The organism is Burkholderia sp. BCC1638, from assembly GCF_902833195.1.
Classification (GTDB): domain Bacteria; phylum Pseudomonadota; class Gammaproteobacteria; order Burkholderiales; family Burkholderiaceae; genus Burkholderia; species Burkholderia diffusa.
Genome location: NZ_CADFEC010000002.1, coordinates 223,922 through 280,212, shown reverse-complemented (window position 1 = coordinate 280,212; position 56,291 = coordinate 223,922). Strand labels below are relative to the sequence as shown.

Below are 56,291 nucleotides of genomic sequence, written 5' to 3'. Positions count from 1 at the left end.
GTTCGCGATCGCGATCGTCGCGCTGCCGGCCTACGTGCGTCTCACGCGTGCGTCGGCGCTCGGCGAACTGCAAAAGGAGTACGTGACGGCGTCGCGCGTGGCCGGTGCCGGCACGCTGCGCCTGATGTTCTCCCAGGTGCTGCCGAACTGCACGGCGCCGCTGATCGTGCAGGCGACGCTCGGCTTTTCGTCGGCCATCCTCGACGCGGCCGCGCTCGGCTTCCTCGGCCTCGGCGTGCAGCCGCCGACCGCGGAGTGGGGCGCGATGCTCGCGTCGGCGCGCGACTACATCGACAACGCATGGTGGATCGTGACGATGCCCGGCCTGTCGATCCTGATTTCGGTGCTCGCGATCAACCTGCTCGGCGACGGGCTGCGCGACGCGCTCGATCCCAAACTGAAGCGGATGGCCTGACATGACCCAGAATCTTCTGACCATCCGCAATCTCGCGGTGAACTTCAACGGCCTGCCCGCTGTCGACCGGATCAACCTGTCGATCGCGCCGGGCGAGGTGGTGGGCGTCGTCGGCGAATCGGGCTCGGGCAAGAGCGTGACGATGATGGCGCTGATGGGCCTGATCGACGCGCCCGGCAAGGTGACGGCCGACGAGGTCACGTTCAACGGCGTGGATCTGCTGAAGGCGTCGCCGAAGGCGCGCCGCAAGATCGTCGGCAAGGACATCGCGATGGTGTTCCAGGACGCGCTGACGAGCCTGAATCCGAGCTACACGGTCGGCTACCAGATCAAGGAGGTGCTGAAGCTGCACGAAGGCCTGCGCGGCGACGCGCTGCACCGGCGCGCGCTCGAACTGCTCGATCAGGTCGGCATTCCCGACGCGAAGAACCGCATCACGGCGTTCCCGCACCAGATGTCGGGCGGGATGAACCAGCGCGTGATGATCGCAATGGCGGTCGCGTGCAACCCGAAGCTGCTGATCGCCGACGAGCCGACCACCGCGCTCGACGTGACGATCCAGGCGCAGATCATGGATCTGCTCGTGAAGCTGCAGAAGGAGCGCGGGATGGCGCTCGTGCTGATCTCGCACGACCTGGCCGTGGTGTCGGAGGTCGCGCAGCGTGTCGCGGTGATGTATGCGGGCGAGGTCATCGAGACCAATCGCGTGCCGGACATCTTCCGTGCGCCGCATCATCCGTACACCGAAGCGCTGCTCGCGGCGATTCCCGAGCACAATCAGGGGGCGCGTCGCCTTGCCGCATTGCCGGGCATGGTGCCCGGCCGCGATGATCGCCCGTCCGGGTGCCTGTTCGCGCCGCGCTGCAAGTACGTCGTCGACGATTGCCGCAAGGCGCGTCCGGCGCTCGATACGCTGGTGCCGGCCAACGATGCGATGCGTGCGCGCTGCATCAAGCCGCTCAATGTTTCCAACCTCGACCTGACGGGAGGCGCACGATGAATGCTGTCCAAGAAACGCCTCGCGTGCCGCACGACGAGGAAGCGGTGCTGGTTGCCGACCAGCTCGCGAAGCACTACACGGTCAAGCGCGGGATGTTCGGGCAGGGCACGGTGAAGGCGCTGAACGGTGTGTCGTTCTCGCTGAAGCGCGGCAAGACGCTCGCCGTCGTCGGCGAATCGGGCTGCGGGAAATCGACGCTCGCGCGCCAGCTCACGATGATCGAGACGCCCACCTCGGGCCACCTGACGATCGACGGCAAGGACGTGGCCGGCGCGAGCCGCGAGACGGTCGCCGACCTGCGCCGCCGCGTGCAGATGGTGTTCCAGAATCCGTTCGCGTCGCTGAACCCGCGCAAGACGGTCGAGCAGACGCTTTCCGAACCGCTCGAGATCAATGCGAACCTGACGGCCGCCGAGCGCGCGGCGCGCATCGCGCAGATCATGCGCACGGTCGGCCTGCGGCCCGAGCACGCGAAGCGCTATCCGCACATGTTCTCGGGCGGCCAGCGCCAGCGGGTCGCGATCGCGCGCGCGATGATCCTCGATCCGCGCATCGTCGTCGCCGACGAGCCGGTGTCCGCGCTCGACGTGTCGATCCAGGCGCAGATCCTGAACCTGTTCATGGATCTGCAGGAGCAGTTCAAGACGAGCTACGTGTTCATCTCGCACAACCTGTCGGTGGTCGAGCACGTCGCCGACGACGTGATGGTGATGTACTTCGGCAGCGTCGCCGAGCTCGGCGACAAGGCGACGATCTACGCGCGGCCGCGCCATCCGTACACGCGCGCGCTGATGTCGGCGACGCCGGCGATCTTCGAGGAAGACCGCCGCGTGCAGATCAAGCTGCAGGGCGAGCTGCCGTCGCCGCTCAATCCGCCGTCGGGCTGCGCGTTTCACCAGCGCTGCCCGTACGCGGTCGAGCGTTGCCGTGTCGAGGAACCGCAGCTGCGCGACGTCGACGGACGCCGCGTGGCCTGCCATCGCGCCGAGGAGGTGGGGGAGGCGAATGCCTGATGGTTTGGCGGCGCGCGCGTCCGGCGTGCGCCGTTCGGGGGCCGGCAGCGCGCGCGTGATGCGCGCGTGCCGCAACGCACGGCGCTGGAGCGTGCGCACGGTCACGGGCGCGGCGCTGGCCGGCGCGTGCGTGGCGGCCAGCCTCGTCGTTCCCGTCGAGTCGGCGCGCGCCGAAGGGCGCGCGCCGGCGAGTTCGCCGATCCGTCCGTCGCAGGTTCCGCCGCCCGGCATGAGCCTGCCGGGCTTCCACGCGCCGTCCGTGTCGAACGGCACGGTCGCGCGCGGCACGGTGCGCGTGCAGCCCGCGCGCATGCCGTTCTATGTCGCCACCCGGGGCAAGGTCACGCTGTACGTGCTCGGCACGCTGCACACGGGCGACCCGTCCGACTATCCGCCCGCTCAGCCGTTCCGGCCGCGCATCCTCGGGGCGCTCGCGGCGTCGCCGACGCTCGCGCTCGAGTTGTCGCCGGACGATCTGCTCGAATCGCAGGACGACGTGTCGAAGTACGGCGTGTGCCGCTACCCGTGCCTGCAGCGCCTGTTGCCCGAGCCGCTGTGGCAGCGCCTCGCGGGGCGCCTGCGCGGCAATCCGGCCGCGCTCGCGGAGATCCGTCGGATGCGGCCGTGGCTCGCGGCGCTGGTCGTCGAAACCTACGACTCGCTGGCGGCCGGCCTGCAGACGGAATACGGCACCGAGGCGCAACTGCAGAACGTCTTCCTGAAGAAGAAGGGTGGCCGCGTGATCGGGCTCGAGACGCTCGCCGAGCAGATGCGCGCGTTCACCGGGCTGACGCTCGCCGAGCAGCGCGAGATGCTCGCGCAGGACATGGTGCAGACGCCGGCGCAGAACGCCGACGACATCAAGGCGCTGCACCGGCTGTGGCAAATTGGCGACGCCGATGCGATCTCGGCGTGGGCGGTCGCGAAGAGCGAGCGGCTGGCCCGTTCGAAGGCGCTGTCGGCGTCGATCGACAACAAGATCCTGTACGAGCGCAACCGGCGTTTCGTTGCACGGATGACGGCAATCGCCGCGCCGAATCGGCCGGTATTCGTCGCCATCGGCGCGCTGCATCTGGGCGGCCCGCGCGGCGTGCTCGAATTGTTGCGCCAGCAAGGGTATCAGGTCGACGCGAACTGATCGCGCCGGCCGCCGCGCACCGATCCTCCCCTGTTTGATCGACGATACGCACGCGCGGCGAGGCGCCTGTGCGACCGCGCGATTCGATAAGGAAAACCCTTGAATCCTCAGGAAATAGCGTTTAAAACGATTGACATCCGGTTCTGCCGATCTCTATTCTTCATCCCACAAGTTGAAAAATTGAAAAGAATAGAAAAAGTTCTACGGGGTAGCAGAAAACAAAGCGCGGGGTTAGCGTAGCCGGCACGTGATGATCGTGCCGGCCGCGGAGTGTCTGCATGCACGGCGGGGCCAAACATCGTCGGGACAACAAATGCATGCGACAGACTTGCGGATAAGCGACGTTCCGTCGTCCGACCGGGGGAAGCAGCAATCGGGCGGCGGCGGACGTTTTTTAATCCGGAGCATCTTTCCGGTCACCGTCGACAGACGGTTTCGGGGGGCGAATCGACAGACGGCGAAGTCCGCGGCGATTGCGCCAACAGAAAAGCGCCACGAGGGCGCTTTTTTTCTTTGGTGCGGCGGTTTTCGTCGGGCGGCCGCGCGGCTTGCGCGCCGGTCAGGCGCCTTCGTCGGCTTCCAGCGCGCCCGGAGCGACGACATCGATGCCGGCCGCTTCGAGCGCCGCGCGGATCCGCTTCGCGAACGCGAGCGCATGCGGGCCGTCGCCGTGCAGGCAGACGGTCTGCGCATTGAGCGGCACCCACTCGCCGCTCACAGACTGCACCCGCCGATCGCGCACCATGTCGAGCGTGCGCGCGAGCACCGCGTCCTCGTCATCGATCAGCGCGCCGGGCTGGCTGCGCGGCACGAGCGAGCCGTCCGCGCGGTAGCCGCGATCGGCGAACACTTCCTCCACCGCGGCGAGCCCCGCGTGGCGCGCGGCCGCGACGAACACGCTGTTCGCGAGCCCGAACACGGCAAGCGACGGATCGAAGTCGTGGATCGCGGACACCACCGCGTCGGCGATCATCGGGTCGCGCGCGGCCTGGTTGTACAGCGCGCCGTGCGGCTTCACGTGCGCGATGCGGCCGCCCTCGGCCTGCGCGATCGCCGATAGCGCGCCGAGCTGGTACAGCACGCCGGCATAGATGTCGCCGGCCGGTAGCTGCATTTCCTTGCGGCCGAAATTCTCCGGGTCGTGAAAGCTCGGGTGCGCGCCGATCGACACGCCTTTCTGCACGGCCCAGCGCACGCAGTCGCGCATCGCATTGGCGCCGCCTGCATGCCAGCCGCACGCGATGTTCGCCGACGTGACGAGGTCGAGCAGCGCCTCGTCCGATCCGCATCCTTCGCCGAGATCGGCATTCAGATCGATTTCCATGATGTTCCTCGTCCACTGATGGCGTGGCGCGTCCTTCGTCCTGCTTCCGCCATTGTCACGCAGCGCGCGATTGCGCGCGGCGGCGGGTCTCCTCGCGCATCTCGATCGCGACGTCGATCTGACGCAGATAGGCACGTTCTGCGGTCAGCGCGGCGCGCGCGGCGTCGGGTGTCGTGCGCACGAAGCGGATCGGCAGGTTGAGCCGCGCCTGTGCGAGTTTCCAGAGATCCGCGCGGATCACCGTGCCGATCTTCGGATAGCCGCCGGTGGTCTGCGCGTCGTGCATCAGCACGATCGGCTGGCCGTTCGGGGGCACCTGGATCGTGCCGGGCAGCACCGCGTGCGACAGCAGCTCGACCGGCCGCTCGCGCACCAGCTCGGCGCCGGCGAGGCGATAGCCCATCCGGTTGCTGTTCGCGGTGACGAGCCATTCCTCGTCCCAGAACGCCTGCTGCGAATCGGCCGCGAACGACGCGTAGTCGGGGCCCGGCAGCACGCGCACGGGCATCGCCCACGGCGCATGCGCGGGCCGGTGGCGGCGCGGCGGTTCGTCGACGCGCACGAACGCGCACCACGCGGGCGCCTTCACGCCGAATTCGGGCGCATCGGCCGCGAGGCAGCCGGCGCCGGCCGGCGGCACACCGACCGGAAGCCGATCGCCGTCGCGCAGCGCGCGGCCGCCGAGGCCGCCGAAGCGCGATGCGAGATCGGTGCTGCGCGAGCCGAGCATCGGCAGCACGTCGATGCCGCCGGCGATGCACAGATAGCCGCGCATCCCGCGTTTCGCGGCCGGCAGCACGAGCGTTTGCCCGGCGTCGACCGGCAGGCTCCACCAGGAATACACGGGCTTGCCGTCGAGCGTCGCGCCGAATTCGGTGCCGGTGATCGCGATGCGCGTCGCGCGCGTGAAGCGGAACGCTGCCGGGCCGATCGTGATTTCGACGGCCGCCGCGTCGGGGCGATTGCCGACCAGCCGGTTGCCGACTTCGAGCGCGAGGCCGTCGAGCGCGCCGCCCTGCGCGACGCCGAGATGGCGCATGCCGCGGCGGCCGAGATCCTGCACGGTCGACAACGGACCGGCGCGGACCACCTCGATCGTGCCCGGTGCGGTGTTCTGGGTCATGTCGCGTCGACTCCGGCAATGGTGAAGCGCACGCGGTCGCCGGGCAGCAGCAGCGCCGGCTGCGGCCGCGCCGGATCGAACAGCACGTGCGACGTGCGGCCGATCAGCTGCCAGCCGCCGGGCGACGTGGCCGGATAGATGCCCGTCTGCGCCCCGCCGATGCCGACCGAGCCGGCCGGCACTTCCAGGCGCGGCGCCGCGCGGCGCGGCGTGTGCAGCGACGCATCGAGGCCGCCGAGATAGGCGAAGCCCGGCTGGAAGCCGACGAAGAACACGACGTATTCGCCGGCCGCATGGCGCGCGACGACTTCGTCGGCCGGCAGCCCGGTGTGCGCGGCGACGGCTGCCAGGTCGGGGCCGGCCGCACCGCCGTATTCGACCGGGATTTCGATTTCCCGGCCGTCCGCATGCTCGACGTCGGCGGTTTCCCACGCGTCGCGCAGCGCGGGCGTGAGCGACTCGGCCGTCGCGGCGAGCGCGTCGAACACGATCGTCAGGTTGTTCATGCCCGGCACGACGTCGATCACGTCGGGCCACGCGCGCGCGACCTCGGCGACGGCCCAGACGCGGCGCTGGCAATCGAGCGTGGCGGGCGGCGGCACCTCGCAGACGAGGGCGGCGTCGCCGAGCGGATAAATGCGGGGTTGCGTCATCGGACTGGCACGGTTTGGACGGCAATGTTAGCGCACATTGTCAATAAAATATCGACAACTTCCCAATAAGCGTTTTCGCCTAGCCCGTATGTCCGGGCTTCTGGCGTACACTCGGCACACCCTGTCATCCGGCTTGCGCCGCCTTTCCATGAAGCGTCCTGCGACCAAGATCGTGTCATCCGAACACCTCGTTTCCGATTCGAGCGCGGAGCTGTCGGAACTCGAATACGGGCTCATCATGGCCGGCAATGCGTTCAATCGCTGGATGGTGCGCTGCATGTCGGCCGCGGGCGCGAAGGACATGACGGCGGTCGAGGTGTCGCTGCTGCATCACGTCAGCCATCGCGAACGCAAGAAGAAGCTCGCCGACATCTGCTTCGTGCTCAATATCGAGGATACGCACGTCGCGACCTATGCGCTGAAAAAACTGATCGCGCGCGGCTATGTGAAGAGCGAGAAGAGCGGCAAGGAAGTGTTCTTCTTCGCGACCGACGCGGGCCGCGAGCTGTGCATGAAGTATCGGGAGGTGCGCGAGCATTGCCTGATCGAGACGCTGAAGGACAGCGGCCTCACCAACGAGCAGATCGGCGACGCGGCGCAGTTGCTGCGCCACGCATCGGGCCTCTACGACACGGCCGCGCGCGCGGCGGCGTCGCTGTAAACGATTGCGGACGGGACGGTCGACGCGGTGACGCGCGGCATGCCGCAGACTTCGCGTCGCGCGCCCCGTCATCCGGCGGCCGGGTAAAGCGCGCCGTCGGTCACGATCCAGCGCATCGCGAGATCGTGCGCTTCGGCCGGCAGCGCGTCCAGGCGGCACGCTTCATACGCGATGCCGACCGTCACCGGCAGCGTGTCGCCGGGCCACACCGCGAGCGTGCGGTCGTAATAGCCGCCGCCATAGCCGAGCCGGTAGCGCTGCAGATCGAATCCCACACACGGAATCAGCAACAGATCGGGCACGACGACGACCCCCGACGCCGGCTCCGGAATCCGGTGATGCCCTTCGCGCATCGGCGTGTGCGCATCCCACGCATGGAACGCGAGCGGCGTGTGCTTCTCGCCGATCACCGGCAGCGCGGCGCGGCGACCCGGGCCTGCCGCGGACCACGCGAGCACCGCGTCGCGTGCGTCGAATTCGCCCGGCAGCGGCCAGTAGAAGCCGACCGTGCGCGGCGCGAGCCGCTCGAGCAACAGGCGCAGCCGCGCGTCGAGCGCGGCGTTCGCGGCGGGCTGCGACGCGGCGTCGCGACGCGCGCCGGACAGCGTTTTGCGCAGTGCAACCTTCGGGTTCGGCACAGGGTTGCATGCTATGCTTTCGCTCACTTCGTGCTCCATTCAAAACGATGTCGAACAGCCTTTTCCGAGTATATCGCGCGGTCGCGCTCGCGCTTTCGGCCGCCGCGCTCGTCGCGGGCACGGCCGCGTGCGCCGCACCGAACGACGACACGCTCGCCGGGGACGACCAGATCTTCGTGCAGCTGCGCGAAGCCGCGCGCCGCAACGACGCCGCGAAGGCCGCGCAACTCGCGGCGATGATTCCGAACTATCCGGTCCCGTCCTACGTCGAGTATTTCCAGATCAAGCCGCAACTCTTCGATTCGACGGGCCGCGCACGTGTCGACGCCCCCGACGCCCCCGTGCAGTCGTTCCTGCAGCGCTACGACGGTCAGGCGATCGCCGACCGCCTGCGCAACGACTACCTGCTCGTGCTCGGCGCGCGCCACGACTGGCGCGGCTTCGACGAGCAGTACAAGCGCTTCGTGCTCGACGACGACACGCAGGTCAAGTGCTACGCGCTCGAATCGCGCGCGGCGCGCGGCGAGAACGTCGCCGAGGCGGCGCGCGCGCTGCTCGTCGAGCCGAAATACTACGGCGACGCCTGTGTCGACCTGATTACGGCGCTCACCGTCAACCAGCAGTTCACGAGCGACGACGTGTGGCAGCAGGCACGCCTCGCTTACGAGCAGAACTACACGACGCTCGGCGGGAAGATCGTCGACGCGCTCGGCGCGCGGCCGGTCGGCTTCGATCAGGCGACCAGCGCGCCGCCGCTGTACCTCGCGCGCGGCGTCGGCCCCGACGCGGTATCGCATCAGCTCGCGCTGATCGCGCTCGGCCGCATGGCGCGCAACGACCCGGACGCCGCGGCCGGGATGCTGACGTCCATCGCCGGCTCGCTGACGAAGCAGGAGCAGGCGATCGCATGGGGCGCGATCGGCTACCAGGGGGCGATCAAGCGCTCGGCGCTCGCATCGGTCTGGTATGCGCAATCCGCGAACGCGCCGCTGTCGAACCCGGGTTACGAATGGCGCACGCGCGCCGCGTTGCTCGTCGGCAACTGGCCGATGGTGCGCTGGTCGATCGAACAGATGCCGCCGTCGCTGCGCAGCGATCCGGCGTGGATCTACTGGCATGCACGCGCGCTCAAGCAGAGCGGCGACACGCTGCAGGCGAACCAGGAATTCGAGCAGGTCGCGGGCCAGTTCAACTTCTACGGGCAGCTCGCCGGCGAGGAGCTCGGCCAGCGCACGTCGGTCCCGCCGCGCACGAAGGTGAGCGATGCCGACGTCGACGCGATGAGCAAGATCCCCGGATTCGCGCTCGCGCAACGCTTCTATGGGCTGAACCTGCGCCTCGAAGGCAACCGCGAATGGAACTGGCCGCTGCGCGGGATGACCGATCGCCAGCTGCTCGCGGCCGCCGAATACGGCAAGCGCATCGACCTGCTCGACCGCACGGTCAACACGGCCGACCGCACGAAGGCCGAGCACGACTTCACGCTGCGCTACCCGTCGCCGTATCGCGACATCGTCGAGCGCTACGCGCAGTCGACCGGCCTCGACATCGAATGGGCGTACGGGCTGATCCGCCAGGAATCGCGCTTCATCACGAACGCGCGTTCGTCGGTCGGCGCGGGCGGGCTGATGCAGCTGATGCCGGCCACCGCGCAGCTCGTCGCGAAGAAGCTCGGGATGGGCACGATCACGCGTGCGCAGATGCACGACATCAATACGAACATCCAGCTCGGCACCTGGTACCTGTCGGACATCTACAACAACTTCGACAGCTCGCCGGTGCTGGCGACGGCCGGCTACAACGCGGGCCCGGGCCGGCCGCGCCAGTGGCGCCAGGTGTTGACGCAGCCGGTCGAAGGCGCGATCTTCGCGGAGACGATTCCGTTCAACGAGACGCGCGACTACGTGAAGAACGTGCTGTCGAATACCGTCTACTACGCGGCGCTCTTCGAGGGCAAACCGCAGTCGTTGAAGAAACGCCTGGGCATGATCTCGCCCTGATCCGCAATCTTCACACTGCCGCGCGAGACGCGGCAGTGTGCAAGGGGCTGTTCACGCTGATACCGGGCTCGTTTCCCTGACTGGAAAAGTCATTTGCGGGGCTGGCGGCCAGCGCAAGCCCGTTATGAGCGTGAACAGCTCCTTGGAGGTCTCGAACATGGATCGCCAGACCGTCGCGCTGCTGGGCGGCACCGGCTTCATCGGCAGCCGGCTCGTCAATGCGCTGATCGACGCCGGCAAGCAGGTACGGATCGGCACGCGGCGGCGCGAGCATGCACGCCACCTGCAGATGCTGCCGGTCGAGATCGTCGAGCTCGACGCGTTCGATCCGCGCACGCTGGCGCGGTTCGTCGCCGGCGCGCATGCGGCCGTCAACCTCGTCGGCGTGCTGCACGGCGGCCGCGGCACGCCGTACGGGCCCGGGTTCGAGCGCGCGCACGTCGCGCTGCCGGCCGCGCTGGCCGCCGCGTGCGTCGAAGTCGGCGTGCGGCGCGTGCTGCACATGAGCGCGCTCGGCGCCGATTCGCACGGCCCGAGCATGTACCAGCGCTCGAAGGGCGACGGCGAGGCCGCGCTGCATGCGGTCGCGGCGACCGACTCGCTCGCGCTGACGATCTTCCGCCCGTCGGTCGTGTTCGGCCCCGGCGACGCGTTCCTGAACACGTTCGCGAACCTGCAGCGCACGCTGCCGGTGCTGCCGCTCGCGATGCCCGATGCGCGCTTCCAGCCGGTGTTCGTCGGCGACGTCGTGCGCGCGTTCGTCAACACACTCGATCTCGCGGCCGCGCACGGCAAGACTTACGAACTCGGCGGTCCCACCGTCTATACGCTCGAGCAATTGGTGCGCTATTGCGGCACGCTGGTCGGCCGGCAGGCACGCATCGTGCGCCTGCCCGACGCGCTCGCGCGGCTGCAGGCGAGCGTGTTCGAATGCCTGCCCGGCGAGCCGGTGATCACGCGCGACAATCTCGCGTCGATGTCGGTGCCGAACGTGCTGTCCGGGCCGCTCGCGCCCGAACTCGGGATCTCGCCCGCGAGTCTCGAGAGCATCGCGCCCGCGTATCTCGGTCATGCCGCGCGGCGCTCCCGCTTCGACTGGTTCCGCTCGCGCCGCTAGGCGTCGCGGGCCGTCGCTTCCGTCATTCACTTTCGCGCTTTTCGGAACCCCGCCATGAAACTCGTCATTGGAGACAAGAATTACTCGTCGTGGTCGATGCGGCCGTGGCTGCTGCTCGCGCATTTCGGCATCCCGTTCGACGAGATCGCAATCGAGCTGCGCCGCGACGACACGGCCGCGCGCATCCGCGAGTATTCGCCGACCGGCAAGGTGCCGTGCCTGATCGACGACCATGGCGTCGCGATCTGGGATTCGCTCGCGATCGCCGAGACGCTCGCCGAGCGCTATCCGCAGTTCCCGATGTGGCCGGCCGATCCGCTCGATCGCGTGCATGCGCGCTGCATCTCGGCCGAGATGCACTCGGGCTTCGCCGCGCTGCGCACGCAGATGGGGATGAACGTGCGCGCGTCGATGCCGGGACGCGGCGCGACGCCCGATGCGCTCGCCGACGTCGCGCGCATCGACGCGCTGTGGAGCGCGTGCATCGAGGCATCGGGCGGCCCGTTCCTATTCGGTGAATTCGGGATCGCCGATGCGATGTATGCGCCCGTCGTGATGCGTTTCAACACGTATGCGCCGGCGTTGTCGCCGGAGGCGGCCGGGTATGCCGCGCGCGTGACGGCGCTGCCGGCGGTGCAGCGCTGGATCGATGCCGCGCGCCGCGAAACCAACGTGATCGCCGAATACGAACCGACGCCATGAACATCTACGCAGTTGGCGGAGCGATCCGCGACGAATTGCTCGGCGTGCCGGTGCAGGACCGCGACTACGTGGTGGTGGGCGCGACGCCCGAGCAGATGGCCGCGCAGGGCTTCCGGCCGGTCGGCAAGGATTTCCCCGTGTTCCTGCATCCGGACACGCAGGAGGAATACGCGCTCGCGCGCACCGAACGCAAGACGGCGGCCGGCTATCACGGCTTCCAGTTTTACTACGCGCCGGACGTGACGCTCGACGAGGATCTCGCGCGGCGCGACCTGACGATCAACGCGATGGCGCGTGAAGTGAGCCCGGAGGGCGCGCTGATCGGCCCGGTGATTGATCCGTTCGACGGACAGGCCGACCTGCGTGCCCGTGTGTTCCGGCACGTGGGCGACGCGTTCGTCGAGGATCCGGTGCGAATCCTGCGGATCGCGCGCTTTGCCGCGCGCTTCGCGGATTTCACGGTCGCGGACGACACGCTCGCGCTGATGCGGCGGATGGTCGACGCGGGCGAAGCGGACGCGCTGGTGCCCGAGCGCGTGTGGCAGGAGATCGCGCGCGGGCTGATGGAGGCGAAGCCGTCGCGGATGTTCGCGGTGCTGCGCGAGTGCGGCGCGCTCGCGCGCATCCTGCCCGAGGTCGACGCGCTGTGGGGCGTGCCGCAGCGCGCGGACTACCACCCGGAAGTCGACACGGGCGTGCACGTGATGATGGTCGTCGACTACGCGGCGAAGCAGGGCTACTCGCTGCCGGTGCGCTTCGCGGCGCTTACGCACGATCTCGGCAAGGCGACGACGCCCGCCGACGTGCTGCCGCGCCATGTCGGCCACGAAGGCCGCAGCGTCGATCTCATCAAGCCGCTGTGCGAGCGGCTGCGTGTGCCGAACGAGTGCCGCGATCTCGCGCTGGTGGTCGCGCGCGAGCACGGCAACCTGCATCGCGTGATGGAAATGGGCGCGGCCGCGCTGGTGCGGCTCTTCGAGCGCAGCGACGCGATGCGCAAGCCCGCGCGCTTCGCCGAGATGCTGCAGGCGTGCGAATCGGATGCGCGCGGCCGGCTCGGGCTCGACACGCAGCCGTATCCGCAGGCCGAGCGGCTGCGCGTGGCGCTGGTGGCGGCGCGCAGCGTCGACGCGGGCGCGATCGCGCGCGGCGTCGCCAACGATGCGATGCAGATCAAGGACGCCGTGCATCGCGCGCGCATCGAGGCCGTCAAGCAGGCGCTGGCGATCGGGGAATAGTGCTGCGGAAGCGCCGGGTGGCGTGGTGCGCCGCCCGGCGGCCAGCCGTCATTTCTTCGTGCGGGCGGCGGCGCGGCGGGCCGGGGTGGCGGCGGCAGGACGTTTGGCGGCGGTCGCGCGCGGCTTCCCGGCTGCCGACGTGGCCGTCGCGCGGGCCGGCGTGTCGGCGGGCGCAGCCGCGATCGAATCCGCATCGCGCTCTCGCTTCGGTGCGGGTTTGCGGCGGCTCACGCGCGGTTCGCCCGGCGCCGCGCCGGCATCGCGTGCGAGCAGTCTGATCTTCATCGCCTCGGATCCCAGCTCGGCACCGTTGTCGTCGAAGAGCGGCAGCGTGCCGACCGCGATCATTTCGGCGGGCCCGTCGCCCACGTTCGCGACGCGGTGGCGCTTCCGCGCGTCGAAGTGAAGCGAGTCGCCGGCAGACAGCGGGTAATCCTTCTTGCCGATCGTGTAGCAGAGCCGGCCGGTCAGCACATAGACGAACTCGTCGCCGCCGTGCGCGACCCATTCCGAACGGTAGCCCTCCATCATCCGGACCTTGAGCGCGTTGATCTGACTGCCGTCGAAGGTGGTGGACAGCCGCTCGTACCACTGCGACGCGGCATCGACCGCGTACGGTTCGCGGCGCCCCGCGTGCGAGTCGGGCTGCGCCTGGCGCGGCTGGTCGATCAGCGTGCCGAGCGGCACGTTCAGCGCCTTCGCGACGTTGACGAGCGACGAGAGCGAAATGCCGGTGAGGTGGCGCTCGACCTGTGACAGGAACCCGACCGACAGGTTCGCTTCGGTCGCGACTTCCAGCAGCGTTTTCTTCGCTTCCCGGCGCAGGCGGCGAATGCGCTGGCCGATACGCATGATGTCTGAATCCATGAATCTCTTTCGTGGCAACGAGTCGCAAGGCGAGCGGAGGGGCGGTGCCGTCGCCGGGATGCGGCATTCCGCGAATCGCACGAAGCACGGCCGTCGGGACGACGATGCCGGCGCATTGTACCGCGCACGCCGGCGCCCGGCCGCCTCGCGTCAGGCAGGGCCGCGTGGGGCCGCGCCGCCGTCGCGCGCGGTGCCGGTAATTTTAGCCCTACGAAAATTTTGGCTTGACCTCGTTTTCAGCGTGCTCTAGATTCTGTCGCTCGCATCAAACAAAGTTAAGTGAGACAAAAATTTCCCCGAAAATCCGTCGATGGAACGGCGCCGCGGCGGGGCTGCCCGCCGGGCCGCGCGTCGTCCCCGCACGGGCGACGCGGCGCGCCAGGCACGCGCCGGCACATGACGCCGCCGGCGGACGACAACAATCAATAGCGGGTATCCGATGATCGATCGACTGAAATACAGCTTCTCCGGCCTTCCCTCGTACGACGCGTCCGTCGCCGACACGCAGGCCGGTCTGTCGCGACTGCTCGACGCCGCCCGGCTCGACGCGGTCGTGGTCACGTCGCAGGACGAGTACATCACCGAATACCTGCCGCGCAGCAACAACCCGCGCTACGCGCTGTCGGGCTTCGACGGCTCGGCCGGCTGCGGGATCTTCCTGAGCGCGGCGACCGCGCAGGCGCTTGGCGTGCCGCCGTTCGTGCTGTTCGTCGACGGCCGCTATCACCTGCAGGCCGAACAGCAGTGCGACCCGGCGCGCGTGCGCATCGAAAAGCTCGGGATGAACGTGACGATCTGGCAGGCGCTGGCCGACTGGCTGCTCGCGCACGCGAGCCGGCTCGCGCGGGTCGGCTACGACGCGCTGCGGATCAGCGTCGCGCAGCGCGACCGGCTGGTCGAGCGCACGCTGGCGGCGTCGCTCGACTGGACGAGCCTCGTCGAGCGCGAGATCGACTGCGCGATCGCGCTACCGGGCTGGGTGGTCGAGCGGCCGATCTTCGAGCTGCCGGATGCGATGACCGGCGCGAGCGTCGCGCAGAACCTCGACGCGCTGAACCGGCGGCTCGCCGCGCACACCGGCGCGGCGCCCGGCAAGACCGCGTTCTTCACGTGCGCGTCCGACGATCTCGCGTACCTGCTGAACAGCCGCGGCTATCACATCCCGAATGCGTCGTCGCACCTGGGCTTCCTGTTCGCGGTCGGCGAGCAGGTCGCGCTGTTTCTGCCGGAAGGCTGCGACCGCTGCCCGGTCGAACTGGCGTCGTATCCGGCGCTGCACGTGATCCGGCGCGACTTCGCGGAACTCGAGCGCTTCCTCGCGCAATTCGCGGTCGACCACGTGTGCTACGGCTTCGAATCGGTCAACTGCGCGCTCGTCGAGTCGGTGCGCCGCGTGTGGCCGCACGCGCGCCACGCCGATTTCAACCCGGTGGAGGCGCTGCGGGCCGGCAAGACGCCGGCGGTGCTCGACCGGTTCCGCGACGCGTTCGCGCGTAGTTCGGCGGCAATCGCCGAAACGATGCGCTGGGCGAAGGCCGGCGAACCGGGGCGGCGCCATACCGAATACGACCTGGCCCGCACGATCAACGACGCGTACGGCGCCCGTTCGGCGGTCGCACTGACGTTCCCGTCGATCGCGGCGAACGGCGCGAACAGCGCGTTCGCGCACTACACGGCGGCGAGCGCCGACGTCGAGCTGACCGAAGGCGAGCTCGTGCTGCTCGACAGCGGCGCGTACTACGACGCCGGTTTCGCGACGGACTGCACGCGCGTCGTGCTGCGTCGCACGCGGCCGGAGACGGTCGCGCAGCCGTGGCAGCGCGAGATCTACACGGTCGCGCTGAAGGCGTGCATCAAGGGGCTCGTCACGCGCTTCCCGAAGACCGCGACGGGCGGCGACGTCGATGCGACGGTGCGCCAGGTGTGCCGCGACCACGGCTACGATTTCGGCCACGGTACCGGGCACGGCGTCGGGATCCACGTGCACGAGGGCGGCGTGCGGTTCGCGCCGGGCGCGACGTACGGGCTGGTGCCGAACGCGGTGATTTCGGTCGAGCCGGGCATCTACGTGCCGGGCAAGGGCGGCGTGCGGATCGAGAACATCGTGATCGTGCGCGCGGACGACGACGCGTCGGACACCGTGGCGTTCGAGAACATCGTCACGGTCGGCTACGACTGGGACCTGATCGACGTCGAATTGCTGAACGACGACGAGCGCGCGTACCTGCGCGACTACGAACGGCTTTGCGTGGAACGCGGCACGCAGGTGACGGCCTGCCCGTTGCTGTAAGCGGTGCCGGCGCGGGCGGCGTCGGCCGCCCGCTGTCCGCCGGTCATCGATGACGGATCACCGGCGCTGGACCCGGATCCATTTCAATCCAGCAACCGCGCCCGCACGAACGGCGTGATTCGCTCGGCGAGCCACGCGTGCGTGCGCGTCGTCGGGTGCAACGTGTCCCAGAACACGAAGCGCGCCGGGTCGCGGCAGTCCGTGCGCGGCGTCTGCGCGGCCAGGTAGGTGAACGACGACGGCTTCGGGATGTCGAGGCACGACCGCTTTGCATCGTCGAAGCCGTATTGCGCGGGGTGGCTCAGCAGATCGTCGAACGGCGCGTACGCGTCGAACACCTCTAGACGCAGCGTCGCGCCGTAGCGGGCGCGCACGGCGGCGGCGGCGTCGGCGAGCCGTCTGTTGTAGTCGCTGACCTGCGCGGCGACGCTGGCGGCGTCGGTGCGCGTCGCGAACACCGGCGCGCGCGACACGTCCGGCAGCGTGACGAGCAGGATGCGCGTCGCGCCGGCCGCGGCGAGCCGCTCGAGACTGTCCCGCACCGCGTTCGCCGCCTGCTCGGGCGTGCGGCCGTAGTTCACGAGATCGTTGCCGCCCGCGAACACCGCGAACAGCGTATTGGCGGGCCGGTAGTCCGGCGCGCGATCCATGTATTCGCGCCAGGAGTCGATCTGCTGCACGAGGCCCGGCACGACGAGGTGCTGGTCGGTTGCCGCTCCGCCGATCGCCCAGTTGTAGAACGGCAGCCGCAGCGCGTTCGCGACGTATTCGGCCCACACCGGCCCGTTGCTGAAGCGTCCGGCGTGCCAGCTCGTGCCGTTCGGCAGCTTCCACTGGCTCGCGTTGAACATGTTCTGGGTGTCGGACAGGCTGTCGCCGAACACGATCAGCTTGTTGACCCGCGCGTCCTGCTGCGCGGCGTCGATGGTCCAGACCGTGTAGTTGAACGACAGCGCGTTGTTCGCCGCGACCGCCTGCGTCAGGTTCGCGCGGATGCCGCGCGCGGCGAGCGTCTTGCGGCAGACGTCGGCGAGCGTCTCCTGCGCCGTCGTGCTGTAGAACATGTTTTTCCACTGCGTGATGCCGTCCGCCCACCAGTACCCGGGAACCCGATACCAGTCGCCGCCCGCCGGATCGCGCGCCCATTCGTAGGTCGCCTCGGGCTTGAGCGGATCGTCGCTGATCCGGTACCAGCAGCGCAGGTAGGTGTAGGTGTCGCTGCCGCGCGACGCGGCGCGCTGCGCTGCGCCCGGCGGTGCCGACGCCGGCGCAGCGAGCGGGCCGGCCGGCGACAGCGTCATGTCGCCGGTCGGCGTCGGCAGCGGGGCCGGGGCGGCCGGCGCGAGCGACGCGGTGCACGCCAGCGTGGCGCCGAGCGTGGCGATGGCGGCCGCGCGGCGCGCGGATTCAAGACGGGAATGATGATGCATCGATGCCCTCCGATCGGTTGTTTTCGGATCAGGCAGCGCGGCTGCGCTGCCGCGTATCGGGGGGACGCATGTGCCGGACTGGAGCCCGGTCTGTCGAAGCGGAATTCAGGGTGAAGCGGGTGAAGCGGCGAGGCGTGTTGAGGGCGGAACGGGACGCAGGCCGCCGCAGGGCATCAACGCATCAGCGCCGACACGCGCCCGTCCGGGCCATAGACGCCGGCCGGCGCGGGCGCCGAGCGCAGCACCGCGAGCGCGCGCTCGTTGTAGTCCATCCGGATCCGGATCAGCATCCCGTTGGTCGCATTGGCCTGGCGCGCGCGTTCGGCGGCCTGCAGCAGCAGTTGCCAGCGGCCGGCGAGGCGGGCATCGCGCTCGGCGGCCTGGTCCATCCCTTTCTTGCCGGCCGGAAAGCCGAGCGCGGACAACTGCGTGTCGCGCGTGCGCTCGAGCTGCGCGAGCCGGTCGATCAACGCGCTTTTCTTCTCGACGATGCCGGGCAGCATGTCGAGCGGCTCCGGCGTCGTCAGTGCCTTTTCCTCGTAAGCGAGCAGGGACGCGAACGCTTCGACCGTCGCGTGTTCGTCGTTGACCGTGGCCAGCAGCTCTTCTCTCATCGCGTCATGCTCGTCGCGCCGGCACGCGTTTCCGCATGCCGGCAAACCAGGGGACCGGTCCGGGCGTGACGGGCCCCGGGCCGGCTCAGTTGCCCTGCGAGCGCTGCTGTTGCAGCAGGTCGCGGGCGGTATTCAGTACGCCGTCGGCGATCTTGTTCACGTCGATCGTCAACGTGCCGTTGTTCAGCGCGTCCTTGATCGACTGGACGAGGGCCGTGTCGATGTCGGCGCTGCCGGAGGCCGACAGCGAACGCAGCTGGCCGGACAGACCCGACAGGTTCACGGTCGTGTCGCCGCCGGTCGATCCTGCGTCGGCCGCCTGCGCGGACGACGACGAAGCCGCGCCGGATTGCGCGCGGGTCGCGCCGTTGCCGGTCGACGCGAGTGGGCTCGGGTTCGGAGTGGAATCGATCTTCACGATGGGTTTCCTGTACGGTATGACCCAGATAACGGCCGGGTCGGCCCGAACTTTAGCATCGTGAGCCCGACATTCTCCGAATAAACAATTCTTTGCAATCTTGCGGCGCGATCCGTCCCTATAGCGGAATTTCCACGGTCCCGGCGTCCTTGACGATCGCCGTGACGATCTGGCCCGCCGCCATCCTGACCCGCACCGACTGGCCCGGCGCCGCATTCGCGAGCGCGCTGCCGTCGGCCGAGATCGTGAAGCCGGGCCCGGCCGCGACGACCCGCACCGTCTGGCCGGCCGACACCGACGCGGCGCTCTTCAGCATGTCCTGGCGCAGCGGCAGTCCGGCCGAGATCCGGGCCAGCGCGGTCGCGCCGACCGCCTGCGCGGGATCGGTGATCACCGCCAGCGGCAGCACCGTCAGGTCGCCGTCGCGCGCGACGAGGTCGGCCGCGGTGAGCGGCTCGCCCGGCGTGATCTGCCGCGCGGCGACGTAATAAGTGGCCTGCACGGCGACCTTCGCCTGCAGATAGACGGTCCACGGCCGCTCGCCGGCGCAGCGCACGCCGACCGTCGTGCGGCCCCACAGGCGCGCGCCGGTCGGCAGGAACGGCTCGAGCGTCGTGCACGCGGCGAGCCCGCGCGGAAATGCGGTCGCGACCGTCGCGGTGGTCTTGCCCGGCAGGCCCGCGACCTGCTGCTGCAGGAACGCGAGGGCCGTGCGCCGGATCGTGTCGGGGTCCTGCTGGCCGGCCGGCGTGGCCGGCTGAGACGCGGCGGTGGCCTGGGCCGGGTTGGCGGCAGCGGCCGGCGCGCGCGGCGCCGGCGCGGCCGAAGCGGCCCGGGCCGCGGCCATGCGCGCGGCGATGGCCGGTCGCGCGGAATTCGCGGAATTCGATGCGGGCTCGGCCGTACCGGCGACGACGGTCGCGACGGCACCCGGATCGGCGACGCGCCGTGCGCCATCGCCGGCGTTCGTGCGCGCGGCGGCGTAGACGGGGCGCGGCGCGGGTGCCGGCACGGCGGCCGGCGGCGGGACGCTCGTCACGATCATCGAGCCAGCCGGCAGCGCCGCAGAGCCGGCCGAGGCCGCGCCGGTTACGCCGGCGCCACCACCCGCGCCAACGGCACCGCCCGCCATCGCCATGCCCGTACCCGAAGCCGTGCCCGCATTTCCGCCGAACTGCCCGCCGCTCGCCGCGTTCGCATGCGCGAGCGCGGTTTCGGCCGTCTCGCCGCGTCCGGGAATCACGATCATCCCGTCGTCCGCATGCGCAAGCGGCACCGCGAGCCACAGCGCCGCGGCGAGCGCGAACGCCCGCGCCATGCGCGTGCCGCGTCCGTCGTTTCCGCGAAGTGCGCCTGTCATCGCCGTGTCCTCGAAGCCGTTGATCCGATTCGCATTCTAGGGAGCCCGGCCGTCGCGCAAACGATGAATAGAGGGGGCCTTTGCCGCGTTATTCGTCCGATTGCCGGTTGCGCCCGACGCCTACCATCGCTGTCATGGAAAAAAGCCCCTTGGGTCGCCATCCGGCGCAAGGGGGCGTGCAGCGCTTCATACGGAGAGACGCACACATGCTGGACAAACTCGATGCCGAATTCGCGTTCGGCCGACAGGCGCTCGACGTGCGCGCCTATCGGCAGGAGCTGCTGTCGTCGAACATCGCGAACGCCGACACGCCCGGCTACCAGGCCCGCGACGTCGACTTCGCGTCGACTCTCGCGCGCTCGCTGAAGCAGACCGGCGGCGGCCTCGCGCCGAGCAACGCCGCGCAGCTGCCGATGGCGCAGCCGGCCGGTGTGACGAGCGGGATGACGATGGTGTCGACGGCGCCCGGCCACATGGCCGGCACCGCGAAGCTGATTCCGACGGGCGGCCCGGCCGACGACTACGGTCGCGCGCAGTACCGGATGCCGCTGCAGCCGTCGCTCGACGGCAACACGGTCGATCTCGACGTCGAGCGCGTGCAGTTCGCGAACAACGCGCTGCACTACGAAACCGGGATGACCGTGATGACCCAGCAGATCAAGGCGATGATCGCCGCGATCTCGACGAACTCGTAAGCGCGCGCCGCTTCCGTCCCGAACAAGGAGCCCCCATGCCCTCGTTGATGAACATCTTCGGCGTCGCCGGTTCGGCGCTGTCCGCGCAATCGCAGCGCCTGAACGTCACCGCGTCGAACCTCGCGAACGCCGACAGCGCGACCGGCCCCGACGGCAAGCCGTACAAGGCCAAGCAGGTCGTGTTCGCGACCGACCCGATCGGCGGCGCGCGCACCGCGTCCGGCCAGGGCGTCGGCGGCGTGCGCGTGACCAGGGTGGTCGACGATCCGTCGCCGATGAAGTCGACCTACGACCCGGCGAACCCGGCCGCCGACGCGAACGGCTATGTGCAGATGCCGAACGTCGATCCGGTGCAGGAGATGGTGAACATGATCTCGGCGTCGCGCTCGTACCAGGCCAACGTCGAGACGCTGAACACCGCGAAGACGCTGATGCTCAAGACGCTGACGATCGGCACGTAAGCCGCGCGCCGGGCGTCCTTCCCCACCGAGACCCAGACCCGACAGTTCCGACACAAGGCCACCCAGGATGACTTCCACCAGCACGACGATCGGCAGCAACGGCACCAACGTGTCGACCCTGCCGACCGACACGATGAACACCAACAACGTGTCGACGAACGGCACGTCGGCGAGCGACCTGCAGGCGACGTTCCTGAAGCTGCTCGTCACGCAGCTGCAGAACCAGGATCCGACGAGCCCGGTCGACAGCTCGCAGATGACGTCGCAGCTCGCGCAGATCAACACGGTGAGCGGCATCGCGCAGCTGAACACGTCGCTCACGTCGCTGTCGACGCAGCTCGCGGCCGGCCAGCAGACGCAGGCCGCGCTGCTGATCGGCACGAACGTGCTCGCGCCGGGCAACGGCGTCGCGGTGAAGAGTGGCGCGGCGTCGCCGTTCGGCGTGTCGCTCGCGAACGACGTGTCGAACCTGACGATCACCGTGAAGAACAGCTCGGGCGTCGTCGTCAACACGATCAACGCAGGCAAGCAGTCGGCCGGCACGGTGCCGTTCAACTGGACGCCGACCGATGCGGCCGGCAACGCGCTGCCGGACGGCAAGTACACCGTGAGCGCGCAGTACACGGGCTCGGACGGCAAGACGTATGCGCCGACCGTGCTCGCGGCCGCGCAGGTGCAGAGCGTGATCAAGCAGGCCGACGGCACGGCGGGGCTCGTGCTGTCGAACGGCACGACGGTGGGCTTGACCCAGGTCGCGTCGATCTTCCCGAACACCGCGTCGTCGTCGTCCGGCGGCACGACCACCACCAACTGATCCAGATTTCTCGAAAACGGAGACCGAAATGGGTTATCAACAGGGTCTGAGCGGCCTCGCCGGCGCATCGAACGCGCTCGACGTGATCGGCAACAACATCGCGAACGCGAACACGGTCGGCTTCAAGTCGAGCACCGCGCAGTTCTCCGACATGTACGCGAACTCGGTCGCGACGTCGGTCAACACGCAAATCGGGATCGGTACGACGCTCGCCTCGGTGCAGCAGCAGTTCGGCCAGGGCACGATCAACACGACGAACTCGTCGCTCGACGTCGCGATCAACGGCAACGGCTTCTTCCAGATGTCGAACAACGGCGTGACGACGTACTCGCGCGACGGCACGTTCCAGCGCGACAAGAACGGCTTCATCGTCGACTCGCAAGGCCGTAACCTGATGGGTTACGCGGCCAACACGGGCGGCGTGATCAACACCGCGCAGACCGTGCCGCTGCAGGCGCCGACCAGCAACATCGCGCCGACCGCGACGACCAAGATCACCGGCCAGTTCAACCTGAACTCGCAGGACACGGTGCCGACCAAGACGCCGTTCAGCGCGACCGACACCACGACGTACAACTACTCGACGTCGATCCAGGTGTACGACTCGCTCGGCGGCTCGCAGGCGGTCAACATGTATTTCGTGAAGTCGGCGGCCGGCACGTGGGAAGCCTACGCGGGCGTGCAGGGCGGCGCCACGACGGACCTCGGCACGGTCACGTTCAACTCGTCGGGCGCGATCCAGAGCACGACGACGGGCACGCCGGCCGCGCCGACCGCATCGCTCGGCCAGTTCCAGTTCACCGTTCCGAACACCGACGGCTCGGCGACGCCGCAGCAGCTCACGCTCGACCTGACCGGCACCACGCAGTACGGCGGCAAGGACGGCGTGAACAACCTCGCGCAGGACGGCTATGCGAGCGGCACGCTGACGACCTTCTCGATCGGCGCCGACGGCAAGCTGACCGGCAACTACTCGAACGGCCAGACGTCGGTGCTCGGCCAGATCGTGCTCGCGAACTTCAACAACCCGAACGGGCTCGTCAACCTCGGCGGCAACCAGTACGCCGAATCGTCCGCGTCGGGCGTGCCGCAGATTTCGTCGCCGGGCAGCACGAACCACGGTTCGCTGCAGGGCAGCGCGCTCGAGAACTCGAACGTCGATCTCACGTCGCAGCTCGTCAACCTGATCACCGCGCAGCGCAACTACCAGGCGAACGCGCAGACGATCAAGACGCAGCAGACCGTCGACCAGACGCTCATCAACCTGTAATGCGCGGATAACCGGCAGCCATGGACCGACTGATCTACACGGCGATGACGGGCGCGTCGCAGTCGCTCGACCAGCAGGCGATCGTCGCGAACAACCTCGCGAACGCGTCGACGACGGGCTTTCGCGCGCAGCTCGCGACCTATCGCGCGGTGCCGATGAACTTCGGCGACGGCAGCAACATCGACCCGACGACGACGCGCACCTACGTGCTCGCATCGACGCCCGGCGCGGATTACGCACCGGGCCCGATCACGCGCACCGGCAACCCGCTCGACGTCGCCGTGCAGGGCGCCGGCTGGCTGTCGGTGCAGACCGCCGACGGCAGCGAGGCCTACACGCGTGCCGGCAACCTGCACGTCGATGAAAACGGCCAGCTCGTCAACGCGAGCAACCTGCCGGTGATCGGCAACGGCGGCCCGATCTCGGTGCCGCCGAACGCGGAAGTGACGATCGGCAAGGACGGCACGGTGTCGGCGCTGATGCCGGGCGATCCGCCGACGGCGGTCGCGATCGTCGACCAGATGAAGCTCGTGAACCCGGACCCCGCCACGCTCACGCGCGGCAACGACGGGCTGTTCCGCACCGCCGACGGCAATCCGGCCGACACCGACCCGAACGTGGTCGTCACGCCGAATTCGCTCGAAGGCAGCAACGTGAATCCGGTGACCGCGATGGTCGCGATGATCGACAACGCACGGGCGTTCCAGCTGCAGTCGAAGCTGATCCAGACGGCCGACCAGAACGAGCAGTCGGCGAACCAGCTGCTCAACTTCAGCTGAGCGGCACGGCCCTCGCTACCAGGAGAAGATTCAACATGAACCGATCGCTCTACATCGCCGCCACCGGCATGAATGCGCAGCAGGCGCAGATGGACGTGATCTCGAACAACCTCGCGAACACCAGCACCAACGGCTTCAAGGCGTCGCGCGCGGTGTTCGAGGATCTGCTGTACCAGACCATCCGCCAGCCGGGCGCGAACTCGACGCAGCAGACTGAACTGCCGTCGGGCCTGCAGCTCGGCACCGGCGTGCAGCAGGTCGCGACCGAGCGCCTGTACACGCAGGGCGGCCTCACGCAGACCGGCAACTCGAAGGACGTCGCGATCAACGGCGCGGGCTTCTTCCAGGTGCTGATGCCGGACGGCACGAACGCATACACGCGCGACGGCTCGTTCCAGACCAACGCGCAGGGCCAGCTCGTCACGTCGAGCGGCTACCAGATCCTGCCGGCGATCACCGTGCCGCAGAACGCGCAGTCGCTGACGATCGGCAAGGACGGCGTCGTGTCGGTCACGCAGCCGGGCTCGAGCAACGCGGTGCAGATCGGCTCGCTGCAGATCGCGACCTTCATCAACCCGGCCGGCCTCGAGGCGAAGGGCGAGAACCTGTTCGCCGAGACCACGTCGTCGGGTGCGCCGAACGTGTCGCAGCCGGGCCTGAACGGCGCAGGCGTGCTCAACCAGGGCTATGTCGAGGCGTCGAACGTGAACGTCGTGCAGGAGCTCGTCAACATGATTCAGACGCAGCGCGCGTACGAGATCAACAGCAAGGCCGTGACGACGTCCGACCAGATGCTGCAGACCGTCACGCAGATGAAGAGCTAACCGGAAAGTCCCGTCGTCGCCATGAAGCAGGTTCGCCTCCTCCCGTCAGCCTCCGTCCGCGCCGCGTGCGCGGTCGCGGTGGCCGCGCTCGCCGGTTGCGCGCAGATTCCGCGCGACCCGATCATCCAGCAGCCGATGACGGCGCAGCCGCCGGCGCCGATGGCGATGCAGGCGCCCGGCTCGATCTACAACCCGGGCTACGCCGGCCGGCCGCTGTTCGAGGATCAGCGGCCGCGCAACGTCGGCGACATCCTGACGATCGTGATCGCGGAGAACATCAACGCGACCAAGTCGTCGGGCGCGAACACCAACCGCGCGGGCGACACCAGCTTCAGCGTGCCGACGGCCGCCTTCCTCGGCGGGCTGTTCGCGAAGGCGAATCTGTCGGCGGCCGGCAACAACAAGTTCGCGGCGACCGGCGGCGCCAGCGCGGCGAACACGTTCAACGGCACGATCACGGTGACCGTCACCAACGTGCTGCCGAACGGCAATCTCGTCGTCAGCGGCGAGAAGCAGATGCTGATCAACCAGGGCAACGAGTTCGTGCGCTTCTCCGGGGTCGTCAACCCGAACACGATCTCGGGCGCGAACTCGGTCTACTCGACGCAGGTGGCCGACGCGCGGATCGAATACTCGGCGAAGGGCTACATCAACGAAGCCGAGACGATGGGCTGGCTGCAGCGCTTCTTCCTCAACATCGCACCGTGGTGACGACGATGCAGCAGCCTCTTTTCCACCGCTTCTCGTCGCGCGCGTCCCGTATGTCGCGCGTGCCCGCCGTCGCGCGGCTCGCCGCCGCGTTCGTGCTGGCCGCATGCGCGCTCGGCGCGGCGCCCGCGCACGCGGAGCGCCTGAAGGACCTCGCGCAGATCCAGGGCGTGCGCGACAACCCGCTGATCGGCTATGGCCTCGTCGTCGGTCTCGACGGCACGGGCGACCAGACGATGCAGACGCCGTTCACGACGCAGACGCTCGCGAACATGCTCGCGAACCTCGGCATCTCGATCAACAACGGCTCGGCGAACGGCGGCACGTCGTCGCTGAACAACATGCAGCTGAAGAACGTCGCGGCCGTGATGGTCACCGCGACGCTGCCGCCGTTCGCGCGGCCGGGCGAGGCGCTCGACGTGACGGTCTCGTCGCTCGGCAACGCGAAGAGCCTGCGCGGCGGCACGCTGCTGCTCACGCCGCTGAAGGGCGCGGACGGCCAGGTGTACGCGCTCGCGCAGGGCAACATGGCGGTCGGCGGCGCGGGGGCGAGCGCGAACGGCAGCCGCGTGCAGGTGAACCAGCTCGCGGCCGGCCGGATCGTCGGCGGCGCGATCGTCGAGCGCTCAGTGCCGAACGCGATCGCGCAGATGAACGGCGTGCTGCAGCTGCAGCTGAACGACATGGACTACGGCACCGCGCAGCGGATCGTGTCCGCGGTCAATTCGAGCTTCGGCCCGGGCACCGCGACGGCGCTCGACGGCCGCACGATCCAGCTCGCCGCGCCGGCGGATTCCGCGCAGCAGGTCGCGTTCATGGCGCGCCTGCAGAACCTCGACGTGAGCCCGGACAAGGCCGCCGCGAAGGTGATCCTGAACGCGCGCACCGGCTCGATCGTGATGAATCAGATGGTCACGCTGCAAAGCTGCGCGGTCGCGCACGGCAACCTGTCGGTGGTCGTCAACACGCAGCCCGTGGTGTCGCAGCCGGGGCCGTTCTCGAACGGGCAGACGGTGGTCGCGCAGCAATCGCAGATCCAGCTGAAGCAGGACAGCGGCGCGCTGAAGATGGTGACGGCCGGCGCGAACCTCGCCGACGTCGTGAAGGCGCTGAACACGCTCGGCGCGACGCCCGCGGACCTGATGTCGATCCTGCAGGCGATGAAGGCGGCCGGCGCGCTGCGCGCCGATCTGGAGATCATCTAAATGGCAGCTACTCTCCCGAACGCAAACGACCTGACGCAGCGCTTCGCCCTCGACGTGCAGGGCTTCGACGCGCTGCGCGCGCAGGCGAAGCAGTCGCCGCAGGCCGGCGCGAAGGCGGTCGCGGGCCAGTTCGACGCGATGTTCACGCAGATGATGCTCAAGAGCATGCGCGACGCGTCGCCCGACGGCGGGCTGCTCGATTCGCACACGTCGAAGATGTACACGTCAATGCTCGACCAGCAGCTCGCGCAGCAGATGTCGAAGCGCGGGATCGGCGTGGCCGACGCGCTGATGAAGCAGCTGCTGCGCAACGCGGGGCAAGGCACGGGCGGCGACACGGCGGCCGACGCCGGCGCGGCCGGGCTCGGCGCGGTGGGCCTGGGTGCGGCCGGCTCGGGCACGTCGGGCAACGAAGGCAGCCTCGCCGCGATGAACGCGATGGCGCGGGCCTACGCGAACGCGGCGAACAACGGCGGGCTCGCCGGCGCGCGCGGCTACACGGCCGGCAGCGCGCTGACGCCGCCGCTGAAGGGCGCGAGCGGCGCCCAGGACGCCGACGCGTTCGTCGACCGGCTCGCCGCCCCGGCGCAGGCGGCGAGCGCGACCACCGGCATCCCGGCGCGCTTCATCGTGGGCCAGGCCGCGCTCGAATCGGGCTGGGGCAAGCGCGAGATCCGCGCGAGCGACGGCTCGACGAGCTACAACGTGTTCGGCATCAAGGCGAACAAGGGCTGGACGGGCCGCACGGTGTCGGCGCTGACGACCGAATACGTGAACGGCGCGCCGCGCCGCGTCGTCGCGAAGTTCCGCGCGTACGATTCGTACGAGCACGCGATGACCGATTATGCGAACCTGCTGAAGAACAACCCGCGCTACGCGGGCGTGCTGAGCGCGAGCCGCAGCGTCGAGGGCTTCGCGCACGGGCTGCAGAAGGCCGGCTATGCGACCGACCCGAACTACGCGAAGAAGCTGATCTCGATCATGCAGCAGATCGGCTGACGGGGCAGGGGCCGCAACGGCCCCGCCTGCCGCCCATGCTTGCAGTCTTACGGACCGCGCCCGGCACCCCGCCGCGCGCGGTTTCAACGTTTGCGCGAAAAAAACCGCCAATTCGATCTAAACTTTCGGTGAGCACTGCCGCTAAGTGTGTGAGACCTGCAACCGGGCCCTTGTTCTGGCCCGGTTTTACTGCGCACCGGTCGCCCGGGCGCCCATGAAAAAGAAAACCGGCTAGCCATGAATATCGAAACGTCGACCGATCCGAGCCTGGATGCGGGCCATTCCGGGCCCGATTACGCCCGCCGCAATCCGCTGGAGATCGGCGTGCAGCTGCGCAACCTCGTGAACCGCGGCGACTTCCTGACCGTCCAGTACCCGGGCGGCCAGCTCGTCACGCGCCTGCTCGAGGTCGACGTCGGCGCGCGCACGTTCACGTTCGACTGGGGCGCGCTGTCCGAGCAGAACGCCGGCATCCTCGGCGCGTCGCATTGCACGTTCGCGGCGGCGCCCGAAGGCGTGCGCGTCGAATTCACCACGAGCACGCCGCGCGAGACGCGCTACGAGGGGCTGCCCGCGTTCGTCGCCGATTTTCCCGACGTGCTGATGTGCATCCAGCGCCGCGAGTATTTCCGCGTCGATGCGCCGATCGTCGATCCGTTCCTGTGCCGCGGCAAGCTGCCGGACGGCGAGAGCTTCGTGTTCGAGGTGCATAACCTGTCGCTGGGCGGCGTCGGGCTGCGCACGGCCGACGAGCGCGTCGAGGCGCTCGAGGTCGGCACGCTGCTGCCGGAGGTCGAGCTCGAGCTGACCGGCCACGGCAAGCTGTCGCTCGACCTGCGGCTCGTGTCGCAGCGTTCGACGCAGATGCCGAACGGTTCGCGGCGCTTCCAGCTCGGTTTTCGCTTCATGTCGCTGCCGGGCAGCGCGGAGAACACGCTGCAGCGCCTGATCACGCAGCTCGAGATGAAGCGCCGCTCGCTCGCGCGGGCCTGACGTAATCCCTCTCGCGGCCCCGCCCGGGGCCGCTTTCGCACCGGCGCCGGCGGCGTCCGCCCGGCGGCTCGACAGACGACGCGCACGCGCGCGTCGCACGCGCATTTTTCCCTCAATTTTTCCGATCCGCGGCCGTTATACCGGGAGTCACGCAACCCGGCGGCCGCAGCGCGGCCGGCTCATCAGGATCGCGCATGTCCAACACACTCATGAACCTCGGCGTCAGCGGCCTCAATGCCGCGCTCTGGGGCCTCACGACGACCGGTCAGAACATCAGCAACGCCGCCACGCCCGGCTATTCGGTCGAACGCCCGGTCTATGCCGAGGCGAGCGGCCAGTACACGTCGAGCGGCTACATGCCGCAGGGCGTGAACACCGTCACGGTGCAGCGGCAGTACAGCCAGTACCTGAGCGACCAGCTGAACAGCGCGCAGTCGCAGGGCGGCGCGCTGTCGACGTGGTATTCGCTCGTCGCGCAGCTGAACAATTACGTCGGCAGCCCGACGGCCGGGATCTCGACCGCGATCACCGGCTATTTCACCGGCTTGCAGAATGTGGCGAACAGCGCTGCCGATCCGTCGGTGCGGCAGACCGCGATCAGCAACGCGCAGATTCTCGCGAACCAGCTCAACGCGGCCGGCCAGCAGTACGACGCGCTGCGCCAGAGCGTGAATACACAGCTCACCAGCACGGTGTCGCAGATCAACACGTACACCGCGCAGATCGCGAAGCTGAACCAGCAAATCTCGGCGGCGAGCAGCCAGGGGCAGCCGCCGAACCAGCTGATGGACCAGCGCGACCTCGCGGTGTCGAACCTGTCGAGCCTCGCAGGCGTGCAGGTGGTGCGCAACGACAGCGGCTACAGCGTGTTCCTCGCGGGCGGCCAGCCGCTCGTCCTCGCCGACAAGAGCTATCAGCTCGCGGCCGTCACGTCGCCGTCCGATCCGAGCGAGCTGACCGTCGTGTCGCAGGGGATCGCCGGCGCGAACCCGCCAGGCCCGAACCAGGCGCTGCCGGATGCATCGCTGTCGGGCGGCACGCTCGGTGGCCTGCTCGCGTTCCGCAGCCAGACGCTCAACCCCGCGCAGGCGCAACTCGGCGCGGTCGCGGCCAGCTTCGCCGCGCAGGTCAACGGGCAGAACGCGCTGGGCATCGATCTGTCCGGCAAGCCGGGTGGCAACCTGTTCACGGTGGCGGCCCCGGCCGTCTATTCGAATCAGGGCAACACTGGCAACGCATCGCTGTCCGTCTCGTTCGCCAATGCGTCGCAGCCGACGACGAGCGACTACACGCTGTCGTACGACGGCACGAACTACACGCTGACCGACCGCGCGAGCGGCGCGGTGGTCGACCAGAAGGCGGGGCCGATGCCGCTTTCGCTCGGCGGGCTGAACTTCTCGTTCTCGTCCGGCGCGATGAATGCCGGCGACCAGTTCACCGTGCTGCCGACGCGCGGCGCGCTGACCGGTTTCGGCCTCGCGACGACGAGCGGCTCGGCGATCGCGGCCGCGTCGCCGGCCATCACGTCGGCGTCGAGCACCAACATCGGCACCGGCAAGATCGCGCTGAGCGGGGTGAGCGCAGGCTACCAGGTGCCGTCGACCAAGCTGACCTACGACGCGGCGACGAAGTCGCTGTCGGGCTTCCCGGTCGGCACCACGGTGACGATCCCGGGCACGCCGCCGACGTCGGTGACGATCGCCAGTCCGACCGACCCCGTGCCGTACGACCCGTCGACCGGTGCGGCGATGACGATGTCGGGGGCGGCCGCCGGGGCGATGAACGGCGTGACCATCACGCTGTCGGGCACGCCGTCGGACGGCGATTCGTTCACGATCGGACCGTACGCGGGCGGCACGAGCGACGGCAGCAACGCGCTCGCGCTGTCGAAGCTCGTCAACGCGAAGACGCTCGGCGGCGGCACGACGACGCTCACGGGCGCCTATGCGAACTACGTGAACAACATCGGCAACGCCGCGAGCCAGCTCAAGTCGTCGAGCACCGCACAGACGGCGCTGGTCGGCCAGATCACGTCCGCGCAGCAGTCGGTGTCGGGCGTGAACCAGAACGAGGAAGCCGCGAACCTGATGCAGTACCAGCAGCTCTACCAGGCGAACGCGAAAGTGATCCAGACGGCGGCTTCGCTGTTCCAGACCGTGCTGGGCCTGTTCAGCTGAGCGGATTCGAGAGGATAGAAACGATGCGGATTTCCACGACCCAGTTCTACCAGCTGAACGTTGGCCAGATGAACGATCAGCAGGCCCAGCTCGCGCAGCTCTACCAGCAGATCTCGAGCGGCGTGAGCCTCACGACGCCGGCCGACAACCCGGTGGGCGCGGCGCAGGCCGTGCAGTTGTCGATGACGTCGGCCACGCTGTCGCAGTACGCGGCGAACCAGAGCACGGCGCTCGCGTCGCTGCAGGCCGAGGACCAGACGCTGCAGAACGTCGGCACCGTGCTCGGCAGTATTCAGTCGGTGATCGTGCGCGCCGGCGACGGTTCGCTCGCCGACAGCGACCGCGCGGCGCTCGCGACGCAGCTCGAGGGCTATCGCGACCAGTTGATGTCGCTCGCGAACGCGACGGACGGCGCGGGCAACTACCTGTTCGCCGGCTTCAAGAATGCGGCGGCGCCGTTCACGAAGAACGCGGCCGGCGGCATCAGCTACGTCGGCGATACGGGCACGCGCACGGTACAGATCGACGATTCGCGCAGCGTGCCGCAGGGCGACTCGGGCCTCGCGGTGTTCATGTCGGTGCAGGCGCTGGGCAGCTCGCCGGTCCAGGCGGCCGGCGCGAGCAACACGGGCACGGCGACCATCGGCAACGTCACGGTGACGGACCCGTCGGCCGCGACGAACGGCCATCAGTTCACGATCACCTTCGGCGGCACGGCGGCCGCGCCGACCTACACGGTGACCGACAATACGGCGTCGCCGCCGACGACCACGCCCGCGCAGGCCTACACGTCGGGCACCGCGATCGCGCTCGGCAGCGGGATGAAGGTGGCCGTGTCGGGCACGCCGGCGGTCAATGACACATTTTCGGTCACGCCCGCGCCGCAGGCAAGCGGGGTCGACGTGTTCTCGACGCTCGATTCGATGATCACGGCGTTGAAGACGCCCGTCACCGGCAACCAGACGGCGAGCGCCGCGCTGTCGAACACGATGGGCACGGCCGCGACGAAGATCAACAACTCGATGCGCAACGTCACGACGGTGCTGGCGTCGGTCGGCGGCCGCGAGCAGGAAGTCAAGGCGATGCAGGCCGTCAACCAGACCGCGGCGCTGCAGACGACCAGCAACCTGTCGGACCTGACCAGCACCAACATGGTGACGACCATCAGCCAGTACCTGCAGGTGCAGAACGCGTTGAGCGGCGCGCAGAAGGCGTATGCGCAGCTGCAGAACATGTCGCTGTTCCAGTACATCAATCCGTGATCCCCACGACATCCGCCGCGATGTGAGCGCCCGCTTACATCGCGGCGGGCTCAGGCCGGCCGCCGTCGGCCTTCATCGGCCGATCGTGCCGACCGGCACCCCGCCCGGCGGGCACGACCGCCGCACCGCGCCACCGCCGCGCCGGCGGTTCGCGCTTGCCAGCCCCATTTCCGCTCCGTAAACTCGCGCCAGATTCCAGACCGGCGCACCGTCCGCAGCCGGCGTTCGACAGGAGCCCTTTTCCCCATGTCCGATTCCTACTTCCCGCGCTGGCGGGTGCAACCGACCGGCGCCGCCTCGCGCGTGGTCGGTCCCGACGAACGCCTCGCGTGGCCGCAGATGGTCGCGATGGGCGTGCAGCACGTCGTCGCGATGTTCGGCTCGACCGTGCTCGCGCCGCTGCTGATGGGCTTCGACCCGAACCTGTGCATCTTCATGTCGGGCATCGGCACGCTGCTGTTCTTCGTGCTGGTCGGCGGCCGCGTGCCGAGCTACCTCGGTTCGAGCTTCGCGTTCATCGGCCTCGTGATCGCGGTGACGGGCTACGGCGGCAGCGGCCCGAACCCGAACATCCCCGTCGCGCTCGGCGGGATCGTCGCGTGCGGCGTCGTGTACGTCGCGCTCGGCGCGCTGGTGCAGGCGATCGGCACGCGCTGGATCGAGACGCTGATGCCGCCCGTCGTCACCGGCGCGGTGGTCGCGGTGATCGGGCTGAACCTGGCGCCGATCGCGGTCAAGGGCGTGTCGGCATCGACCTTCGACTCGGTGATGGCGCTCGTCACGGTGCTGTGCGTCGGCGGCGTCGCGGTGTTCGCGCGCGGGATGATGCAGCGCCTGCTGATCCTCGTCGGGCTGGTGATCGCGTACGTGATCTATGCGATCGCGACCAACGGGATGGGCCTCGGCAAGCCGGTCGATTTCTCGATCGTCGCGCATGCCGCGTGGTTCGGCGTGCCGAGCTTCCGTGCGCCGGTCTTCGATCCGCACGCGATGCTGATGCTCGCGCCGATCGCGGTGATCCTGGTCGCGGAGAACCTCGGCCACATCAAGGCGGTGAGCGCGATGACGGGCACCAACCTCGACCGCTACGTCGGTCGCGCGTTCATCGGCGACGGGCTCGCGACGATCGTGTCGGGCAGCGTCGGCGGCACGGGCGTGACCACCTACGCGGAGAACATCGGCGTGATGGCCGTCACGCGGATCTATTCGACGCTGGTGTTCGCGATCGCCGCGCTGATCGCGATCGGGCTGGGCTTCTCGCCGAAATTCGGCGCGGTGATCCAGACGATTCCGGGCCCGGTGCTCGGCGGCGTGTCGATCGTCGTGTTCGGGCTGATCGCGGTGACGGGCGCGCGGATCTGGGTCGTCAACAAGGTCGACTTCTCCGACAACCGCAACCTGATCGTCGCGGCCGTCACGCTGGTGCTCGGCGCCGGCGACTTCTCGCTGAAGTTCGGCGGCTTCGGGCTCGGCGGGATCGGCACGGCGACGTTCGGCGCGATCATCCTGTACGCGATCCTGCGCAAGGAAAAGGAACCGGGCCCGGTGGTCTGACCTTGGCAGCGGGCGGTGCAACGCCGCCCGCCGGCACGTAATTACGCGCCGATATTCGACTGCGCCTGCAGCCACGCGCAGAACTGCGCGACGAGCGCATCGCCGGCCGGCGCGCCCGGCGCGATCCACCAGTAGCTGCGCGTCGCGATGCGCGGCCCGGGCAGCGGCATCACGAGGCGGCCGCTCGCGAGCTCGTCGTCGATCAGCGGCAGCGGGCCGAGCGCGACGCCCAGCCCGTCGACGGCCGCCTGCAGCGCCAGGTAGAAGTGATCGAACGACTGCCGCTTGCGCCCCTTCATCGTCACGCCGGCCGCCGCGAACCAGTCGCGCCAACCTTCCGGCCGCGTGTCCGAATGCAGCAGCACGTGCCGCGCGAGATCGTCCGCTCGGGCGATCGGCGCGCGCTTGAGCAGCGCGGGGCTGCAAACCGGAATCACGCTTTCGTCGAGGAAGTGGCCGCTCGTGCAGTTCGGCCAGGGGCCGGGGCCGCGGCGGATCGCGACGTCGAAACCGTCGAGCATGTCGAGCGGCGCGTTCGACGTGGACAGCTTCAGCTCGACGTTCGGCACGTCGCGCTGGAACCGCGACAGGCGCGGCAGCAGCCATTTCATCGCGAAGGTCGGCAGCGCATTGATGCGCAGCACGCGCGCGGCACCGGTGTTGCGCAGCTGCTCGGTGGCGAGCGCGATGCTGTCGAACGCGGCACGGACGGTATCCAGATAGCGGCGGCCTTCGTCGGTGAGCTTCACGCGCTTGCCGTAGCGGTGGAACACCGGCTTGCCGAGCCACGCCTCGAACCCGGCGATCTGCCGGCTGATGGCACCGTGAGTCACATGCAGTTCGTCGCCGGCGGCGCTGAAGCTTTCGTGTCGTGCCGCTGCTTCAAAGGCCCGAAGCGCGGAAAAGGGCGGGAGGTCGCGTGCCATGCTTGTGATTCTAGATCACAAGGGCGCGTCGATAAAATCGTTTTGCCGGGGTGCGGAACGGCGGTAATCTCGGGACACCGTTTGATGAGGACCCCCATGCAATCCGTTTCTCCGCCGCCCGCCGCATCCCCGCGCCGGATCGGCCTCGCCGAGCTGTTCACCGGCTTCCTGTCGCTCGGCCTGATGTCGTTCGGCGGCGCGCTGCCGTTCGCGCGGCGCACGATCGTCGACGAGCGCAAATGGCTCACCGCCGACGAATTCACCGATCTGCTCGGGCTGTGCCAGTTCCTGCCGGGCGGCAACGTGATCAACCTGTCGGTCGCCGTCGGCATGCGCTTTCGCGGCGTCGCGGGCGCGTTCGCCGGCATTCTCGGGCTGATCGCGGGCCCGACGCTCGTGGTCGTCGCGCTCGGCGTGCTGTATGCGAAGACGCAGGGCGATCCGCGCGTGCAGCACCTGTTCGGCGGGCTTGCCGCCGCGGCCGCGGGCCTGCTCGTCGCGATGGCCGTGAAGGTCGTGAAACCGCTGCTGCACGCGCCGCGCACCGCGGCCGGCATCGCGGCGCTCGCGTTCGTCGCGATCGCGGTGCTGCGCATTCCGCTCCTGACCACGATGCTGGTGCTGACGCCCCTGAGCATCTGGCTCGCGTCGCGGCGGCGCGATACGCCGGCACCGCAGCACGCCGCCGCGCGCGACGGAGGCCGGTCATGAACGACACGCTGATCGCGATCGCGACGATCTTCAGCCAGCTTTCGCTGCTCGCATTCGGCGGCGGCAACACGATCCTGCCGGAGATGCAGCGGCAAGTTGTCGACGTGCACCACTGGATGAGCGCGCACGAATTCACCGCGCTGTTCGCGCTCGCGCAGGCCGCGCCGGGGCCGAACATGATGATCGTGTCGCTGGTCGGCTGGCACGTGGCCGGCTGGGCCGGGCTGCTGGTCGCGTCGATCGCGAAGTTCGGGCCGTCGTCGCTCGTCACGGTGCTGGCGCTGCACGCGTGGGAGCGCTTTCGCGACCGGCCGTGGCGCCGCTACGTGCAGCAGGGGCTGATGCCGGTCACGGCCGGGCTCGTCGCGGCCAGCGCGGTGCTGATCTCGGAAGCGTCGAACCGCACCGCGATCCAGTGGGGCATCACCGCCGCATGCGCGGTGCTCGCGTGGCGCACGCGCATCCATCCGCTATGGCTGCTCGCGGCCGGCGCGCTGATCGGGCTCACCGGCATCGGCCAGTGAGCGAAGGACAAGCTGTCTCCCGTCCCGCATACTGGCGCGAATATTCACGGGAGGATCGATGGATCTCGACGGCGCCAGCCGCAATCTCACTGTCGCCGCGTTGCTCACGCTGTCCGGCGGCTACCTCGACGCGTACACGTACGTCGGTCACGGCCACGTGTTCGCGAACACGATGACCGGCAACGTCGCGCTGCTCGGTATCAATCTGTCGGCCGGCGAATGGGCGGCCGCGCTGCATCACGTGCCGCCGCTCGGCGGCTTCGTGGTCGCGGTATTCGTCGCGCACCTGCTCGGTCTCGCCGCGCGGCGCGGCTGGATGCGCCACACCGCGTTCGCGAGCCTGATCGTCGAGATCGCGTTTCTCGGCATTGCCGCGAGCGGGCTCGTCGGCGCATCGAGCGCGTGGCTGATTCCCGGCATCTCATTCGTTGCAACGCTGCAGACGCTGTCCTTCACCCATCTCGAGGAACTGTCGTACACGTCGGTGATGACGACCGGCAATCTGCGGCGCGCCGCGCAGAAGCTGTTCGTCGGGCTGATTCCGCGCTACGACGCGGGCGCGCTGCACGACTCGGCGCTGCTGGCGACGATCAGCTTCTGCTTCCTGGCCGGCGCGGTGGTCGGCGGCTTCGCGACGCGGCTCGTGCCGGACGTCGCGCTGTGGGGCGCGGTGCTGCTGCTGGCGGGCGCGTTCGCGGAAATCGTGCGGCGGGCGCGGCGGGCGGGCGGCGGGAGCGATCGTGGCGATGCGGCGGCCGGCAACGGCAGCAGCGGCGCCAACCCCGACGGCGGGACGTCGCAGCCCGCCTGACGTGTGCAGGGCCGCCACCATGCGGCCTGCCGGTGCGCCGCGTGACCGAATTCCCGGTTCATCGCGTCACCGACCCGCGACACGACCCGAACGCCAGCCGGCTGCCCCGGCCGATCCTTACGGCATCAGCCCTCGTTTCGCCATCGCCGCACCCCGCGTCCGTTACGCGCGAGGCAAGCCTGGTGCGGGACCGTTGTTGTTCCAGGGCGACAATCGCGCGTTACCGCGCATTTCAATTTCTTTCAGGGCGCGCACTGGTCTTATGATTCAGCCCACATCGCGCGCGCCATGAACGTGCGCGATCGCCACCCGGCTGCGCACGCGGCCGGCCATGAATGGAGACACCTACAAATAGGAAAGCTCATGAAGCAGACCACCCGACTCGCAGCCATCGCAGGGGGCGCGGCACTGGCCTTCGCCAGCCAGTACGCAGCAGCACAAAGCTCGGTCACGCTCTGGGGCGTCGCCGACGTCAGCGTTCGCTATCTGACCAACGCAAACGCCAAGAACGACGGCCTGCTGTCGATGACCAACGGCGCGATCACCAACAGCCGCTTCGGCATCTACGGCACGGAAGACCTCGGCGGCGGCCTGAAGGCCCTGTTCAAGCTCGAAAGCGGCGTGAACCTGCAGAACGGCGCATTCGCCGACAGCGGCCGCCTGTTCAACCGTGCGGCATACGTCGGCCTGGACAGCCCGTACGGCACGGTGACCCTCGGCCGCCAGAAGACGCCGCTGTTCGACCTGCTGTCGGACACCTACGATCCACTGACGGTCGGCAACTACTTCGAAAATGCATGGCTGCCGGTCGCACTCGGCGGCGGCCTGTATGCGGACAACCAGATCAAGTACACGGGCACGTTCGCGGGCCTGACCGCGAAGGCGATGTACTCGACGGGCACGAACTACGAATCGACCGGCGCGGGCGGCTTCTCGGGCCAGATCCCGGGCTCGCTCGGCAAGGGCAATGCATGGGGCGTGTCGCTGTCGTACGTGATGGGCCCGCTCAGCATCGCCGCCGGCGCGCAGCAGAACAGCGACAACTCCGCACGCAAGCAGACGATCTACCACGCGAACGTCGTGTACGCGTTCAGCAAGGCGAAGGTCTATGCGGGCTACCTGCGCTCGAAGGACGACACCGGATTCGTCGACAGCCTGCTCGCGCAGCAGTCGATTCCGGTCGCGAAGGGCACGGGCCGGATCGACGATGGTCCGTTCGCGGGCGTGAGCTGGCAGGTCAGCACGCCGCTGACGCTGACCGGCGCGTTCTACTACGACCACATGCGCAACGCGATGACCACGAACGGCACGCTCGCGAGCGGCAACCGCTACGCGATCGTCGGCATCGCCGAATACGCGCTCAGCAAGCGCACTGAAGTCTACGGCACCATCGACTTCAACAAGACGAACGGCGCGGCGAACGTCGAACTGCCGGGTCGCAGCAACCAGACCGGCATCGCGATCGGCCTGCGCAATATCTTCTGACGAAAATCGGAACGCACGCGCCGGCTCACGCTCGGCGCGCATCGAAGAGGCTCCTGCGGGAGCCTCTTTTTTTCGTCACGCGCCCTTCATGCGCGCGGACGACCATTCAGCGATCGCTCCATCGGGAACGGCCCGCCCGTAAGGATTCCGTCGGCATTCCAGAACATACTTTGACAGTGCGCGCGAAGCGATTCCGCTACGCTGCGTGCAGGGCCCGCCGCGTGCCGCGACGCACGCGCGGGCGTGGTTCCGGCGCGCGTTTCGCGTGCGGCCGGCCTGGTGCGTAACTTGTGTATCCGGTGATGACAAACACGGTCTGCCGGTTTTTTTCGTGGGACGATGCGCTCACGATTTTCTTGAAAGGGGATGACGATGGGTATCCTGAACACCGTGGGTGAAATCGCTGGCGCCGTGGCAGCCGTCGAGGCGGCCGAGAAGGTCGATCCGGATGCGGGCCTGCTGACCAAGGCGGCGGCGGCCGTCGCCGGCTTCAAGGGCGCCGAGGCGATCGAAGGCATGCTCGAGAAGAAGGAAGAGCAGCCCCAGCAGGCGGACGATACGCAGGCGACGGACGGCAGCGACACGTCGCAGGCCTGAGCATGGCGGCCGGTCCTGCCGCGGGTGCGCTGTTCGCGCGCCCGGACGGACCGGTGCCGCGCGGCCGGCAGGCCGGGCATGTGGTCGATCGGTGACGCATGGCACACCCGGCAGCTGGTTTGACCGGCGAGAGGCGACGTCTCTCGCCGTTTTTTATATGGCGGACGTCCTGCGGCGCCACGTTCCACACGAATTCCCGAATCTTGTTATCGTGCCGTCATCCGAACTGCGATGAGGGCTTGCGATGGATTTCGACTACGACCTGTTCGTCATCGGGGCCGGCTCCGGCGGCGTGAGGCTCGCCCGGATGTCGGCGTCATACGGCGCGCGCGTCGGCATAGCGGAAGAAGAGCAGATCGGCGGCACCTGCGTGCTGCGCGGCTGCATTCCGAAGAAGCTGCTCGTCTACGCATCGCACTATCCGCACGAGCTCGAGGACGCGAAGGGCTTTGGCTGGACCTTCGGCGCCGGCACGCTCGACTGGCCCGCGCTGATCGCCGCGAAGGATCGCGAGATCAACCGGCTCAGTGACATCTACATCAACCTGCTGCAGCAATCCGGCGTCGCGATGCACGCGGGGCGCGCGACCCTCGTCGACGCGCATACGGTCGCGATCGGCGATCGTACGATCCGCGCGCGCCACATCGCGATTGCGACCGGTTCGCGCCCGGCGCTGCCGCCGCGGCCCGGCATCGAGCATGCGATCACGTCGCGCGAGGCGCTGTCGCTCGCGACGCTGCCCGCACGCATCGCGGTGGTCGGCGGCGGCTATATCGCGGTCGAGTTCGCGGGCATCTTCAACGGCGTCGGCAGCCAGGTCGATCTCTTCTATCGCGGCGAGAAGATCCTGCGCGGCTTCGACGACGACATGCGTCAATTCCTGACCGACGAAATGACCAAGCAAGGCGTCGCGATCCATGCGCGCGCCGTGGTCGAATCGATCGCGCGCGCGGACGACGGCACGCTCTCCGTGCGTGTCGGCGACGCGCAGCACGGCCCGTACGACGCGGTGCTCTACGCGACCGGCCGCGTGCCGAACGTCGACGGGCTCGGGCTCGAACGGGCGGGCGTCATGCTCGACGCGCGCGGCGCGATCGCCGTCGATGCGTATTCGGCGACGTCGGTGCCGTCGATCCACGCGATCGGCGACGTGACGTCGCGGCCGCAGCTCACGCCGGTGGCGACCCGCGACGGCGGCCTGCTCGCGCGGACGCTGTTCGGCGGCACGCGCGTCGCGGTCGATCACGATTACGTGCCGTCGGCCGTGTTCAGCCAGCCCGAGATCGCGACGGTCGGCCTGACCGAGGCCGATGCGCGTCGCCTGCACGACGAGGTCGACATCTACCGAACGTCGTTCAAGGCGCTGCGCCACACGCTGTCCGGCCGCGACGAGCGCACGCTGATGAAGCTCGTGGTCGCGCGCGACAGCCAGCGCGTGATCGGCGCGCACATGGTCGGCCGCGATGCGGGCGAGATCATCCAGGGCATCGCGATCGCGATCCGCGCGGGCGCGACGAAGGCGCAGTTCGACGACACGATCGGCATTCACCCGACCGCGGCCGAGGAATTCGTGACGATGCGACAGAAAGTGGCCGACTGACCGCAATCGGCGCGCCGGCTTGCGGGCCGGCGCGGGCGTCGCGCGCGCTCGGCCGGCGTGTGACGCGCAACGGATCCGCGACGATTCGTAAAGAACGTCAATTCTTCCAGGGAAATGCCGTCTCGATAATCAGGCTTGGTATCATCGGCCAAAATCATATTCGGGGCCGATCATGCGCGATCAACAGCGCAGTAGACAGAATCACGGGGTAGCCGGCGCAAGCGGGGTGGTCGATCCATGCGCCGCGCGTTCGCATCTTGCCGCAGCACGTCCGTTGCGCGCACCTTCCCTTCGCATGCCGCCATCTCCATCGCCATCCGGGCGATGAAGTCGCGCACGCCGATGCGTGCCCCAACCGTTTCGATCACCGCATCGACCGCCGGCTCGTCAACGAGCCGGCACGCCCGTTCCGGGCAATCTTTTCACGCAAGGAGACCAGCAGTGAACATTCAGACACGACGCACCGTTCTCGTGGCGGCGGCGCTCGTCGCGGCGCTGTCCGGCTGCGCGACCGAATCGTCGCGCACGCTCGACGTGCCGGCCGTGAGCAGCGCGCAGAAGCCGTATGCGGGCAAGCCCGTCGCGATCGCCGTCGGCAAGTTCGACAACCGCTCGAGCTACATGCGCGGCATCTTCTCGGACGGCATCGACCGCCTCGGCGGACAGGCGAAGACGATCCTCGTCACGCGCCTGCAGCAGAGCCACCGCTTCAACGTGCTCGATCGCGAGAACCTCGACGAGATCAAGCAGGAAGCCGGCTTCATGAAGAAGGCGCAGGCCGTGAAGGGCGCGAACTACGTCGTGACCGGCGACGTGACCGAGTTCGGCCGCAAGGACGTCGGCGATCACCAGCTGTTCGGCATCCTCGGCCGCGGCAAGACGCAGGTCGCGTATGCGAAGGTCAACCTGAACATCGTCGACACGACGACGTCGGAAGTCGTCGCGTCGAGCCAGGGCGCGGGCGAGTTCAGCCTGTCGAACCGGGAAGTGATCGGCTTCGGCGGCACGGCCGGTTACGACTCGACGCTCAACGGCAAGGTGCTGGACCTTGCGATCCAGGAAGCCGTGAATCATCTCGTCGACCAGGTCGACGCCGGCACGCTGAAGGCGCCGAAATAAGCGCCCCAGCCATTGCAGCAGCGCGCGCCGGGGCCGGCGCCGCGCTGGACCGATCGACAACGACATCAAAAGAGAACAGACCATGAAACGGGGTAACTGGCTGCCGGCAACGGCCGCCGCCTTGCTGCTCGCCGGCTGCGCGAGCTCCACGCCGCCGCTTTATCAGTGGAACGGCTATCAGCCGCAGGTGTACGAATATTTCAAGGGGCAGAAGTCGCCGCAGGAGCAGATCGACGCGCTCGAAAAGGCGCTGCAGGAGATTCGCGCGAAGGGCAAGATGCCGCCGCCGGGCTTCCATGCGCATCTGGGGATGCTGTACGCGAGCGTCGGCAACGAGCAGCAGGCCGAGCAGGAACTGCAGGCCGAGAAGCAGTCGTTCCCGGAATCGTCGACCTTCATGGATTTTCTGATGAAGAAAAAGACCGACGCGTCGAAGGCAGCGGTTCAGAAGCCGGCCGCCCAGGCGATCGCCGGCCAGAAGGATACCGCCTCGACCACCGCCAAACAGTAACGCGCCCGCCATGTTCAAGACACTCTCATTCAAGCTGATGTCCGTGCTGTCGATCGTCGCGCTGCTGAGCGCGTGCGCGCAGCCGGTGAAACGACCCGACTACACGGCGTTCAAGAAGAGCCAGCCGCGCTCGATCCTCGTCCTGCCGCCCATCAACGAAACGTCCGACGTGGCGGCGACCTACGGGATGCTGTCGCAGATGACGCTGCCGCTCGCCGAATCCGGCTATTACGTCGTGCCGGTCGCCGTGATGGACGAGACGTTCAAGCAGAACGGCCTGACCAACGCGGCCGAGATCCAGCAGACGCCGCCCGCGAAGCTGCGCGAGATCTTCGGTGCGGATGCCGCGCTGTATTCGAAGGTGTCGCAGTACGGCACCGTCTACCGGATCCTTGCGAGCGCAACGGTCGTGTCGGCCTCGGCGAAGCTCGTCGACCTGCGTACCGGCGACGTGCTGTGGCAGGGCCGGGCGAGCGCGAGCAGCGACGAAGGCGGCAACAACGGCGGCGGCGGCCTGATCGGCATGCTGGTGGTGGCGGCGGTCAAGCAGATCGCGAATACGCTGATGGACCAGAGCCATGACGTCGCCGCGTTCACCAGCACGCGGCTGCTGTCGGCCGGTCCGCCCAACGGGCTGCTGTACGGTCCGCATTCGCCGAAGTTCGGAACGGACTGATCGGCGCATGTCGTACGCGGCGCGCGGGGACGTTACGTGCCCGACGCACCGATGTCATGCGATTCGATTGCACGGCCGCGCGTGTTGCGCGGCCGTTTTTCGTTTCGCTCCGATGCGGCCCGCTCAATGCATACCGAATGCGTCGAGCAGCCGGTACCAGCTCATCGCGAGCACCAGCGCCGGCGTGCGCAGCGTCGCGCCACCGGGGAAGTCGCGATGCCGGATCTTGCCGAACAGGTCGAAGCGGCTCGCCTGGCCGTCGATCGCCTCGGCGATCAGCTTGCCCGCGAGCGCGGTCGTGTTCACGCCGTGCCCCGAGAAGCCCTGCGCGAAATACATCGTCGGCGCGACGCGCCCGAAGTGCGGCGCGCGGTTCATCGTGATGTCGACGAAGCCGCCCCATGCGTAGTCGACCTTGACGTCCGCGAGCTGCGGGAACGTCTTCAGCATGTCCGCGCGCATCGCCGCCGCGAGATCGCGCGGCTCCCGTGTCGAATAGCTGACCTTGCCGCCCCACACGAGCCGCGTGTCGGGCGCCGGCCGGAAATAGTCGAGCACGAAGCGGCTGTCGCAGATCGCCGCGCGCGCGGGCATCAGCGCGGCGGCGCGCGCTTCGCCGAGCGGCTCGGTGGCGATCACGTAGGTGCCGACCGGCATGATCTTCTTCGACAGCGCGGGCGCGAGCGTGCCGACGTACGTATTGCACGCGAGCACGACGAAGCGCGCGCGCACCTGCCCCTGGCCGGTTTCGACGACGTGCCCGCCCGACACGTCGCGCACGCGCGTCACGCAACTGTCCTCGTGGATCCGCACGCCGGCGTCCGTCGCCGCACGCGCGAGCCCGAGCGTGTAGTTCAGCGGATGCAGGTGGCCGCTGTCGGGGTCGTACAGGCCGCCGCGATAGCGCGCCGACTGCACGTAGTCGCCTAGCTCGTCCGCTTCGACGAAATGGAAGCGGTCGTAGCCGAAGCGCTTCGCGGTCTCGTCGCGCCAGCGCTTCAGCGCATCGGCGTCGCGTTCGGTGTTCGCGGCGGTCAGATAGCCGGGCACGAGCGAGCAGTCGATGTCGTGCCGCGCGATGCGCGACTTCACGAGCGACAGCGTTTCGAGCCCCATGTCCCAGATCCGCTTCACGTCGCCTTCCGGCATGAAGTTGCCGAACGTGTCGATGTCGCATGCGAAGCCGCCGATCAGCTGGCCGCCGTTGCGCCCGCTCGCGGCCCATCCGACCCGCGACGCTTCGAGCACGGTCACCGAATGACCGCGCTCGGCGAGGTTGAGCGCGGCGGACAAACCGGTGAGGCCCGCACCGATCACGCACACGTCGGCGTCGGTCGTGCCGGCGAGCGGCGCATGGCGGGTCGTATCGTTGGCGGTCGCCGCGTAGTACGACGCGACGTGCGGCTGGTTGGCGAATGTCTGCATGATCAGGAAAGCGAATGAAGGGGACTCAGAACAGCTCGCGCACGCGGTGATACAGAATCCCGAGTTCGAGCGCGGGCTGTCGCCACGCGTCGCCGCCGGGAAAGCGCCGGTGGCGCAGCTGCGCGAACAGGTCGAACGCGCGGGGGTCGCCCGCGATCGCGCCGGCGATTGTGCGTCCGGCGATGCCGGTCAGCGCGACGCCGTGCCCGCTGAAGCCCTGGACGTAGAAGAAGTTCGGATCGAGCGCGCCGAAGTCCGGCGCGCGGTTGCGCGTGACATCGACGAAGCCGCCCCACGCGTGGTCGACGCGCACGTCGGCGAGCTGCGGGAACACGCCGACCATGCGCTGACGGATCGTTTCGGCGAGCGTGTCGGGCGACGCGCCCGCGGAGTTCGCGCGGCCGCCGAACAGCATGCGATGGTCCGCGGACAGCCGGAAATAGTCGAGGAAGAAGTTGTTGTCGCACACGGCTTCGCGCTGCGCGATCAGCGCGTCGGCGCGCGCGCGGCCGAGCGGTTCGGTCGCGATGATGTACGACGCGATCGGCGCGATGCGCGCGGCGGTGGCGGCCGGCAGGATGCCGCCGGGGCCCGCGTTGCAGCACGACACGACGAAGCGGCAGCGCACTTCGCCCGACGGCGTGCGCACGACCGGCCGCACGCCGCGCACGACGTCGAGCGCGGGCGTGTGCGCATGGAGCGCGACGCCTTCGCGGCGCGCGGCGTCGGCGAGGCCGAGGCAATACTTGAGCGGATGCAGATGGCCCGACAGTGGATCGTAGACGCCCGCCAGATAGCGGGACGACGCGATGCGCGCACGGATCGCACCGGTGTCGAGCCACGACAGCGACGGATGGCCCCAGCGCGACGTCGCGGCATCCATCCACGCGCGCAGGTCGTCGATGCGGCGCGGCTTCGTCGCAACCGTCAGGTAGCCGCGCGTGAAGTCGCAGTCGATTCCATGGCGCGCGATCCGCTCGGCGATCAGCGCGACGCCGTCGAGCGACAGCGACCACGCGGCACGCGCACCGGCGGCGCCGAGCTGCCGCTCGATCACCTCGTCTTTCGCGAAGCCCGTGATTGCCTGGCCGCCGTTGCGGCCGGACGCGCCCCAGCCGGGCCGGTGCGCATCGATCACGGCGACCGACAGCCCGCGCGCGCGGCAATCGAGCGCCGTCGACAAGCCCGCGAAGCCCGCGCCGATCACGCACACGTCGACGTCGATCGCGTCTTCCAACACGGGATCGTCGACCGCGGGGCGCGCGGCGGTCGCTTCGTAGTACGAGTCGCGCGCGAGCGCGTCGGCGCGGGCGGTGAAAGACTGCGTCATCAAACCGACTCCCTCGAGGACGGCCGGCGTCGGTGCGCGACGCACCGCGATCCGGCCGGGTGAAACGATGCGGGACGCCATGCACGCGGCACGGCGTCCCGCGTGGCCCGCATCAGAACGAATAGATGAACTGCGTCGCGAGCAGATCGTTGGACTTGCCGTACGAACCGTCGTTGCGCAGGAACACCTTGTTGTTCGCCCAGTCGTGCCGGTATTCGACCTTCACGGTGATCTGCTGGGTCGGGTAGAACAGCAGGTCGAGCGCGACGTCCTGGCGCACCGCGCCCTTGCACTCGAAGCCCAGGCCGCCGCCGGCCTTCGACATCGCGAGGCAGTCCGCGTCGACGCCGAAGCCGTTGTTCGGATCCATCCCGTTGCCGTTCAGCGCGATGCCGCCACCGCCGCCGCCGTTCTTCGTGTTGGCGAGCAGGTCGTAGCGCAGCGTCACGCCCATGCGGCCGACCACCGGCGCGTTGAACTTGCGGTGCGCGAGCAGCGACAGACCGTACCACTGCGCGAGCCCGCCGTTGAACGCCGCATGCTGCTGCCGGCCGTAGTCGATTTCGGCGTTGTACTGAACATCGGCGAGCGTGTAGGTCGCGTCGAGTTCGCCGAAGAAGAACGAACCATAGGCGCTCGGTGCCGCGCCGCCCGGGCCGTAGTGCACGACGCCCTGATCGTCGATCGCGCTCGCCAGCGTCTGCCGCCCGATGTTGAACGATCCGCCGATATCGAGCGCGCTCGACCACGTGTAGTCCGCGCGCGCGGTGAAGGTCGGCACCTTGTTGCTCGTGCTGATCGGGTCACCGAGCGCATTGGTGCCCGTCTGCGTGACCGAGCCGTACGTGCGGTACTGCTCGTTGCCGAGGAAGAACTTCCACGCCCAGTTGCCCTTCGTGTAGTTCGCGCCGACGCCGACGTAGCTGCCCGGATCCGAGAAATCGTACAGCAGGTTGTGCGTGAGCGTGAGCATCTGGTTCGACTGCTGCACCTCGTAGCCGCCGAAGCTCGGGATCAAACCGGCGACGAGCGTCGTCGACGCGGTGATCGGCACGTTGACGACCGCCGTGTTCAGCAGGTTGTCGGTGATCGAGCCGCGCGAGTTCTGCAGCAGCGTGATGCCGTTGCCGCGGTTTGGCATCAGCGTGATCTCCGCCGACGGCGCCATCGGGCCGACGCCGAAGGTCTTCTTGATGTCGAGGTAGAGATCGCCGAACGTGCTGTTGAAGTAGTTGTACGCGTTCTCGTGGTTCGCGAACAGGAACGACGACGTGCCGGCCGCGCGGTTGTAGATGTAGGTCGGGTCGATGTAGCCGGTGACCGACAGGCCCGCGAGCGGCCCGGTGTTGGCCGCGTCCGTCAGCGAGTCGACCTTCAGCTGCTGGTTCGCGATCTGCTGCTTCATTTCGCTGACTTCGTCGTTGGTCAGCGTGGCCTGGGCACGGCCGTAGTCCGGCGAGGACGGATCGGCGGCCACCATTGCCGGCTTGGCCGAGGCCGTCGCGCCGGCCTGCGCGACAGATGCGCCGCCCGGCTTCGCGGCGAGCTGCGCCTGCATGGCCTTCATCTGTTTCTGCAGCGCGGCGACCTGCGCCTGCAGTGCCTTGATTTCGGCGGAGGTCGAGTCGGCCAGCGCGATGCCCGGCAACGCGCCGGCCACCAGCAGGCAGATCAGTTTCTTCTTCATTGCGGATTCTCCTTGTCGTGGGCCTGTCAATGTGTGATCGGTTCGCGCGCCGAATCGTGCGGCGCGCGGGTCTTGTTATCGATGGAAAGGAAGAGGGAAGTCAGGCCGCCGCGAACGCCGCCTTCAAGTCGGCCACCCGGCGCCGTTCGCGCGCGATCATCATCTGGTTCACGACGATCACGCCGATCGTCACCGCCGTGATGAACAGCGTCGCCAGCGCGTTCATCTCCGGGTTCAGCCCAAGCCGCACGCGCGAGAACACCACCAGCGGCAGCGTCGTCGAGCCCGGCCCCGACAGGAACGCCGACAGCACCAGATCGTCGATCGACAGCGTGAACGACAGCAGCCAGCCCGACAGCAGCGCCTGCGAGATCAGCGGCAGCGTCACCACGAAGAACACCTTCAGCGGCGTCGCGCCCAGATCGAGCGCGGCTTCCTCCAGCGACTTGTTCATCTCCTTGACGCGCGACTGCACGATGATCGCCACGTACGACACGCACAGCATCACGTGGCCGATCCAGATCGTCACCATCCCGCGACCCTTCGGCCAGCCGAACATCTGCTCCAGCGCCACGAACAGCAGCAGCAGCGAGATCCCCTGGATCACCTCCGGAATCACCAGCGGCGCGTTGATCATCCCCGTGTACAGCGTGAAGCCCTTGAAGCGGCCGAAGCGCGCGAGCACGAAGCCCGCCCACGTGCCGATCGCGACCGACGCGGTGGCCGTCAACAGGCCGATCTTCAGCGACAGCCACGCGGCCGTGAGCAGCTCGTCGTCCTGCCACAGCGCCGCGTACCACTTCAGCGAGAAGCCCGACCACACCGTCACCAGCTTCGACTCGTTGAACGAGTACACGACCAGGCTGATGATCGGGATGTACAGGAACAGGAAGCCGAAGGCGAGAACGCCCGTCGACAGTGGTTTGCTCGGCTTGATCATTTCGCTTCCTCCAGTTCCTTGACCTGGTAGTACTGGAACAGCGCCATCGGCACCAGCAACAGCAGCACCATCGCGACCGTCACCGCGGACGCCATCGGCCAGTCCATGTTGTTGAAGAACTCGTCCCACATCACGCGACCGATCATCAGCGTGTCGGCGCCGCCGAGCAGTTCCGGAATCACGTATTCGCCGACCGCCGGAATGAACACCAGCAGGCTGCCGGCAATGATCCCGTTCTTCGACAGCGGCAGCGTGATGCGCGTGAACGCGACCCACGGCTTGGCGCCCAGGTCGTACGCAGCCTCGAGCAGCGTGAGATCCATCTTCACGAGGTGCGCATACAGCGGCATCACCATGAACGGCAGGTACGAATAGACCATCCCGATGTAGACGCCCGCATCGCTGTGATAGAGGCGCAGCGGCGTGTGGATGATGCCCAGTGCGATCAGCGTGTGGTTCAGGAGGCCGTCATCCTTCAGGATGCCGATCCATGCGTACACGCGAATCAGGAACGACGTCCAGAACGGCAGCATCACGGCCATCATCAGCACGTTGCGCCGGCCCGGTTCCGAGCGCGCGATGTAGTACGCCATCGGGTAACCGATCAGCAGACACAGCACCGTCGACACGGCGGCCATCTTCAGCGAGCTGAGGTAGGTCGCGATGTACAGGTCGTCCTGCAGCAGGAACGCGTAGTGCGACAGCTGCAGCGCGAAGTGCACGACGCCGTCCTTGATCTCGACCAGCGACGTGTACGGCGGGATGCCCATCACCTGGTCGGCGAAGCTGATCTTGAACACCAGCACGAACGGCAGCGCGAAGAAGATCGTGAGCCACAGGAACGGCACGCCGATCGCGATGCCGCGGCCCGACGGCAGGAAGCGCGACAGCGCGGCGAAGCGGCTGCGGCGTTTGGCGGCATGTGTGGCAGCGGTGGCGCCGGTCTGGACCGGCGCGGACGGCGTGGAGGCGGAAGTTCTCATCATGTCGCCCTCACTGCGTCAGCACGACGCCGCTGGCCGGCGACCACGACACGAACACGTCGTCGTTCCACGCCGGCGCGCTGTCGTGCATCAGGTGCGAGCTCGACAGGTTCGACACGACCGTCTTGCCGCTCGGCAGACGCACGTGAAACAGCGAGTACGCACCCATGTACGCGATGTCGGTCACCACACCGCGCGCCCAGTTGTGATGCGAGCCGGGTTTTTCGCGGGACACGTGCACGCGTTCCGGACGCACCGAGATGCCGACCGGCATGCCGAGCGGGCCCGTCACGCCGTGGCTCACGTACATGCGTGCCTCGAGGTCGTCGCTCTCGACGAAGATGTGATCGGGTTCGTCCTCGACCACGCGCCCTTCGAACAGGTTCGTCGAGCCGATGAACTCGGCCGAGAAGCGGCTGTTCGGGTATTCGTACACTTCGCCCGGCGTGCCGATCTGCACGATCTTGCCTTCGCTCATCACCGCGAGGCGGCTCGCCATCGTCATCGCTTCTTCCTGGTCGTGCGTGACCATCACGCAGGTCACGTCGACCTTCTCGATGATGTTCACGAGTTCGAGCTGGGTCTTCTGGCGGATCTTCTTGTCGAGCGCGGACATCGGCTCGTCGAGCAGCAGCAGCTTCGGGCGCTTCACCAGCGAGCGGGCGAGCGCGACGCGCTGCTGCTGGCCGCCCGACAGTTGATGCGGCTTGCGCTTCGCGTACTTGCTCATCTGCACGAGCGCGAGCGCGTCGGCCACGCGTTCCTTGATTTCGTTCTTCGGCGTGCCTTCCTGCTTCAGGCCGAACGCGACGTTCGACTCGACCGACATGTGCGGAAACAGCGCGTACGACTGGAACATCATGTTCACCGGCCGGCGGTACGGCGGCAGCGACGCGAGGTCCTCGCCGTCGACGAAGATCTTGCCGGAGGTGGCCGTTTCCAGCCCGGCGAGCATGCGCAAGAGCGTCGACTTGCCGCAGCCCGAGCTGCCGAGTAGTGCGAACAATTCGTTCTTCGCGATCGTCAGGTTGACGTTGTCGACGGCCGTGCTGTCGCCGAACTTCTTCACGACGTTTTCGATGCGCACGAAGGCGTCGTTCTTGGTACGGGCCGTGGCGGCCGGTTGAGTCTGTCGTGCAGCAGCGGAAGAGGGTATCGATTGCATGGGAGTCACCATTCGTTCTTCACGGATTGCGGGCGTGAGCGTCCCCGCGCGAGGCGCGCAACGCGACTCGCGGACAACGGCTCATGCCGGATGGAACAGTGCGCGCGGCGCGCGCGGGCGGACGGCGGTCCGCGTATCTCAGGCGTGCAGGCGTGAAGCGATGCCTGCGCCGCCGTGATGCTTGGCGATCAGTGGCCGGTTTTCAGTTGCGCCCACAGACGGTTCTCGAGGCGCAGGATGTCGGCCGGCATCGGCTTCATCAGCACCATCTTCTTCAGCACGTCTTCGGGCGGATAGACGGTCGGATCCTGCGCGACGGCCGGCGTCACGAACTGGTGCGCGGCCTTGTTCGCGGTCGGGTAGAACACCGTGTTGGTGATCGCGGCGTTGACCTTCGCGTCGGACACGTAGTTGATCCACTTGAGCGCGGCCTCGGGGTGCGGCGCATCCTTCGGGATCACCATCACGTCGAACCACAGCAGGCCGCCTTCCTTCGGATTCGCGAACTTGATGTCGTACGAGCGCTTCGCCTCCGACGAGCGGCGGTGCGCGATGCCAATGTCGCCCGACCAGCCGAGCGCGACGCACACGTCGTTGTTCGCGAGGTCGTTGATGTAGCCGGACGAGTTGAACTGGGTAATGTACGGGCGGACTTTCTTCAGGACTTCGAAGGCAGCCTGATAGTCGCCGGGGTTCTTGCTGTTCGGATCCTTGCCCATGTATTGCAGCGTCGCGGCGAACACGTCGACGGCCTGGTCGAGGAACGACACGCCGCAGCTTTTCAGCTTTTCCATGTTGGCCGGGTCGAACACCAGCGCCCAGCTGTCGACGGGCGCCTTGTCGCCGAGCGCCTTCTTCACCGCCTGCGCGTTGTAGCCGATGCCGTCCGTGCCGTAGGCCCAGGGGACGCCGTACTGGTTGCCCGGGTCGGCATCCGAGATCATCTTCATCAGCAGCGGGTCGAGGTTGGCGAGGTTCGGGATCTTCGACTTGTCGAGCTTCTGGTACACACCGGCCTGGATCTGCTTGGCCATGTAGTTCGAGGTCGGCACGACGATGTCGTAGCCCGAACTGCCCGCCAGCAGCTTCGCCTGCAGCGTGTCGTCGCTGTCGTAGTTGTCGTACTTGACGTGGATGCCCGTCTGCTTCTGGAAATTCGGGATCGTGTCGGGTGCGATGTAGTCGGACCAGTTGTAGACGTTCAGCTCGTCGGCACGCGCCGACGGGCTGGCGACCGACGTGAACGCGGCCGCGGCGGCAAGGGCCGCGACGGAACAGGCTTGGCGAAGAAAGCAGGCACGCATGGTGGAATTCCCCTGGGTTATGGCGGCGTGCGGCGCCCGCCGCACGCCTGTAGGCAAAGTCGTTACGAAAGGCCCAGTTGCTGGGCGGTCGCATCGACGGCCTTCTTCGCCTTCGATACGAGTTCATCGATTTCCTGACGCGAGATCACGAGCGGCGGCGACAGCAGCATCCGGTCGCCGGTCGCTCGCATGATCAGGTTTCCGTTGAAGCAGAAGTCGCGGCAGATCGTGCCGACGTCGCCGCCGTTCGCGAAGCGGCGGCGTTCGGCCGGCGACTCGGCGAGCTGCAGGCTCGCGACCATCCCGTGGCCGTGCACTTCGCCGACGATCGGATGACGCGCGAAGGTTTCGCGCATCAGCGCCTGGAAGTACGGGCCCGTGTCGTGCTTCACGCGCTCGACGATCCCCTCGTCGCGCAGCAGCTTCAGGTTCGCGACCGCCACCGCGGCCGCGACCGGGTGACCCGAGTACGTGAGGCCGTGATTGAATTCACCGTTGTCGATGATCGGGCGCGCGATGCGTTCGTGGATGCCCACCGCGCCCATCGGCACGTAACCCGACGTCAGGCCCTTGGCCATCGTGATCAGATCCGGCTCGAAGCCGAAGTGCTGATGCGCGAACCATTCGCCGGTGCGGCCGAAGCCGCCGATCACTTCGTCGGCGACGAGCAGGATGTCGTACTTGCGGCAGATCCGCTGGATTTCCGGCCAGTAGGTCGACGGCGGGAAGATCACGCCGCCGGCGCCCTGGAACGGCTCGCCGATGAATGCCGCGACGTTTTCCGCGCCGAGTTCGAGGATCTTCGCCTCGAGCTGCTGCGCGCGGGCCAGACCGAATGCTTCGGGCGTTTCGCCAGTCGCGGCTTCGCCGAAGAAATACGGCTGGTCGATATGCACGATGTTCTCGACCTTCGACGGCATCTGCTCGTGCATGTAGCCCATCCCGCCGAGCGTGCCGCCCGCGATCGTCGAGCCGTGGTAGCCGTTCTTGCGCGAGATCACGACCTTCTTCTGCGGCTTGCCCTGCACACGCCAGTACTGGTGCACGAGGCGCAGTACGGTGTCGTTGCCTTCCGAGCCGCTGTTGCAGTAGAAGAAATGATTGAAGCCCGCGGGCGTGACTTCGGCGAGCATCGCCGACAGTTCGATCACCGGCGGGTGCGTGGTCTTGAAGAACGTGTTGTAAAACGGCAGTTCCTGAAGCTGGCGATACGCGGCGTCGGCGAGTTCCTTGCGGCCGTAGCCGACGTTCACGCACCAGAGGCCGGCCATGCCGTCGATGACCTTGTTGCCGTCCGAGTCCCACAGGTAGACGCCATCGGCCTTCACGATCACGCGGCTGCCCGCGCGGTTGAGCGCGCCCATGTCGGAGAACGGGTGGATGTGGTGCGCGGCGTCGAGCGCGCGGTATTCGGCGGTCGAACGCGCCTGCGTCGTGCGCGGTGCGGCGGCCGGCGCGGCCGGCTGGATCCAGGCAGATTCGTTGCGGTAAGTCATGTTTCCTCCGTGATTCCGTATTCGGTCGTGTGCACGCTCAGACGTGCAGCAGCAGATGGCGGCGTTCCCACGAGCTGATCACGCGGAAGAACGCTTCGTATTCGGTTTCCTTCAGCGCGAAATACGCCTTCAGGAACTTGTGGCCGAGAATCTCGCCGAGCGGCTCGCACGCGGCCATCAGCGTGAGCCCTTCCTCGAGGTTACGCGGCAGTTGGTACGGCAGTTCGTAGCCGTCGCTGACGAGCGGTTCGGTCGGCTCCAGCCGCTGCGTCATGCCGAGATAGCCGGCCGCGAGCGTCGCCGCGAGCGCGAGATACGGGTTGCAGTCGACGCCCGGAATCCGGTTCTCGATGCGGCGCGCGGCCGGGCCCGAGTGCGGGATGCGGAAGCCGACCGTGCGGTTGTCGTAGCCCCATTGCACGTTGATCGGCGCGGCCATGAAGCGCGACAGCCGGCGGTACGAGTTGATGTACGGCGCGAAGATCGGCATCAGCGCGGGCGTGTATTTCTGCAGCCCCGCGAGGTAGTTGTAGAACATCGACGTCGCACCGCCGGTTTCCGGCGACGTGAACAGGTTCCGGCCCGTTTCCTCGTCGACGATGCTCTGATGCACGTGCATCGCCGAACCCGGCTCGTTTTCCATCGGCTTCGCCATGAACGTCGCGTACATGTTGTGACGCAGCGCGGCCTCGCGCACCGTGCGCTTGAACAGGAACACCTGGTCGGCGAGCGACAGCGCGTCGCCGTGCATGAAGTTGATCTCCATCTGCGCGGCGCCGACTTCGTGGATCAGCGTGTCGATGTCGAGGTTCTGCGCTTCGCAGTATTCGTAGATGTCCTCGAACAGCGGATCGAACTCGTTGACCGCCTCGATCGAATACGACTGGCGGCCCGTTTCGGGGCGGCCCGTGCGGCCGACCGGCGGACGCAGCGGCAGGTCCGGGTCCTTGTTCATGTCGACCAGGTAGAACTCGAGCTCCGGCGCGACGACCGGCTTCCAGCCCTTCGCCTTGTAGAGGTCGAGCACGCGGCGCAGCACGTAGCGCGGCGAGATCTCGACCGGCGAGCCGTCGAAGTGCACGCAGTCGTGGATCACCTGCGCGGTCGGATCGACGGCCCACGGGATCAGGCGAATGGTCGACGTGTCGGGCACGCACACCATGTCGGGATCGGTCACGCCGGTCAGCGAGCCGTCTTCCGGATACTCGCCGGTGACGGTCTGCACCATCACGGCCTGCGGCAGCCGCATCGATTCGCCGGAAGTGAACTTGTTGCGCGGCGTGATCTTGCCGCGCGCGATGCCGGCCATGTCGGGAATGATCGCTTCGATCTCGGTGATCCGGTGTTGCTTCAGAAAATCTTCGATGTCTTGCATGTCTGTTCTCGTTATGTGGGTCGGCGCGCTCAAGCGAGCGCGGCGGCGGCCGCGGCGCGCGTGCGGGCGTTGCGGTGCGCGCGGCAGGCGTCGCCGAAGGCGCGGAAGATCGCGCTCGACAGCGGGTCGTGCGCATGCCGCCATTCCGGGTGCCATTGCACGGCGAGGGCGAAGGCCGGTGCATCGACGACGCTGACGGCCTCGATCAGGCCGTCCGGCGCGACGGCTTCGACGGCGAGGCCGGAACCGAGCTGCGCGATGCCCTGCTTGTGCAGCGAGTTCACGTGCACGTCGTCGCGGCCGCCGGCGAGCGTATGCAGCACGCCGCCGGGCGTCAGGCGCACGACGTGCGCGGGGCCGTATTGCGTGTCCATCGGCGCGTCGTCGTCCTCGCGGTGATCGGCGAAGCCGGGCACTTCGTGCACGCGCTGATGCAGCGTGCCGCCGCAGACGACGTTCAGCTCCTGGAAGCCGCGGCATACGGCCAGCACGGGCACGCCCGCGACGATCGCCGCGCGCAGCAGCGGCAGCGTCGTCGCGTCGCGTGCGGGATCGTGCTTCGTGCCGGGTGCGCTCGGCTCGCCGCCGTACAGGTGCGGCTCGACGTTCGAATAGCTGCCGGTAAACAACAGGCCGTCGACCGTGGCGAGCACGTCGTCGGTCGACTGGCGATCGCCGAGCGCGGGCAGCACCATCGCGAGCGCGTGCGCGCCGTCGACGATCGCCGCGACGTACTTGTCGCCGACCGTGTGCGACGCATGTGCGCCGATTTGCGTGAGGTCGGCGGTGATGCCGACGAGGGGTTTCCTTTCCATGACGTCAATCAGTTGTCCGTAGGGCCATGACGTGCGTTGCGCGGGAAAATCGTGAAATGCAGGCGCGACACGACCCCGCAGCCTGGCGAAATGCGCAAGGCCACTGGTGAATGGGCGCAACGGGTTCGCATGGCGATCCGCGCTGCGCGCGACGTTCAGGCCGTCGTTCGTTTCGTTGTGCTGCGCGACGCGGCAATGGATGCGCGAACGCGTTCCGTCACCGCGCGGACGGCGCGGCTAACGAGCAGGCAATTGAAACGAACGACGAGAAAAGGAGGAGAGGCGCTATGGCAGCAGCGACGCGACTTCGTCGGTATCGACGGCCACGAACGCGCGTGCGGAAACGGCGTTGTGACGGCGAACGGAACGACGGGACAGGATGGTGTAGATCGACAGATGCAGCAGGCGAGGACTATGCCAGCCGCAACTGCCATCGGAAGCGGGAGCCGCGCTGCGCAAACTTCGCACATCGCCTCGATCCCACCTCACCAGAGGGCCACGGACTCTCACGATTACACTCGACTGGTTTGTTGAAAGTATTGAACACCTGATCGTTTCGGCGCGCGAGGCGTTTAAAATAATCGAGGTGTCGGGCCTGCGTCATTTACATCGAAGGGCATCAATTTTTACGTTGCAGTAACGTTTTTCGGTGCCGATGAATGGCCAATGACGCTGACCTGAGAGCCAGCATATACGAGCCAAAAACGGCGTCAAATGTTTTTTGACGGTCTCATGTCAGGGCTTTCCCGAGGCACTCCGAACAAAAGATTCGCAAATGGAATGATTCGCGGGGTGTTCATTATTTCGAACGCCTTTCAGGGTTTTCCCCGCTGATGCGCGGCATAAAGTGATTAGAATATTCAACGGCTGCGTAATGCCGTTCAACGCATCGTTTCACTTTTTCACCGCACTCCTATCGTGTCCGAAACCGAATCGATGTCCACCGAAGTCGCCGAGCGCCTGCGTTTCGTGCGCAACAAGCATGGCCTGTCGCAGCGCGAACTCGCGAAGCGGGCCGGCGTGACCAACGGCACGATCTCGCTGATCGAACAGGGGCGCGTGAGCCCGT

Annotated in this window: 54 protein-coding genes (2 of these 54 running past the window's edge); 33 read left to right on the top strand and 21 right to left on the bottom strand. The window is 68.1% G+C overall.

From position 1 onward, the window contains the following. The 4 genes in view from HWX22_RS03125 to HWX22_RS03110 are tightly spaced (at most 1 nt apart) and all read left to right on the top strand, a layout consistent with a single transcriptional unit that may run on beyond the window. Nucleotides 1–415: the final stretch of an ABC transporter permease subunit gene (locus HWX22_RS03125; protein WP_175915026.1), read on the top strand. The gene continues 503 nt to the left of window position 1, outside the view; only the last 415 of its 918 coding nucleotides appear in the window; its start codon lies off the left edge, out of view; the stop codon is at nt 413–415. 1 nt (nt 416) lies between these two features. Next, a complete protein-coding gene (locus HWX22_RS03120; protein ID WP_059535050.1) occupies nt 417–1,415 on the top strand; it encodes an ABC transporter ATP-binding protein in 999 nt (332 codons plus the stop codon). Next, nucleotides 1,412–2,428, top strand: coding sequence for a peptide ABC transporter ATP-binding protein (locus HWX22_RS03115; RefSeq protein ID WP_175915025.1), 1,017 nt, complete (start codon nt 1,412–1,414; stop codon nt 2,426–2,428). The genes HWX22_RS03120 and HWX22_RS03115 overlap by 4 nt, the downstream gene beginning before the upstream one ends. Continuing rightward, nucleotides 2,421–3,566, top strand: coding sequence for a TraB/GumN family protein (locus HWX22_RS03110; protein ID WP_175910520.1), 1,146 nt, complete (start codon nt 2,421–2,423; stop codon nt 3,564–3,566). The genes HWX22_RS03115 and HWX22_RS03110 overlap by 8 nt, the downstream gene beginning before the upstream one ends. 559 nt (nt 3,567–4,125) lie before the next feature. Here the strand turns inward: HWX22_RS03110 and pxpA are convergent. From pxpA to pxpB, 3 genes are read right to left on the bottom strand one after another with little or no spacing between them, the layout of a single operon-like run. Continuing rightward, the gene (gene pxpA, locus HWX22_RS03105; protein ID WP_059535055.1) at nt 4,126–4,890 is read right to left on the bottom strand and encodes a 5-oxoprolinase subunit PxpA; all 765 of its coding nucleotides are present in this window, start codon (nt 4,888–4,890) and stop codon (nt 4,126–4,128) included. A 55-nt stretch (nt 4,891–4,945) separates the two neighbouring features. After that, the gene (locus tag HWX22_RS03100; protein ID WP_059691956.1) at nt 4,946–6,013 is read right to left on the bottom strand and encodes a biotin-dependent carboxyltransferase family protein; all 1,068 of its coding nucleotides are present in this window, start codon (nt 6,011–6,013) and stop codon (nt 4,946–4,948) included. After that, nucleotides 6,010–6,666 (bottom strand): 5-oxoprolinase subunit PxpB, encoded by a 657-nt coding sequence (gene pxpB, locus HWX22_RS03095; RefSeq protein WP_059703183.1) that lies wholly within the window; start codon nt 6,664–6,666, stop codon nt 6,010–6,012. Before pxpB ends, HWX22_RS03100 begins: the two co-directional genes overlap by 4 nt. A gap of 148 nt (nt 6,667–6,814) precedes the next feature. Between pxpB and HWX22_RS03090 the strand changes: the two genes are divergently transcribed. After that, entirely contained in the window at nt 6,815–7,327 is a 513-nt protein-coding gene (locus HWX22_RS03090; RefSeq protein WP_059535061.1) for a winged helix DNA-binding protein, read from the top strand. Between the two features lie 68 nt (nt 7,328–7,395). On the opposite strand, the gene HWX22_RS03085 is transcribed toward HWX22_RS03090, so the two are convergent. Beyond that, nucleotides 7,396–8,004, bottom strand: coding sequence for a 5-formyltetrahydrofolate cyclo-ligase (locus tag HWX22_RS03085; RefSeq protein WP_175915024.1), 609 nt, complete (start codon nt 8,002–8,004; stop codon nt 7,396–7,398). 8 nt (nt 8,005–8,012) lie between these two features. Between HWX22_RS03085 and HWX22_RS03080 the strand changes: the two genes are divergently transcribed. The 4 genes from HWX22_RS03080 (at nt 8,013) to HWX22_RS03065 (ending at nt 13,022) form a co-directional block, all read left to right on the top strand. Beyond that, nucleotides 8,013–9,965, top strand: coding sequence for a lytic transglycosylase domain-containing protein (locus tag HWX22_RS03080; protein ID WP_175915023.1), 1,953 nt, complete (start codon nt 8,013–8,015; stop codon nt 9,963–9,965). 157 nt (nt 9,966–10,122) lie between these two features. Further along, nucleotides 10,123–11,082 (top strand): complex I NDUFA9 subunit family protein, encoded by a 960-nt coding sequence (locus HWX22_RS03075; protein WP_059819916.1) that lies wholly within the window; start codon nt 10,123–10,125, stop codon nt 11,080–11,082. Nucleotides 11,083–11,136: 54 nt separating this feature from the next. Next, entirely contained in the window at nt 11,137–11,784 is a 648-nt protein-coding gene (locus HWX22_RS03070; RefSeq protein WP_059535069.1) for a glutathione S-transferase family protein, read from the top strand. Then, nucleotides 11,781–13,022, top strand: a complete 1,242-nt coding sequence (locus HWX22_RS03065; protein WP_175915022.1) for a multifunctional CCA addition/repair protein — start codon at nt 11,781–11,783, stop codon at nt 13,020–13,022. The genes HWX22_RS03070 and HWX22_RS03065 overlap by 4 nt, the downstream gene beginning before the upstream one ends. 48 nt (nt 13,023–13,070) lie before the next feature. On the opposite strand, the gene HWX22_RS03060 is transcribed toward HWX22_RS03065, so the two are convergent. Beyond that, nucleotides 13,071–13,889: an XRE family transcriptional regulator gene (locus HWX22_RS03060; protein WP_175915021.1), complete on the bottom strand. Its 819-nt coding sequence runs from the start codon at nt 13,887–13,889 to the stop codon at nt 13,071–13,073. Between the two features lie 439 nt (nt 13,890–14,328). Here HWX22_RS03060 and HWX22_RS03055 point away from each other — a divergent pair, with 439 nt between their 5' ends. After that, nucleotides 14,329–16,179, top strand: a complete 1,851-nt coding sequence (locus HWX22_RS03055; RefSeq protein ID WP_175915020.1) for a M24 family metallopeptidase — start codon at nt 14,329–14,331, stop codon at nt 16,177–16,179. Between the two features lie 83 nt (nt 16,180–16,262). Here the strand turns inward: HWX22_RS03055 and HWX22_RS03050 are convergent, their stop codons facing one another. The 4 genes from HWX22_RS03050 to flgA form a co-directional block, all read right to left on the bottom strand. Then, complete coding sequence (locus HWX22_RS03050) at nt 16,263–17,609, bottom strand: SGNH/GDSL hydrolase family protein (RefSeq protein ID WP_175915019.1); 1,347 nt, start codon at nt 17,607–17,609, stop codon at nt 16,263–16,265. A gap of 173 nt (nt 17,610–17,782) precedes the next feature. Then, the gene (locus HWX22_RS03045) at nt 17,783–18,223 is read right to left on the bottom strand and encodes a flagellar protein FlgN (RefSeq protein WP_006762551.1); all 441 of its coding nucleotides are present in this window, start codon (nt 18,221–18,223) and stop codon (nt 17,783–17,785) included. An 85-nt stretch (nt 18,224–18,308) separates the two neighbouring features. Beyond that, nucleotides 18,309–18,641: a flagellar biosynthesis anti-sigma factor FlgM gene (gene flgM, locus HWX22_RS03040; RefSeq protein WP_059448495.1), complete on the bottom strand. Its 333-nt coding sequence runs from the start codon at nt 18,639–18,641 to the stop codon at nt 18,309–18,311. 118 nt (nt 18,642–18,759) lie between these two features. Continuing rightward, complete coding sequence (flgA, locus tag HWX22_RS03035; protein WP_175915018.1) at nt 18,760–20,001, bottom strand: flagellar basal body P-ring formation chaperone FlgA; 1,242 nt, start codon at nt 19,999–20,001, stop codon at nt 18,760–18,762. Nucleotides 20,002–20,207: 206 nt separating this feature from the next. Here flgA and flgB point away from each other — a divergent pair, with 206 nt between their 5' ends. The 13 genes from flgB (at nt 20,208) to HWX22_RS02970 (ending at nt 33,742) form a co-directional block, all read left to right on the top strand. Beyond that, entirely contained in the window at nt 20,208–20,696 is a 489-nt protein-coding gene (flgB, locus tag HWX22_RS03030) for a flagellar basal body rod protein FlgB (RefSeq protein WP_059448497.1), read from the top strand. A 35-nt stretch (nt 20,697–20,731) separates the two neighbouring features. Further along, complete coding sequence (flgC, locus tag HWX22_RS03025; protein ID WP_059535085.1) at nt 20,732–21,157, top strand: flagellar basal body rod protein FlgC; 426 nt, start codon at nt 20,732–20,734, stop codon at nt 21,155–21,157. A 67-nt stretch (nt 21,158–21,224) separates the two neighbouring features. Continuing rightward, nucleotides 21,225–21,971, top strand: a complete 747-nt coding sequence (locus HWX22_RS03020) for a flagellar hook assembly protein FlgD (RefSeq protein ID WP_059535087.1) — start codon at nt 21,225–21,227, stop codon at nt 21,969–21,971. Between the two features lie 28 nt (nt 21,972–21,999). Then, nucleotides 22,000–23,241: a flagellar hook protein FlgE gene (flgE, locus tag HWX22_RS03015; RefSeq protein WP_059819911.1), complete on the top strand. Its 1,242-nt coding sequence runs from the start codon at nt 22,000–22,002 to the stop codon at nt 23,239–23,241. 20 nt (nt 23,242–23,261) lie between these two features. After that, on the top strand, nt 23,262–24,020 hold the full coding sequence (flgF, locus tag HWX22_RS03010; RefSeq protein ID WP_175915017.1) for a flagellar basal-body rod protein FlgF: 759 nt from the start codon (nt 23,262–23,264) through the stop codon (nt 24,018–24,020). Between the two features lie 35 nt (nt 24,021–24,055). Beyond that, the gene (gene flgG, locus HWX22_RS03005) at nt 24,056–24,844 is read left to right on the top strand and encodes a flagellar basal-body rod protein FlgG (protein WP_014895799.1); all 789 of its coding nucleotides are present in this window, start codon (nt 24,056–24,058) and stop codon (nt 24,842–24,844) included. Nucleotides 24,845–24,865: 21 nt separating this feature from the next. Beyond that, complete coding sequence (gene flgH, locus HWX22_RS03000; protein WP_175910536.1) at nt 24,866–25,555, top strand: flagellar basal body L-ring protein FlgH; 690 nt, start codon at nt 24,866–24,868, stop codon at nt 25,553–25,555. Nucleotides 25,556–25,560: 5 nt separating this feature from the next. Next, the gene (locus tag HWX22_RS02995; RefSeq protein WP_244135182.1) at nt 25,561–26,757 is read left to right on the top strand and encodes a flagellar basal body P-ring protein FlgI; all 1,197 of its coding nucleotides are present in this window, start codon (nt 25,561–25,563) and stop codon (nt 26,755–26,757) included. Then, on the top strand, nt 26,758–27,756 hold the full coding sequence (gene flgJ / locus HWX22_RS02990; RefSeq protein ID WP_059535095.1) for a flagellar assembly peptidoglycan hydrolase FlgJ: 999 nt from the start codon (nt 26,758–26,760) through the stop codon (nt 27,754–27,756). 237 nt (nt 27,757–27,993) lie between these two features. Continuing rightward, entirely contained in the window at nt 27,994–28,749 is a 756-nt protein-coding gene (locus HWX22_RS02985) for a flagellar brake protein (RefSeq protein WP_059535097.1), read from the top strand. Between the two features lie 194 nt (nt 28,750–28,943). After that, on the top strand, nt 28,944–30,926 hold the full coding sequence (gene flgK, locus HWX22_RS02980; protein ID WP_175915016.1) for a flagellar hook-associated protein FlgK: 1,983 nt from the start codon (nt 28,944–28,946) through the stop codon (nt 30,924–30,926). Between the two features lie 23 nt (nt 30,927–30,949). After that, a complete protein-coding gene (gene flgL, locus HWX22_RS02975; RefSeq protein ID WP_059819908.1) occupies nt 30,950–32,188 on the top strand; it encodes a flagellar hook-associated protein FlgL in 1,239 nt (412 codons plus the stop codon). Nucleotides 32,189–32,434: 246 nt separating this feature from the next. Beyond that, nucleotides 32,435–33,742: a solute carrier family 23 protein gene (locus HWX22_RS02970; RefSeq protein WP_059691967.1), complete on the top strand. Its 1,308-nt coding sequence runs from the start codon at nt 32,435–32,437 to the stop codon at nt 33,740–33,742. Between the two features lie 41 nt (nt 33,743–33,783). Here HWX22_RS02970 and HWX22_RS02965 read toward each other — a convergent pair whose 3' ends face one another. Continuing rightward, the gene (locus HWX22_RS02965; RefSeq protein ID WP_059535104.1) at nt 33,784–34,668 is read right to left on the bottom strand and encodes a transcriptional regulator GcvA; all 885 of its coding nucleotides are present in this window, start codon (nt 34,666–34,668) and stop codon (nt 33,784–33,786) included. A gap of 96 nt (nt 34,669–34,764) precedes the next feature. Here HWX22_RS02965 and HWX22_RS02960 point away from each other — a divergent pair, with 96 nt between their 5' ends. From HWX22_RS02960 to HWX22_RS02920, 9 genes are all read left to right on the top strand, one after another. After that, a complete protein-coding gene (locus HWX22_RS02960; RefSeq protein WP_059819906.1) occupies nt 34,765–35,379 on the top strand; it encodes a chromate transporter in 615 nt (204 codons plus the stop codon). After that, nucleotides 35,376–35,903, top strand: coding sequence for a chromate transporter (locus HWX22_RS02955; RefSeq protein WP_059535107.1), 528 nt, complete (start codon nt 35,376–35,378; stop codon nt 35,901–35,903). The genes HWX22_RS02960 and HWX22_RS02955 overlap by 4 nt, the downstream gene beginning before the upstream one ends. Nucleotides 35,904–35,961: 58 nt before the next feature. Further along, nucleotides 35,962–36,714: a YoaK family protein gene (locus HWX22_RS02950; RefSeq protein ID WP_059535108.1), complete on the top strand. Its 753-nt coding sequence runs from the start codon at nt 35,962–35,964 to the stop codon at nt 36,712–36,714. Between the two features lie 363 nt (nt 36,715–37,077). After that, nucleotides 37,078–38,199, top strand: a complete 1,122-nt coding sequence (locus HWX22_RS02945) for a porin (RefSeq protein ID WP_059535109.1) — start codon at nt 37,078–37,080, stop codon at nt 38,197–38,199. A 372-nt stretch (nt 38,200–38,571) separates the two neighbouring features. Continuing rightward, nucleotides 38,572–38,796 (top strand): hypothetical protein, encoded by a 225-nt coding sequence (locus tag HWX22_RS02940; protein ID WP_014895816.1) that lies wholly within the window; start codon nt 38,572–38,574, stop codon nt 38,794–38,796. A 244-nt stretch (nt 38,797–39,040) separates the two neighbouring features. Next, nucleotides 39,041–40,396: a glutathione-disulfide reductase gene (gene gor, locus HWX22_RS02935; RefSeq protein WP_175910544.1), complete on the top strand. Its 1,356-nt coding sequence runs from the start codon at nt 39,041–39,043 to the stop codon at nt 40,394–40,396. A gap of 447 nt (nt 40,397–40,843) precedes the next feature. Then, complete coding sequence (locus tag HWX22_RS02930) at nt 40,844–41,515, top strand: CsgG/HfaB family protein (RefSeq protein ID WP_208456479.1); 672 nt, start codon at nt 40,844–40,846, stop codon at nt 41,513–41,515. Between the two features lie 82 nt (nt 41,516–41,597). Continuing rightward, on the top strand, nt 41,598–42,026 hold the full coding sequence (locus HWX22_RS02925; protein WP_175910546.1) for a DUF4810 domain-containing protein: 429 nt from the start codon (nt 41,598–41,600) through the stop codon (nt 42,024–42,026). Between the two features lie 10 nt (nt 42,027–42,036). Beyond that, entirely contained in the window at nt 42,037–42,702 is a 666-nt protein-coding gene (locus HWX22_RS02920; protein ID WP_059535116.1) for a DUF799 domain-containing protein, read from the top strand. Nucleotides 42,703–42,825: 123 nt separating this feature from the next. Here the strand turns inward: HWX22_RS02920 and HWX22_RS02915 are convergent, their stop codons facing one another. The 11 genes from HWX22_RS02915 to HWX22_RS31895 all read right to left on the bottom strand — a co-directional run bounded on the left by HWX22_RS02915 (nt 42,826) and on the right by HWX22_RS31895 (nt 55,690). Beyond that, the gene (locus tag HWX22_RS02915) at nt 42,826–44,127 is read right to left on the bottom strand and encodes an FAD-binding oxidoreductase (RefSeq protein ID WP_175915014.1); all 1,302 of its coding nucleotides are present in this window, start codon (nt 44,125–44,127) and stop codon (nt 42,826–42,828) included. 25 nt (nt 44,128–44,152) lie between these two features. Further along, nucleotides 44,153–45,457, bottom strand: a complete 1,305-nt coding sequence (locus tag HWX22_RS02910; protein WP_175915013.1) for an FAD-binding oxidoreductase — start codon at nt 45,455–45,457, stop codon at nt 44,153–44,155. Nucleotides 45,458–45,569: 112 nt separating this feature from the next. Then, nucleotides 45,570–47,144 carry a DUF3138 family protein gene (locus HWX22_RS02905; protein ID WP_175915012.1) on the bottom strand — a complete coding sequence of 525 codons (1,575 nt, stop codon included), beginning with the start codon at nt 47,142–47,144 and terminating at the stop codon, nt 45,570–45,572. A 100-nt stretch (nt 47,145–47,244) separates the two neighbouring features. Next, the gene (locus HWX22_RS02900) at nt 47,245–48,084 is read right to left on the bottom strand and encodes an ABC transporter permease subunit (protein WP_059819900.1); all 840 of its coding nucleotides are present in this window, start codon (nt 48,082–48,084) and stop codon (nt 47,245–47,247) included. After that, a complete protein-coding gene (locus HWX22_RS02895; protein WP_059820002.1) occupies nt 48,081–49,067 on the bottom strand; it encodes an ABC transporter permease subunit in 987 nt (328 codons plus the stop codon). Before HWX22_RS02895 ends, HWX22_RS02900 begins: the two co-directional genes overlap by 4 nt. Before the next feature lie 10 nt (nt 49,068–49,077). After that, a complete protein-coding gene (potA, locus tag HWX22_RS02890) occupies nt 49,078–50,232 on the bottom strand; it encodes a polyamine ABC transporter ATP-binding protein (protein ID WP_175915011.1) in 1,155 nt (384 codons plus the stop codon). Between the two features lie 188 nt (nt 50,233–50,420). Continuing rightward, complete coding sequence (locus HWX22_RS02885; RefSeq protein WP_059819899.1) at nt 50,421–51,536, bottom strand: polyamine ABC transporter substrate-binding protein; 1,116 nt, start codon at nt 51,534–51,536, stop codon at nt 50,421–50,423. A gap of 62 nt (nt 51,537–51,598) precedes the next feature. Continuing rightward, nucleotides 51,599–53,032 carry an aspartate aminotransferase family protein gene (locus HWX22_RS02880; RefSeq protein WP_175915010.1) on the bottom strand — a complete coding sequence of 478 codons (1,434 nt, stop codon included), beginning with the start codon at nt 53,030–53,032 and terminating at the stop codon, nt 51,599–51,601. A 37-nt stretch (nt 53,033–53,069) separates the two neighbouring features. Continuing rightward, entirely contained in the window at nt 53,070–54,407 is a 1,338-nt protein-coding gene (locus tag HWX22_RS02875; RefSeq protein WP_059819897.1) for a glutamine synthetase family protein, read from the bottom strand. Nucleotides 54,408–54,436: 29 nt separating this feature from the next. After that, complete coding sequence (locus tag HWX22_RS02870; protein WP_175910556.1) at nt 54,437–55,222, bottom strand: gamma-glutamyl-gamma-aminobutyrate hydrolase family protein; 786 nt, start codon at nt 55,220–55,222, stop codon at nt 54,437–54,439. A gap of 285 nt (nt 55,223–55,507) precedes the next feature. Further along, on the bottom strand, nt 55,508–55,690 hold the full coding sequence (locus tag HWX22_RS31895; protein WP_006402789.1) for a hypothetical protein: 183 nt from the start codon (nt 55,688–55,690) through the stop codon (nt 55,508–55,510). Nucleotides 55,691–56,158: 468 nt separating this feature from the next. Between HWX22_RS31895 and HWX22_RS02865 the strand changes: the two genes are divergently transcribed. Beyond that, a protein-coding gene (locus HWX22_RS02865; protein ID WP_014895828.1) for a cupin domain-containing protein crosses the window boundary here: on the top strand, nt 56,159–56,291 show its 5' end (the start). Its footprint extends 419 nt past the window's final position; 133 of the gene's 552 nt are visible here — the first part of the coding sequence; it begins with the start codon at nt 56,159–56,161; its stop codon lies off the right edge, out of view.

What these genes read in the sequence shown, in the direction of transcription:
- flgC (WP_059535085.1), top strand. Translation starts at nt 20,732, where the DNA reads ATGCCCTCGTTGATGAACATCTTCGGCGTCGCCGGTTCGGCGCTGTCC.
- HWX22_RS02880 (WP_175915010.1), bottom strand. Translation starts at nt 53,032, where the DNA reads ATGACTTACCGCAACGAATCTGCCTGGATCCAGCCGGCCGCGCCGGCC.
- HWX22_RS02960 (WP_059819906.1), top strand. Translation starts at nt 34,765, where the DNA reads ATGCAATCCGTTTCTCCGCCGCCCGCCGCATCCCCGCGCCGGATCGGC.
- HWX22_RS02905 (WP_175915012.1), bottom strand. Translation starts at nt 47,144, where the DNA reads ATGAAGAAGAAACTGATCTGCCTGCTGGTGGCCGGCGCGTTGCCGGGC.
- HWX22_RS03090 (WP_059535061.1), top strand. Translation starts at nt 6,815, where the DNA reads ATGAAGCGTCCTGCGACCAAGATCGTGTCATCCGAACACCTCGTTTCC.
- HWX22_RS02925 (WP_175910546.1), top strand. Translation starts at nt 41,598, where the DNA reads ATGAAACGGGGTAACTGGCTGCCGGCAACGGCCGCCGCCTTGCTGCTC.
- flgA (WP_175915018.1), bottom strand. Translation starts at nt 20,001, where the DNA reads ATGACAGGCGCACTTCGCGGAAACGACGGACGCGGCACGCGCATGGCG.
- HWX22_RS02915 (WP_175915014.1), bottom strand. Translation starts at nt 44,127, where the DNA reads ATGCAGACATTCGCCAACCAGCCGCACGTCGCGTCGTACTACGCGGCG.
- flgK (WP_175915016.1), top strand. Translation starts at nt 28,944, where the DNA reads ATGTCCAACACACTCATGAACCTCGGCGTCAGCGGCCTCAATGCCGCG.
- HWX22_RS03055 (WP_175915020.1), top strand. Translation starts at nt 14,329, where the DNA reads ATGATCGATCGACTGAAATACAGCTTCTCCGGCCTTCCCTCGTACGAC.
- HWX22_RS02965 (WP_059535104.1), bottom strand. Translation starts at nt 34,668, where the DNA reads ATGGCACGCGACCTCCCGCCCTTTTCCGCGCTTCGGGCCTTTGAAGCA.
- HWX22_RS02945 (WP_059535109.1), top strand. Translation starts at nt 37,078, where the DNA reads ATGAAGCAGACCACCCGACTCGCAGCCATCGCAGGGGGCGCGGCACTG.
- flgL (WP_059819908.1), top strand. Translation starts at nt 30,950, where the DNA reads ATGCGGATTTCCACGACCCAGTTCTACCAGCTGAACGTTGGCCAGATG.
- flgB (WP_059448497.1), top strand. Translation starts at nt 20,208, where the DNA reads ATGCTGGACAAACTCGATGCCGAATTCGCGTTCGGCCGACAGGCGCTC.
- HWX22_RS03020 (WP_059535087.1), top strand. Translation starts at nt 21,225, where the DNA reads ATGACTTCCACCAGCACGACGATCGGCAGCAACGGCACCAACGTGTCG.
- HWX22_RS03115 (WP_175915025.1), top strand. Translation starts at nt 1,412, where the DNA reads ATGAATGCTGTCCAAGAAACGCCTCGCGTGCCGCACGACGAGGAAGCG.
- HWX22_RS03120 (WP_059535050.1), top strand. Translation starts at nt 417, where the DNA reads ATGACCCAGAATCTTCTGACCATCCGCAATCTCGCGGTGAACTTCAAC.
- HWX22_RS03060 (WP_175915021.1), bottom strand. Translation starts at nt 13,889, where the DNA reads ATGGATTCAGACATCATGCGTATCGGCCAGCGCATTCGCCGCCTGCGC.
- HWX22_RS02885 (WP_059819899.1), bottom strand. Translation starts at nt 51,536, where the DNA reads ATGCGTGCCTGCTTTCTTCGCCAAGCCTGTTCCGTCGCGGCCCTTGCC.
- HWX22_RS02995 (WP_244135182.1), top strand. Translation starts at nt 25,561, where the DNA reads ATGCAGCAGCCTCTTTTCCACCGCTTCTCGTCGCGCGCGTCCCGTATG.
- flgE (WP_059819911.1), top strand. Translation starts at nt 22,000, where the DNA reads ATGGGTTATCAACAGGGTCTGAGCGGCCTCGCCGGCGCATCGAACGCG.
- HWX22_RS03100 (WP_059691956.1), bottom strand. Translation starts at nt 6,013, where the DNA reads ATGACCCAGAACACCGCACCGGGCACGATCGAGGTGGTCCGCGCCGGT.
- HWX22_RS03050 (WP_175915019.1), bottom strand. Translation starts at nt 17,609, where the DNA reads ATGCATCATCATTCCCGTCTTGAATCCGCGCGCCGCGCGGCCGCCATC.
- HWX22_RS03045 (WP_006762551.1), bottom strand. Translation starts at nt 18,223, where the DNA reads ATGAGAGAAGAGCTGCTGGCCACGGTCAACGACGAACACGCGACGGTC.
- HWX22_RS03110 (WP_175910520.1), top strand. Translation starts at nt 2,421, where the DNA reads ATGCCTGATGGTTTGGCGGCGCGCGCGTCCGGCGTGCGCCGTTCGGGG.
- HWX22_RS02950 (WP_059535108.1), top strand. Translation starts at nt 35,962, where the DNA reads ATGGATCTCGACGGCGCCAGCCGCAATCTCACTGTCGCCGCGTTGCTC.
- HWX22_RS02985 (WP_059535097.1), top strand. Translation starts at nt 27,994, where the DNA reads ATGAATATCGAAACGTCGACCGATCCGAGCCTGGATGCGGGCCATTCC.
- HWX22_RS02875 (WP_059819897.1), bottom strand. Translation starts at nt 54,407, where the DNA reads ATGCAAGACATCGAAGATTTTCTGAAGCAACACCGGATCACCGAGATC.
- HWX22_RS02940 (WP_014895816.1), top strand. Translation starts at nt 38,572, where the DNA reads ATGGGTATCCTGAACACCGTGGGTGAAATCGCTGGCGCCGTGGCAGCC.
- flgF (WP_175915017.1), top strand. Translation starts at nt 23,262, where the DNA reads ATGGACCGACTGATCTACACGGCGATGACGGGCGCGTCGCAGTCGCTC.
- HWX22_RS02900 (WP_059819900.1), bottom strand. Translation starts at nt 48,084, where the DNA reads ATGATCAAGCCGAGCAAACCACTGTCGACGGGCGTTCTCGCCTTCGGC.
- flgH (WP_175910536.1), top strand. Translation starts at nt 24,866, where the DNA reads ATGAAGCAGGTTCGCCTCCTCCCGTCAGCCTCCGTCCGCGCCGCGTGC.
- HWX22_RS02920 (WP_059535116.1), top strand. Translation starts at nt 42,037, where the DNA reads ATGTTCAAGACACTCTCATTCAAGCTGATGTCCGTGCTGTCGATCGTC.
- HWX22_RS02910 (WP_175915013.1), bottom strand. Translation starts at nt 45,457, where the DNA reads ATGACGCAGTCTTTCACCGCCCGCGCCGACGCGCTCGCGCGCGACTCG.
- flgG (WP_014895799.1), top strand. Translation starts at nt 24,056, where the DNA reads ATGAACCGATCGCTCTACATCGCCGCCACCGGCATGAATGCGCAGCAG.
- gor (WP_175910544.1), top strand. Translation starts at nt 39,041, where the DNA reads ATGGATTTCGACTACGACCTGTTCGTCATCGGGGCCGGCTCCGGCGGC.
- potA (WP_175915011.1), bottom strand. Translation starts at nt 50,232, where the DNA reads ATGCAATCGATACCCTCTTCCGCTGCTGCACGACAGACTCAACCGGCC.
- HWX22_RS03080 (WP_175915023.1), top strand. Translation starts at nt 8,013, where the DNA reads ATGTCGAACAGCCTTTTCCGAGTATATCGCGCGGTCGCGCTCGCGCTT.
- HWX22_RS02870 (WP_175910556.1), bottom strand. Translation starts at nt 55,222, where the DNA reads ATGGAAAGGAAACCCCTCGTCGGCATCACCGCCGACCTCACGCAAATC.
- pxpB (WP_059703183.1), bottom strand. Translation starts at nt 6,666, where the DNA reads ATGACGCAACCCCGCATTTATCCGCTCGGCGACGCCGCCCTCGTCTGC.
- HWX22_RS02895 (WP_059820002.1), bottom strand. Translation starts at nt 49,067, where the DNA reads ATGAGAACTTCCGCCTCCACGCCGTCCGCGCCGGTCCAGACCGGCGCC.
- HWX22_RS03075 (WP_059819916.1), top strand. Translation starts at nt 10,123, where the DNA reads ATGGATCGCCAGACCGTCGCGCTGCTGGGCGGCACCGGCTTCATCGGC.
- HWX22_RS02955 (WP_059535107.1), top strand. Translation starts at nt 35,376, where the DNA reads ATGAACGACACGCTGATCGCGATCGCGACGATCTTCAGCCAGCTTTCG.
- HWX22_RS03065 (WP_175915022.1), top strand. Translation starts at nt 11,781, where the DNA reads ATGAACATCTACGCAGTTGGCGGAGCGATCCGCGACGAATTGCTCGGC.
- HWX22_RS03085 (WP_175915024.1), bottom strand. Translation starts at nt 8,004, where the DNA reads ATGGAGCACGAAGTGAGCGAAAGCATAGCATGCAACCCTGTGCCGAAC.
- flgJ (WP_059535095.1), top strand. Translation starts at nt 26,758, where the DNA reads ATGGCAGCTACTCTCCCGAACGCAAACGACCTGACGCAGCGCTTCGCC.
- HWX22_RS03070 (WP_059535069.1), top strand. Translation starts at nt 11,137, where the DNA reads ATGAAACTCGTCATTGGAGACAAGAATTACTCGTCGTGGTCGATGCGG.
- HWX22_RS02970 (WP_059691967.1), top strand. Translation starts at nt 32,435, where the DNA reads ATGTCCGATTCCTACTTCCCGCGCTGGCGGGTGCAACCGACCGGCGCC.
- pxpA (WP_059535055.1), bottom strand. Translation starts at nt 4,890, where the DNA reads ATGGAAATCGATCTGAATGCCGATCTCGGCGAAGGATGCGGATCGGAC.